This is a genomic window from Pseudomonas sp. FH4 (assembly GCF_000510915.2).
Classification (GTDB): domain Bacteria; phylum Pseudomonadota; class Gammaproteobacteria; order Pseudomonadales; family Pseudomonadaceae; genus Aquipseudomonas; species Aquipseudomonas brenneri.
Genome location: NZ_AOHN01000035.1, coordinates 1 through 57,671, shown reverse-complemented (window position 1 = coordinate 57,671; position 57,671 = coordinate 1). Strand labels below are relative to the sequence as shown.

Below are 57,671 nucleotides of genomic sequence, written 5' to 3'. Positions count from 1 at the left end.
CACGGGGGCAGTCCAGAATTGCTAGTGGCGCGTGCGCTGAACACTCTTGTAGTTCCAACCAATACCCCACCTGCCCTATAGGAACGAACATGTTCACGAAGTCCCCAAAGTGATCGCGATTATCCACCCCAAGACGCGTTATCGTTAACGCTCATCGCTGGCACGCCAGCGCCAGCGCCAGCGCCTCTTCGTCATTCATCAGGACCGTGCCATGCCGTTGAGCTTTCACAAAATGCACGCCAACGGCGATGACTTTGTCATTGTCGACGCACGTACCACCATCAACCCCATCACCAGTGCCCTGGCCAAGCGTATGGGCGATCGTCACCGTGGGATTGGTTTCAACCAACTGGCGGTGATGCTCGATTGCGAGGATGCGGCGGCGTGTGTGATGTTCTGGAATGCTGATGGTACTGCACTGGATGCGTGCGGCAGTGCCACGCGGGGGGTTGCCAGTCGTTTGATGAGCGAATTGAACAGCACGTCGGTGGTGCTGCGGACCCATCGCGGCTTGCTTACCTGTGAGCGCAGCGCAGCCAACACAATCACCGTGGGCATGGGTGAGCCGCTGTTCGATTGGCAGCAGATTCCTCTGGCCCGTGAGTTGGACACAGCGCATCTGCCGCTGGCCGGTGAGCCTGCCGCGTGCAGCATGGGCAATCCGCACTGCACTTTTTTTGTCGATGATCTGGGCACTCTTGATATCGCGGCAATCGGGCCGACGATTGAGACCAACCCATTGTTTCCCGAGAAGACGAATGTGCACTTCGTGCAGGTGGTCAATCGCCGGCATATTCGGCTGCGGATCTGGGAGCGCGGCGGCGGTGTTGCGCTGGGTTCGGGCACGTGTTCATGCGGTGCGGCCGTCAACGGTATGCGTCGTGGGTTGCTGGACGATTGCGTCGAGGTTGAATGCGACGGCGGGAGCGTCACGGTGCAATGGCGAGGCACCGGCCCGGTGTTGCTCACTGGGCCGGTTGAGGTGGTTTTTTCAGGAGCGTTTGCGCTCTAGAAATCCCAGCGTGTGGTGACCATCACGTTGCGTGGGTCACCGTATTACGCCTTGTCGAACATTTATCCGACCAAAAGGCATGGGCGATGATATGCCCCCCCTCATTGTTCATGCATGGAAGCCCATTGAATTGAAAAAACTTCACTGGGGGACGGCTTTTTGACCGGGAATTGGAGAGACGAATAAAGATCTGCCAAGCAGATACTCTGAGAGATGGCGGCAAAATACGCGTGGAAAAACTCAGCGGCCCTTTAGGTATGGTGGTGCAGCGAGTTCAATTGCTCTGACGACAGGCCCTCTGTAGGCGCGAGCTTGCTCACGAAGCACTTGGAAACGCCGCGTTTACCCAGCAAACACGCGTTATCGTTGACGCCCTTCGCGAGCAAGCTCGCTCCTACAGTGGGGCTAGGCCAGTGCCCTGCGTCCACCATGAATCACCCCATGCACCAGCAACCCCGCCACCAGCCCCCAGAACGCGCCGCCAATCCCCAGCAATGTGACATTGGCCGCCGTCGCCAAGAAGGTGATCAACGCCGTTTCCCGGGTACGTGTGTCGGCCATCGCATTGGCCAGGCTTGAACCGATGGCCCCAAGCAACGCCAGGCCCGCCAGGGTTGTGATAAACGCGCGCGGCAAGACCATGAACAAGGTCGCCAGCGTCACGCCAAACACCCCGACCAGGATATACAGCGCCCCGCACACCAACCCGGCGATGTAGCGTTTGGACGGATCCTGATGGGTGTCGTGCCCGGTGCAGATCGCGGCCGTGATCGCCGCGACATTGAACGTATGGGCACCAAACGGCGCCATCAACAGCGACCCCAGGCCCGTCACCGTGATAATCGGGTTGGCGCTGGTCTTGAACCCGTCATTGCGCAGTACCAGCATGCCGGGGATGTATTGCCCGGTCAGGGTGATCACGAACAGCGGCAATGCCACGCCAAAAAACGCCGAGATCGAAAAGTGCGGCATTTCAAACACCGGTGCCGCCAGTTGCAGTTCCAGGCTGTGCAGGTCGAGCCGTTGCTGGACAAGCAGCAACCCCAGGCCCACCAACAGAACCCCGACCATCGCATAACGCGAGGTGAAACGGCGCAGCACCGCGTAGGCCACCACCAGAACGATCACCAGCAGCGGATCCGCGCTGGCCCCACCAAACGCCACCACGCCAAATTGCAGGAGAATCCCCGCCAGCAAACCCGCCGCAATACCACCGGGGATCAGTCGCACCAGCCGCTCAAATGCACCGCTCAGGCCCAACACGATAAAACCGACAGCACACATCACATAGGCGCCGATCACCTCGGCATAGGGGGTAAACGCCATGACGGTCGCCAGGAAGGCTACCCCCGGCGTCGACCACGCCGTGATGATCGGCTCACGGTAGCGGTAACTCAACCACGCCCCTGTCACGCCCACGCCAATACTCACCGACCAGACCCAGGAAGCGGTTTGCGCCGCGCTCAGTTGGGCCAAGTGGGCGGCCTGGAACACCAGGACAAAGGTGCCGGCGTAATTGACGATGACGGAAATCAGCGCGCTGATACTGGGTGACAGGCAGTCGACGAGGCGCAGGCGTGGGGCGGGTCGGTTCATGGCGCATTCCTTTTGTTTAGGCCGCAAAGGCTAACAAGCGCCGGACCGCCCTTTCAGTCCACTTCCCTATCGTGCACCAGACCACTCTTGAGCACCTTGGCCAACTGCCGGCAGGCAGTGTCGATCTCACCGGGCGTCAGCGCCGAGAACCCCAGCAACCAGCCGCCCCGTGGTGGCGGCTGGGCATAGAGGCGAGTGAGGCCCGGCAACTGGATACCCACCCGCGCCGCCTGGCGAATGGTCGAAAGCTCCGACCACCCCTCATGCAGCACACAAGGTAACTGCAAGCCACCGGGCGGCAGGCTGGCAGTGACCACATGGCTCAAATGGCGCCCGAGCGCCTCGGCCATGGCGTCACGTCGCTCACCGTAGACTTTGCGCATCGCGCGTATATGGCTGCCGAAGTGCCCATCGCTCATAAACCGCGCCAGGGTCAGTTGGGCGATTTGCGGGGTGTGGCCGTCGAGAATGCTGCGGGCGTAGGTCATGGGTTTGACCAACTCCTGCGGCAGCACCATAAAGCCCATGCGCAAGCCGGGGTACAGGGATTTACTGAAGGTGCCGAGGTAGAGCGTGCGCTGGTAGTTGTCCAGGCCCTGCACACAGGCGGTCGGCAAACCTTCGTAGTGGAACTGGCTGTCGTAGTCGTCCTCGATGATCCAGCCTTGGCGCTGCTCGGCCCAGGCGATCAGGTCCAGGCGTCGTTCCAGCGCCAGGGTCGCACCGGTGGGGTATTGATGGGACGGCGTGACATAGACGGCGTTGGCGCCGCTGCGGTCGGCGCGCAATGCGTCGATACACAGGCCTTTGTCGTCCACCGCAACCGGCACCACCTGCAACTGGGCCATTTCAAACGCCTTGCAAGCGCCGAAGTAACCCGGGTCTTCCATCAGGATCGGCTGGCCGCCATCCACCAGCACCTGCGCGCACAAGTACAGGGCCTGGCGCGTACTCGACAACACCAGCACCTGATCCGGCGTGACCCGCGCACCGCGTTCCAGGTTCAGGTAATCCGCAATGGCCTGGCGCAGGGGCTCGGCGCCTTGCGGGTCGCCATGCAACAGCAGGTTCGGACGATAATCCTTCAACGCCTGGCGGTGCAGGCGCTCCCAGATACCGACTGGAAAGGTGCGCGTTTCCGGCAACCCCGTGGCAAACGCCTTGACCACCTGCTGGTCGGTAACCCCGCCGCCAGCGAGGATCTGTGCGCCCCTGGCACTCAGCGACGCGGCTTGCTTGGGCAGCATCGGCTTGCGCTTGCGCGCGCCCAGCAGGCTCGGCCCGATCTTTTCAGAGACGAAACTGCCCGAGCCTTCGCGCCGACACAGGTAACCGTCCAGTTGCAATTGGACGTAGGCCATTTCCACGGTATCCCGCGAGATACCCAGGGACTTGCACAGCGTACGGGTGGCGGGCAGGCGGCTGCCAGGTGCGAGGATGCCTTCCAGGATCAACTGGCGCAGCACGCGCTGCACCCGCACACGCAAATCCAGGGCGGCCAGCTTGGGGTCCGTCAGGCGGATCTTCAGCGTGTCCAGTTCAAGGTTGTGGGTCATCGACTTGGCCAAATGCGCGTAAGGCACGCATCTTTGTGCGCTGCCGCCGATATGTCCACGACCAATATCGGCGAGCGTCGCGGGCGGGCGTTACAGGGCCATCCGGTACTCGATGCAACCCGAGTCTTCGGCGATCCAGTTGTAGAGTTTTTGCGCGCGTTTATTGGTCTGCTGGGTATGCCAGTACAACCGTGCGCAGGCGTGGTATTGCGCATAACGCTGGACCCATTCGATCAGCAATTTGCCGGTGCCGCCGCCACGTACCGTGGGGGCCACGTACAAGTCTTCAAGGTAGCAAAAGTCAGCGACTGCCCAGGTCGAACGATGCAACACCGCATGCACCAACCCCACCAGCTCATCACCCTGGACTGCCACGGCGCAGGCCATGGCTTCATCGGCGTTGAGCAAGCGGCTGAAGGCGGTGCGGGTCGTCGTCTCATCCAGGGTGACTTGATAAAAGTCCTGATAGGCCAGCCACAGTTGCAGCCATTGCTCATAGTCATCGGGCTGCACGGCTCGTACCACGATTGCCTGTGGGTCGTTAGTCATTGCACTCTCCTGTAGGACCCCCCGCTCCGGTGTGGCTCGGGACCCGGCAATGGTAGGTTCCCAAGGTGGCGGCAAACCGACCACTTCCAGGCCACCTGGCAGGCCAATTCGCAACAAGCGCCCCATCGTTCGGACGTTCACAATTGGTTAAGGATTGCCTTCGTATACTCGAACGCTGTCCCCTTGCATCCGGTAACCCTCCCCATGACACGCCCTGCCCCGCTGCTGTTGCTGCTTGCCGGTCTGCTGTTCTTTGTTGCCCTGGGCAATCACGAGCTACAAGGTTCCACCGAAGCCCGGGTGGCCGGGATTGCCATGGCCATGCACCTGGATAACGACTGGGTGGTGCCGCGTCTGTTCGATGAGCCGTTCCTGGAAAAACCGCCCCTGAGCCTGTGGCTGGATGCCGGGGCGATTCGCCTGTTTGGCGCCAGCACTGGCGCGGTGCGGCTGGCCTCGGCGTTTGCCGGTTTGTTCAGTGTGATGCTGCTGTACGGCATGCTGCGCCGGTTCGGGCGGCCCAAGCCTCTGGCGTTTTGCGCCGCGCTGATACTGGCGACGATGGCCAGTTACTGGAGCAACGTGCGCGGCGTGGGTGAAGATGCGTTGCTCAGCCTCGGCGTAACCCTGGCGTTGCTGGCGTTCTACCAGGCTACGCGCCCTGAATCCCGAGACGCATCTAACGCGGGCAGTTGGCTGCTGTTTACCCTGGGGATGGTAATCGCCACCTTGAGCAAAGGCGTGCTGGGCCTGGCGATGCCGGGCATCGTGATATTCGCCTACCTGGCCTGCACCAGCCTGATGGACAAACGCTTGCAGCTCGGCCAATGGCTCAAACCGGGGGTGTTCACTTTGCTCGCGCTGGTGCCGCTGCTGATCTGGCTGGGATTGCTGTATCAACGCGGCGGGATGCAGGCAGTCGGCGAGGTGTTGTGGACCAACAGTGTCGGACGTTTCAGCGGCTCCTTCGTCGAAGCCGGGCATTACGAGCCGATCTACTATTACCTCGCCAAATTGCCCGAAGCTTTTTTGCCGTGGAACATCCTGGTGTACCTGGGCCTGTGGCACTTTCGCAAAAGCCTGGCGAGCAATCGTTACCTGCTGTTTTTCAGCCTGTGGCTGGTGGCGCAATTTACCCTGCTGACCTTCGCATCCAGCAAACGCGTTGTGTATCTGATGGCCCTGACCCCGGCGGCGGCCGTCCTCGCAGCCGAGTACGGTGCAGTCCTGCTCGACCGCCTGCCCGCTTATCGCCGTGGCGTGATCACCGGCGTGTTTGCCCTGGTGATCACCTGCTACCTGGGCGCCGCGATCTGGTATGCACCCAAGGCCGATCGACGCGAGTCCTTCGTGCCCCTGACCAGCCAAGTCCAGGTACTACAGAGCCAAGGCCGTCATGTGGTGCTCTATCAACCCAATGAGCGCGTGGCCGGCGCCACGGTGTTTTACACCATGAGCAACTTGCCGATCCTGCAGACACAAACACAACTGCGTGCCTATCTCGATGCCCAGCCGGGCAACGTGGCCTTGCTCGATCGCATCGAAGAACTGACGACCCCGGTCACCACGCTCAAGCAAATCACCGTGGGCAGCCGCCCCTACTACTTTGTCGAGCAGTAGGGCTTACCAGAGCGCCAGGTCGTACGTCAGGTAGACCCGGTAGTTATCGCGGTCACTGGCGTAGGTCGAACGGTAGGTCGCCTTGCGCAACTCCACGCCTAGGCCTTTGAGCGTGCTGTCCTGGATCACGTAGCGCAGGTTGGTGTCGGACTCCCACTCACGGGCTTCGCGGCCCTTGAAATCGCCGTTCTGCCCCTTGTAGTAACGGGTCATGAAACTCAGGCCCGGCAGCACGGCAGCGAAGTCGTAGTCATAGCGCAGCATCCAGGTTTGCTCGCCGGCCTGGATGAATTTGCCGACCCCTGCGTTACTGAAGGAGTACACCGTCGACACGCTGGCATAGGGCAGCGCGGTATCGCCGCTGACCTTCTGGTAGCCCACGCCCAACGCCTGCGGCCCCAACCGATAGGTGAACAGGCCGCTGAACATATCGCTATCAACCTTGCCATTACGCGCCTCGCCCGCTTCATTGCTGATGAAGTAGCGCAGATCACTGGTCAGGCTGCCCGGGCCCAACGGCTGCTTATGCACCAGACCGAGGAATTGTTGGCGATAGAACTCGCGCATTTCCCCGTAGTACCAGGTGCCACTGAGCGTAGGCGTGAAGGCATAGGTAGCGCCCGCGAAGTCGAAGTCGCTGCCCTTTTTGCCACCGTAGCCCTGTGGATAAATATCCACGCTGTCGGTGGAGTTGCGCTGCTTGAATTGATCCAGGTGCCCGCTGTGTAGGTACAGGTTGCGGATGCCCGTGTATTCGATCTGGGTGCCACGAAACGTCTGGGGCAGCAGGCGCCCATCGTTGTGTACCAGCACCGGAATCTTCGGCAACAAGGTGCCGGTTTTCACCACGGCGGCGCCGATGCGCATTTTTGCGGTCACGCCGAGGCTGGAAAACTCATTGGCGGCGCGTCCATCATCGTGGACCGGCAACAGGCCGGTGCCTGAGTGGGTGCGGCTGGAGTCGAGCTTGATCCCCGACAGCCCCAGGGCATCCAGGCCAAAACCTACGGTGCCTTCGGTGTAGCCCGATTGCAGGTTGAGCAAAAAGCCTTGCGCCCACTCCTTACGGTCCTCGCCACCGTCGCGATAACCGTCGTTGAAATAGTAATTGCGCAGGGTCAACTTGCCCTGGGAATCCTCCCAGAACCCCTGGGCCATCAACGACGGCGACAGACTCGCCAACACACTGGCAGTGACCACACCGCCCCTGGTGAAAAGTTCACGCATAACTGTTTCCTCAATGCCGTATTGTCGATTTTTATGGGCAGTTGCTCCGTGTACCAGGCTGGACGCCAGGTCACATTGGGGCGGACACTAACGGCTTGCCGAACGCCCCACAACGTTATGCGAGAAGCGCATGACGCTATGCGCAAAGCCGCCCTTCGACAGGAAATCCATGGTGAATTTCAAGCAACTCGAAGCCTTCAAGGCGATCATGTCCACCGGTTCGACCATCGGCGCAGCCACACGCATGGGCTTGTCGCAGTCTGCGGTCAGCCGCCTGTTGAGCCAGTTGGAGGACGCCCTGGGGTTTGCCCTGTTCCTGCGCAAAAAGGGCCGCTTGATGGCCACGCCAGAGGCCGAGGAACTGCTCACCGAAGTTGCAGGATTGGTGGACGGCATGCAGCGTATCCAGCGCCTGGCCGATGAAATGCGTGTGGGCCGTTCACGCAAAAGCCTGCTCAAGGTCGGCGTGCCTACCAGCATGACCCAGGAATTGTTGCCGCGTATTGTCGCGGACTTTCTCAAGGACCATGAAGACATCGTGGTCGAACTGCTGACCGGCTCCTACGACATGATCGAGCGCGCCGTACTGGACCGTTCCGCCGACCTGGGTTTTGTGCGCCTGCCCACCGAGATGCCCGACTTTGATATCGAACCGATGCTGCGCACTGAAGGCGTGTGTGTGATGCCGGCCGACCACCCGTTGAGCCGGCATGAATTTATCGAGGTACAGCATCTGCGCGATGTGCCGCTGGTGATGCTGGGCCGGCAACGGGCAGTGCGTACCGAGCTGAACCAGATGTTCCGCGCGGCCAACCTGACACCGCAAGTGCGGGTCGAAGTACATTCGGTGGGCGCTGCGTGCAGCTTTGTCGCCGAAGGGCTGGGGGTGTCGATCGTCAACGGTTTACTGGCCAGCCACTTCATGCATTTGCCGATTGTCAGCCGCCCGTTTCGCCCGGCGCTGCCCTATGAATTTGGCCTGGCATTCCGTGCTGATGAACCTCGCTCGCAGTTGGTAACGGCCTTTGCCGAGCACCTCAAGCAACGCCTGAGCACAATCCCGTGACCGCAACTGGCAGGAGCGGTTTTGTGTAAAACGCATACCCCAACCCGCCCCACGCATAACGTTGTGGCCGGCAAAACTTTGCCCTAGTGTCCGCCCAACCAAGCGTCACTACCCACAACAATAACAGCGCACGCACCCCGCTCAGACGGGGCCGCGCCGGGGCCGCCAGCATGACCGAACCGCAGATCCTCCGTACCCCGCCGCCCACCGAGGCGGCTGCAGACAAACCCGTGCAACGCAAGCAAATCAACCCGGCGATCATTCTGCTGAGCATCGTCCTGCTCGCCGTGGCGTTCACCTACGCGGTAAACGCCGGCAAGTTCCAGCGCCAGAATGGCCTGGTGGTACCAGGCTCCTACCAGGTGCTGGAAAAGCAGGACACCTTCAGCCAGTTGTTCTCCCTGGAACCGCGCAAGGCCGGCGACACCGTGGCCCGCCCGGTGTCGCTGGTGGAGGGTTTCATGGCCATTCCCCAAGGCATCGAGAAGCGTGCGGCGCTGATTTTCATGGTGCTGTTCATCGGCGGCATGTTCGGTGTGCTGAACAAGGCCGGGGTGATCGATGCCGGGCTGGAGCGCCTGCTGGGGCTGACCCGGGGCAATATCTATGTGCTGGTGCCAAGCCTGATGCTGGTGTTTTCTGCCGGCAGTACGTTTATGGGGCTGGCCAAGGAATTCATCCTGATCGTGCCGTTGATGGTGGCCATGGCCAATCGCCTGGGGCTGTCGAACCTGATTGGCCTGGCCATCGTCACCATCTCGGTGAAGATCGGCTACCTGGCGTCGATCTCCAACCCGGTGGCGTTGTCGGTAGCCCAGCCCATGGTCGGCCTGCCGATTTTCAGCGGCTTGAGCATGCGCGTCGCGGCTTATTGCACCTTCTTGCTGGTGGGCATCGCGTTCGTGCTGTGGAGCATTCGCAAGCACGGGTTTGATGCCAGCGCGCAGATCACCTTCGAAAGCAAACCCCTGCCCGTTCGCCACATGTTGAACCTGCTGGTGCTGGGTGGTGGCATTGGTTTCCTGGTCTATGCCTCTAACCGTTGGGGCTGGAAATACCATGAGCTGTCGGCGTTCTACCTGCTGCTGACCGTGGCTTTCGCGGTGATCGCCGGCCTGGCCGCCAGCACCGCCGCCAGCGCCTTTGTCGACGGCATGAAAAAAGTCCTGATCGCCGGCGTCCTGATCGGCCTGGCCACCGCCGTGGAAATCATCCTCAGCACCGGCCAGGTACTGGACACCATCGTCAACAGCCTGGCCAACCTGGTCGGCGACCACGGCCCGGTGGTCTCGGCCTACGGCATGTTCTTCGCGCAACTTGGACTGGACGTGCTGATCCCCTCCACCTCCGGCCAGGCCGCCGTGACCATGCCGATCTTCGGCCCGCTGGGCCAGTTGTCCGGGGTCAGCCCACAAACCACCGTGTTTGCCTTTTTGATGGGCAACGGCCTGACCAACATGATCACCCCGACCTCCAGCGGCCTGCTGGTACTGCTGGCCACTGCCAACGTCGGCTGGGGCCAATGGGCGCGCTATATCCTGCCGCTGTTCTTGATCTATGCGGTGCTGGCAATGGTGCTGCTGGCCATTGCCGTGCACACCGGATATTGAGTCGATGAGTGTTTTACCTATGCAAACCCTGCACAACCAGATGATCGCCATGCGCGACGGCATCCACCTGGCGACCGATATCTACCTGCCGGCGGGCGGCGAAGGACCGTTCCCGGTAGTGATCGAACGCACGCCCTATGACAAGAGCAAACCGTCGCGTTCGGAAAAACAGCTCGACGGCCAGCACATCTCCCGCGAGCAAATGGCCGCTCGGTTTACCGCCCGGGGCTTTGTTGCAATTTTCCAGGATTGTCGCGGACGCTATGCGTCAGAAGGCGTGTTTACCAAGTACACCGCCGAAGGCGAAGACGGGTTCGACACCCTGGCCTGGATCGTCCGCCAGCCATGGTGCAACGGCAAGATCGGCAGCATGGGCCTGTCCTATGCCGCCCACACCCAACTGGCGATGGCCTGCCTGCATCCGCCGGGCTTGAGCGCCATGGTGCTGGACAGCGGCGGCTTCGCCAACGCCTACCAATGCGGGATTCGCCAGGGCGGTGCGCTTGAACTCAAGCAGGCCACCTGGGCGTTTCGCCAGGCCAAGGAAAGCCCGGCCGCCCTGGCCGATCCGCAGGTGCGCCAGGCGCTGGAAGCCGAAGATATCCATGAGTGGTTCCGCCGCATGCCCTGGCAGGCGGGCCAATCACCGTTGCGCCATGTGCCCGAGTACGAGGCCTATCTGCTGGAACAGTGGGCCCAGGGCAGCTTTGGCCCTTATTGGCAGAAGCCGGGTATTTATGCCGAAGGCCATTACGCAGCGTTGCCGGATATTCCGGTGTTGTTCATGTCCAGTTGGTATGACGCCTATGTCAGCTCGACCCTGGCCAACTACACCGCCTTCAACCACGCCAGCAGCGCACCGCAACAGTTGATCATGGGGCCGTGGTTGCACGGTGACCGCAACATCAGCCACAGCGGTGATGTGGAATTCGGCCCCCAGGCCGCCTTTGACGGCCAGGTGGCCGAGGACTGGTTGAGCTGTCGCCTGCAATGGTTCGAACAGTCCCTCAAGCCCGAGACGCCACAACCGCCGGCCAGCGTGAAGGTGTTCTTGATGGGGGGCGGCAGCGGCACCCAGGATGAAAACGGACGCCTGCGCCATGGCGGCCGCTGGTTGCACGCACAGCAATGGCCACTGCCCGGCAGCCAATCGTTGACGCTGTACCTGGACGCACAACGCCAGTTGACGCAGCGCTTGCCCAGCGCAGACGAGGCCGCCTTGGGTTATTACGCCGACCCGGCCAACCCCGTGCCCACCGTGGGCGGAGCATTGACCTCCGGTGCACCGATCTTTGTCGGCGGTGCTTTCGATCAACGTGAGCGCGCAGACTTTTTTGGCAGCCGTGGTGACAATCGCCCCTTGTCCGAGCGCGACGATGTGCTGGTCTTCCAGACCGCGCCCCTGGCCGAAGACCTGATCGTCGCAGGCCCGGTACAGATCGAGTTGTGGATCGACAGCGACGCCCCGGACACGGACTTCACCGCCAAGCTGGTGGACGTCTACCCGCCAAGCGCCGATTACCCGGAGGGCTTTGCGATGAACATCACCGACGGCATCCGGCGCTGCCGTTATCGCGACTCTTGGGAGCAGCCCAAACCGCTGGCACCCGGTGAGCGGGTGAAGGTGACCATCGAGCCGTTCGCCACCTGCAACCTGTTCAAAAAAGGCCATCGCCTGCGCCTGGACATATCCAGCAGCAATTTCCCGCGCTTCGACGTCAACCCCAATAGCGGCGAGGCCGAGGGCCAAGCCCGGCAGCCGCGCATTGCTCACAATCGCCTGCACCTGAGCCGAGACGCTGCGTCATGCCTGGTCCTGAACATCCTCCCCAACGGGTGAAAGCCCCCCTGTAGGAGCCGGCTTGCCGGCGAAGAACCTGAGAGCAACGCGGGGCACCAGGCACCCCGCGTTATCGTTGACGGCTTTCGCCGGCAAGCCGGCTCCTACAGGGATATCGATGACCGCTCATCCGCGAATCCCACATTCATTAAAAAACCGTTTCAGCTCTCGCCCTGGCTGCCGATACGTCCTGACTATCCATCGGCTGGGCGACCTTCCAGCAACTGATGTACACGCAATCTGTTCCTGGAGGAACTCGATGAATACATGGTTTGGCAACATCAGCGTCAACTTGAAACTGGGCCTGGGCTTCGGCCTGGTGCTGGTGCTCACCTCGATCCTGGCCCTGACCGGCTGGACCAGCCTCAGTGGCCTGATCGACCGCAGCAACTGGATGAGCGACATCACCCAGCTCAACGCATCGCTGACCAAACTGCGTATCGTGCGCCTGCAATACATGCTCGCCAACGGTGACGAAGCCGTGGCGCAGAATGTCCAGACCACCCTCGACAGCTTTGCCGCACAACAGCAACAGCTGATCAACAGCTTCAAGAGCCCGGAAAACCTCAAGCTGCTGACCGAGCAGAAAGACATCATCACCGCCTACCGGCAGTCGCTGAACAAAATGCGCGAGGCCTACCGTAACGGCAATGCGGCACGCCAAACCATGGGCGAGCGCGCCGACGCCGCCGGCCTGGTGATTGCAGCCCTGGACCGCAGCGTGCGGCAGATGCCTGAGAGCAGTGAGCGCTTCGCCCAGTACGAAGCCGTCAACCACGCCAAGGAAGAGTTCCAGGTCGCCCGTTATGAAGTGCGCGGCTACACCGGCAACGTCAACCCGGATACCGAAGCCCGTGCAGTGGCGCAAATCGAATCGGCGATCAATGGCCTCAAAGGCTTGAAGAACGTGTTCGGTGAGTCCCAGCAAACCGAGCTGAACGCCCTGGAAAACGCCCTGGGCGCCTACCGCAATGCGCTACAAGTGTATAAAACCGCCAACGCCAATATCGTCCTCGCCCGCCAGGAAATGACCGTGCAGGGCGCCGATATCGTGTCGCGCAGCGAAGCGCTGTATGACATCCAACTGCAACGCCGCGACGCAGAAAGCGCCCGGGCCCGTAGCTTGCAATTGATCAGCACGTTGCTGGCATTGCTGGTGGGGATTATCGCCGCACTGGTCATCACCCGGCAGATCACCCGCCCATTGCGGGAAACCCTGGCCGTGGTCGAGCGCATCGCTTCCGGCGACCTGAGCCACAACATCCAGGTGACCCGCCGTGATGAACTGGGTGTGCTGCAACAAGGCATCCAGCGCATGGGCACGACCTTGCGCGAGCTGATTTCCGGGATCCGTGATGGCGTCACGCAGATCGCCAGTGCCGCCGAAGAACTGTCGGCCGTGACCGAGCAGACCAGCGCCGGGGTCAACAGCCAGAAGATCGAAACCGATCAGGTCGCCACCGCCATGCACGAGATGACTGCCACCGTGCAGGAAGTCGCGCGCAACGCCGAGCAAGCCTCCCAGGCCGCATCCGCCGCCGATGGCCAGGCCCGTGAAGGCGACAAGGTGGTGGCCGAAGCCATCGCCCAGATCGAACGCCTGGCCGACGAAGTGGCGCGCTCCACCGACGCCATGGCGCATCTGCAACAAGAGAGCAACAAGATCGGCAGCGTGATGGACGTGATCAAGGCCGTGGCCGAACAGACCAACCTGCTGGCGCTCAACGCCGCCATCGAAGCCGCCCGTGCCGGTGAAGCCGGGCGCGGGTTTGCCGTGGTCGCCGACGAAGTACGTGGCCTGGCCCAGCGCACGCAGAAATCCACCGAGGAAATCGAAGGCCTGGTCGCCGGCTTGCAGAACGGTACCCAGCAAGTGGCCAATGTGATGAACAACAGCCGCAGCCTGACCGACAGCAGCGTCGAGCTGACCCGCAAGGCCGGCGTCTCCCTGGAGAACATCACCCGCACGGTGTCGAACATCCAGTCGATGAACCAACAGATCGCCGCCGCTGCCGAACAGCAAAGCGCCGTGGCCGAAGAAATCAGCCGCAGCATCGTCAATGTGCGTGATGTGTCGGAACAGACCGCAACCGCCAGCGACGAGACCGCCAAATCCAGTGTCGAGCTGGCACGCCTGGGCAGCCAGTTGCAGCAGATGGTCAGCCACTTCCGGGTGTAAACAAAAAGCCGCCCCGGCCAAAACCGGGGCGGCTCCGCTTCTCAGGCCTTAACGGTCATCGAAGCTGTCTCGCAGGAATTTCCACACGTGATAGACACGCAGGCAATTCACTACGAGGTCCCACGTACGTCGTGCATACTCGGCCCTCCTTGAGTTGGGCCTTACCTCCAGCGCACTTACCGGAACACGTGAGCCTTTGGACGCTAGTCGATTGCGTCTTTTGAGGTGGCCGGGCTAATGGTCCTTCCGCATGAATCCGGCACGGATTACTAGCCCGTGGCGGCCGGTCCAGAATTCGCGTGCGTACCCGACGCCCCCAAAAGCGACAAACGCAGAACGGGGAAGATCCTAACCAACATTTCGGCCAAAAGTGTGACCAACAGTGGTCAAATATCCAGTATTGGACGGGATATTTATTGCAGCCTTTTGCAGCCAGAGTTGACGCGAGAAAAGCTCAAAAAACGATCAGCGCTCAATCTTGCAGGCCGATATGAACAGCGCTAATATTCCTGCGAGTCGATTGCGTCTTTTGAGAGAGCAACCCTAGCTGCTAACTGGGATTGCAATAAAAAACCGCCCTACTAAGGCGGTTTTTTATTGCCTGAAATTTGTCAATCAGCCCTCGCCTTCCTCGACAAACACCAGCCGATTGCCAAATGGATCCTTGATGCTCATCTCCCGTGTGCCCCAAGGGGTTTGCTCGATCCCAGGCTTGGCAAAGCGATAATCCTTGGCCTGCAATTGCCCAAGGTAAGCGTCCAGCCCCTCGGCCTGGATCCGCACCGCCGCGCCGGGTGACGCATCGCCATGATGCTCGGACAGATGCAGCACACAGTCCCCCCGCGACACTTGTAGGTACAACGGGAAGTTGTCCTCGAAGCGGTGCTGCCAATCGACCTTGAAGCCGAGAAAATCGACGTAGAACTCCCGGGCCTTGGCCTCATCGAACGTGCGCAGGATCGGGGTGACTTTTCCTAAGTGCATGGCGCTGGCTCCTTGTCTGAAACCCTCACTATAAAGGCCCGGCCAAGAGAAATGACAGAACCCTAGCGCAGCACATCAAACCCCCGGCGCAAATCCCCGGAGCGCGCCAGAAACTGCCCTGCCCGTTGCCCGTTCGCCTGCCCGTCCTGATAGCTCAACACACCATTGATCCAGACCCCGTCGATGCCTTCGGCAGCCCGTTGTGGGTCCTTGAAGTCGGCCACATCCCGCACCCGTACAGGGTCGAACAGCACCAGGTCGGCCCAGTGCCCCTCGCGGATTTCACCGCGCCCGGCCAGGCCAAATCGTGCGGCCGACAAGCCGGTCATTTTGTGTACCGCCGTGTGTAGCGGGAACAGTCCGAGGTCGCGGCTGAAATGTCCGAGTACCCGCGGGAATGCGCCCCACAAGCGCGGATGGGGGAATGGGTCTTCCGGCAGGCCATCAGAGCCAACCATCGACAGTGGATGGGCGAGGATACGCTGCACATCAGACTCATCCATTCCGTAATACACCGCCCCCGCCGGTTGCAGGCGGCGGGCAGCGTCCATCAGGGAAACGTCCCACTCGGCGGCGATGTCCTGCAAGTCTCGCCCGCCTACTTCCGGGTGCGGCGTCGACCAGGTGATGGTGATACGGAAGGCATCGGTGACTTGCTTGAGGTCCAGGGTCGAGGAACTGGCGGCATAGGGATAACAGTCGCAGCCCACCGGATGGGTCTTGGCTGCCTGTTCCAGGGACGCCAGCAACTGTGGACTGCGCCCCCAATTGCCCGCGCCGGCGCATTTGAGGTGGGAGATAATCACCGGCGCCTTGGCGTGGCGGCCGATCAGAAACGCCTCGTCCATGGCCTCCAGCACCGGTTCGAACTCACTGCGCAAATGGGTGGTGTACACCGCGCCAAACGCTGTCAGTTCTTCACTCAGTTGCAGCACTTCGTCGGTGTCGGCGTTGAACGCGCTGGCGTAGGCCAGGCCTGTGGATAAACCGAGGGCACCCGCTTCAAGGCTTTCCTGCAATTGCACACGTATCAACGCGATTTCAGTCGGCGTGGCGCTGCGCTGCAGGTCGTCCATATGGTTGCTGCGCAGCGCCGTATGGCCGATCAATGCCGCGACGTTGAGCGCCGGCTGGGCGTTTTCCACGGCGCTGCGGTAATCGATAAAACGCGGATAGACAAACGCCTCGGCCTTGCCCAGCAGGTTCATCGGGTCCGGCGGATCACCGCGCAGGCTGACCGGCGAGGCGCTGATGCCGCAGTTGCCGACAATCACCGTAGTCACGCCCTGGCTAAGCTTGGGCAGCATCTGCGGCTGACGGATCACCACGGTGTCATCGTGGGTGTGCACGTCAATAAACCCCGGCGCCAATACGCGGCCACTCGCCTCGATCTCATGCTCGCCACGGGCCGCCGACAAGTCGCCGACCTTCTCGATACGCCCATCACGCACACCCACGTCAGCGACATACCCCGGTGTGTTGCTGCCATCAATGATCAGCGCCTGGCGGATCAGCGTGTGGTACTTCATCTCAATCTCCAAGCGGCAGGCTGTCAGGGCCGCCGCGATAGTCGTCCAGGGCCAGCTTGATCCGGCGCAGGCGTTCCTGGTTGTCGTCCGGCAAGGCCAGAGCCAGTTCGGTAGCGAGTACATCAATGGCCAGCAGCATGCCGTAACGCGCCGCCGTGGGTTTGTAGATAAAACTGGTTTCGGCCGGTTGCAGTGGCAGCAGCACGTCGGCCAATTGCGCCAGCGGTGAATCGGCCAGGGTGATGGCGACAATCCGAGCACCGTAGTTGCGGGCCAGTTCCACCACGCCCAGCAACTCGGGCGTGCGGCCAGTCAGGGAGCAGACGATCAGCGCATGCTCCGGTCCCAATGTCGCGGCGGTGACGCGCATCATCACTGGGTCATGGCAGGCCGCAATCGGATAACCCAAACGCACCAGGCGCACCTGCAACTCGTCGCTGCACAGGCTCGACGGGCCGCCCATGCCGAACGCGTGGGTCATCCGCGCCTTGCCCAACAGGTTCACCGCATCGACAAAAGCGGCCTGGTTGAAGCCCGATAGGTGCTGGCGCAAGGTCGCTTCGATATCACCGAGGATCTGGCGATGAAACGCCGATTGTTCGGGCAACCCCGCCGGATCGAGAAAACGGCTGCCTACGCCGCTGGCCTGGGCCAGTTGCAGGCGCAGGTCACGCAAGTCACGGCAACCGACGCTGCGGGCAAAGCGCGACAAGGTGGCGGTGCTGACCTCGGCGCGCTGGGACAACTCTTCCAGGCTGGCGGATGCGGCGAAGCCCACATCGTCAAGCATCAGCCGGGCGATACGCCCTTCACCGGCGCTGAAGGAATCCTGGCGGGCGCGGATCTGGTAGAGGATGTCCATGGGGTCTCCAGGTTACAAAATGAGGCTCATAAAACAAGAGACAGGCCGTAGGTCAGACCGAAGGCGACCAGCGAAATCAAAGTCTCCAGCACGGTCCAGGTCTTGAAGGTCTGGATCACCGTCATATTGAAGTATTCCTTGATCAGCCAGAAGCCGCCGTCGTTGACGTGGGAAAAGATCACCGAGCCAGCACCGGTCGCCAGCACCAGCAATTCCGGGTGTGGATAACCCAGGCCCAGGGCCACGGGTGCGACAACGCCCGAAGCGGTGGTCATGGCCACAGTGGCCGAGCCGGTGGCAATGCGCATCAGCGCGGCGAACAACCAGCCCATCACCAGCGGCGACAGGTTGAAGGCATTGGCCATGCCGAGGATTTCGTGGGTCACGCCGGCGTCCACCAGGATCCGGTTCAAGCCACCGCCCGCGCCCACCAGCAAGGTGATGCTGGCGGTCGGTGCCAGGCATTCGTTGGTGAACTTGAGGATCGACTCGCGGTTAAAGCCCTGGGCCAGGCCCAGGGTCCAGAAGCTGAGCAGGGTCGCCACCAGCAAGGCGATCACCGAGTTGCCGATAAACAACAGGAACTGGTTGAAGCCAGTGCCCGGCGTGGAGATCAGGTTGGCCCAACCGCCGATCATCATCAGCACCACTGGCAACAGGATCGTGCCCATGGTCAGGCCAAAACTTGGCAGACGGGTGCGTGGTTCGCGCTCGATGAACTGGCGCTCCAGCGGGTTCTCGGCAGGCAAGTGAATGCGCGGCACGATGAACTTGGCGTACACCGGGCCGGCGATGATCGCGGTAGGGATGCCGATCAAAATCGCATACAGCACGGTCTGCCCGACGGAGGCGTTGTACGCCAGCACCGCCATCATCGCCGCCGGGTGTGGTGGTACCAGGGCATGTACCACTGACAGGCCGGCAACCATCGGCAGGCCGACCATCAGGATCGACACACCCACGCGCCGGGCCACGGTAAAGGCAATCGGCACCAGCAATACAAAACCGACCTCGAAAAACAACGGCAGCCCCACCAGGAAGGCAATGCACACCATGGCCCAATGGGCATTACGCTCGCCGAAGCGGTCGATCAGGGTACGTGCCACCTGCTCGGCACCACCGGACTCGGCCATCATCTTGCCGAGCATCGTGCCCAGGGCCACCACCAGCGCAATATGCCCCAGGGTCTTGCCGACACCCGCTTCATAGGAGCCCATGATCGTATCCGCCGGCATCCCGGCCAGCAGCGCCAGGCCAATGGACACCAAGGTGATAACGATAAACGGATTGAGCCGATAACGTGCAATCAGCACGATCAATGCAATGATGGCGATGGCAGCGTATGCCAACAGCCAGATGCCCGGTGATGCGGCCATGCGGTACTCCTCGGAAAGGGTCACGTCGAATTGGTTGTGAAACTCATAAATCATTACCGAGGAATATTTTCAAATTTTATGAAAGTAATTTTCGCGAACGGATAAGCGCTGTCGCTTTGGGACATGCCCGCAGAGCAAAGATGAAAATCGGGGGATAGTTCTTACATGCAGGCTGTAGTGGGTACGGGAAACTCGACTGCCGCTTTCCGGTCATAGATTGCGCATCGAATCCCCTCAGGAAATCCACCATGAACCGCACAACCCTCGCCGCCAGCGCGCTATTGCTGGCCTTGTCCGGCACCGCAGCGGCCAGCAGCCCGGCGCTGCAAAAGTGTCTGGACAACGCCAGCAACACCGGCGCGATAGTCGGCTGCAACGCCCAGGAAACCAAGATCCAGGACAAGCGCCTGAACAGCGCCTACAAGACCGCGCTGCAGGCCCAGCAAGGCCCGCGCAGGCAGCAATTGCAGGCTGTGCAGCGCCTGTGGATCAAATACCGCGATGCCAATTGCGCCTTCGCCGGCTCCGCGACCGGCGGTAGCATCGATCAGATCAACGGCTCCGGCTGTGTGCTGGACATGACCCAGACCCGCGCCGAAGAACTGGAAAATCTCGTCGGACCTTGATCCCTGTGGGAGCGGGCTTGCCCGCGAAAAACCTGAGATCGCCGCGTGTATCCAGAAAGCCCGCGTGATCGTTGACGCTTTTCGCGAGCAAGCTCGCTCCTACAGGGTGGGTGGATCAGTCGTGCTGCACCCGCGCGCGCTTGAGCAATTTCTTGCAGCGCTCGGACAAGTGCAGCACCCGCAGGTGCTTGCCAGCCTTGCTGTAGCGCTCGCGCAAGGTCATCAACGCCGCGATGGCGGAGTAGTCGACAAAGCTCAGGTGCCGGCAATCGAGTGTCACCTGCTGCGGGTCGTTGGCCGGGTCGAACTGGTTGAGGAACGGCGTGGTCGAGGCAAAGAACAAGGTGCCGTGCAAGCGGTAGAGCTTGCTGCCATCCGCCTCCAGATGTTCATCGGCATACAGCTCGCGGGCCTGTTGCCAGGCAAAATTGAGCGCGGCAATCACAATCCCGCACAGCACCGCGGTGGCCAGGTCGGTGAATACTGTAATCACCGTCACCGCAATGATCACCAGCACATCATTGAGCGGCACTTTGTTGATGACCCGCAGCGACGCCCAGGCAAAGGTCTGCTGGGACACCACGAACATCACCCCCACCAGCGCCGCCAGGGGAATGCGCTCGATCAGCGGCGACAGAAACAGGATAAACAGCAGGATCATCACCCCGGCAAACACCCCGGAAAAACGCCCGCGCCCGCCCGAGCTGAGGTTGATCACCGTCTGCCCGATCATCGCGCAGCCGCCCATGCCGCCAAACACCCCGCTGACCATATTCGCCGCGCCCAGGGCCACGCTTTCACGGTCGGGGTAGCCGCGGGTCTCGGTGATTTCATCGGTGAGGTTCAGGGTCAGCAGGGTTTCCAGCAACCCCACCATCGCCATCAAAAACGCGTAAGGCGCAATGATGCCGAGGGTTTCCAGGGTCCAGGGAATCTGCGGCAGCGCGAAGGTCGGCAGGCCACCGGCGATATGGGCCATGTCGCCCAGGGTGCGGGTGGGCAAGCCCAGCAGGTACACCGCAAGCCCCACGCCGAGAATCGCCACCAGCGCCGGCGGTACCGCGCGGGTCAGGCGCGGCAGCAGGTAGACGATGGCCATGGTGGCCGCCACCAGCCCCGTCATCACATACAGCGGCGTGCCGCTGAGCCAGGCCTCACCACTCTTGAAATGCTCCAGTTGCGCCAGGGCAATGATGATCGCCAGGCCGTTGACGAAACCGAGCATCACCGGGTGCGGCACCATGCGCACCAGTTTGCCCAGGCGCAGCAGGCCGAAGGCAATCATGATCAGGCCGCCCAGCAACACCGTCGCCAGCAAGTACTCCACCCCGTGTTGCACCACCAGCGCGACGATCACCACCGCCATCGACCCCGCCGCCCCCGAGACCATCCCCGGCCGACCGCCGAACAACGCGGTCAAGGTACAGATGATGAAGGCGCCGTAGAGCCCCATCAGCGGGTTGAGGTGGGCCACCAGAGCAAAGGCGATGCATTCGGGCAGCAAGGCAAAAGACGTGGTCAGTCCGGCCAGGGCGTCGGCGCGCAGACGAGAGAGCTTCATGGGTATACCGGGGAGTGGCGGGGAGTGAGGCCGGGAATGGTACGCAAATGCGCAAAGCGCAGCTAGTCGGCGTAGCGCGCCAACTTCTCCTGGATAAAGTCCAAGAAGCACTGGATACGCAGGGCCAGTTGCGAGTTGCGGTAGTACACCGCATTGATCGGCTGGCGATAACCGCTGTTGAACGGGGCGAGCACCGTCTGCAAGCGGCCGGCGTTGATGTCTTCGATGGTCATGAAATGCGACAGGCAGGCGATCCCCTGCCCTTCCAGCGCCAACTGGCGCAGGGTTTCACCGCTGGACGCGGCAATGCCCGGTTCGATCTGCCAGCGATCACCCTGCACATGGCGCAGCGGCCAGTGGTTGAGGGTTTCGGTCTGGGTGAAGCCCAGCAACGTGTGGTTCGCCAACTCGGCCACTGTGCTCGGCGTACCGTGTTGCGCAAGGTACGCGGGGCTGGCGAGGATATGCAGCGGGCTGCAGCCCAGGGAGCGGGCGTGCAGGGTCGAATCCGCCAGGGTGCCGATGCGGATCGCAATATCGGTGCTCTGCTCCAGCAGGTCGATGATCAGGTCGTTGCTGTTGAGCTCCAGCTGGATATCCGGGTACAGGCGGCGGAACTCAGCGACGTACGGCACGATGGCATGCAGCATGAACGGCGATGCGGCGTTGATCCGCAAGCGCCCGGAGGGGGTTTGGTGTCGCGATGACAGGCGCTCCTCCAACTCCTCCATCTGCGCCAGGATCAGCTTGGCCTGCTCGAAGAAGTACTTGCCCTCTTCGGTCAGGTCCATGCGCCGCGTAGTGCGGTTGATCAGGGTGGTGTCGAGCTTGGCTTCAAGCCGCGACAAGCTACGGCTGACCGCCGAAGGCGTCTGCCCGACCTGTTCGGCAGCGGCGGAAATCGACCCGCATTCAATCACGCAGACAAAGATCTGTAGCTCATCGGATCGGGCTTTCAACGTGAATCCTCGTGAATACGGCTGCGTGGATACTAGCCGTATTACAGCGCCAGGTTAAACACCTGGGCCAGATGCTGCTCGTAGCGCAGCACATCGGCTTCGATGGATGGGCGTTTCATCACGTCCACACAGAGGAACGTCGGCAGGCCACTCATGCCGAGAAACTGGTTGGCCTTGTGGAACGGGAAGTACACCGCATCCACACCCTTGGCTTCGAAGAAATCGCTCGGATCGTCGAAGGCCGCCTGCGGCGCGTTCCAGGTCAGCGACAACATGTATTGCTTGCCCTGGATCAGGCCGCCGCTGCCGTATTTCTGCGACGCATCGGAACGGGTGCGGCCATCGCTGGCGTACAGGCTGCCGTGGCCTTCGGTGAACACCTCGTCGATGTACTTCTTGACGATCCACGGTGCGCCCATCCACCAGCCGGGCATCTGGTAGATGATCACGTCGGCCCAGAGGAACTTGGCGACTTCTTCAGCGACGTCATAGACGGCGTCGATATGGGTGACTTTCACGTCGATACCACCACGGTCCAGCACGGCCAGGGCGGCGTCGTGCAGGGTGTTGTTGTAGCGACCGTCAGAGTGGGCGAATTTTTTACCACCGTTGAGCAACAGAACTTTTTTCATGGGGGGTTAACCTGAAGGCTGAAAATGTATGAGCGCAGGCTACCGGCAACCCCTCGGGTGAATAAGCCGTGGATCGGCAAAACGCTTTTGACTTAAACGCACGAATAGCTATTTGATTATTGCTTCAACCACGCATCAACAGATGCCCACCCAAGGCCGCCATGCCGATGAAGAACACGCGCTTGAACAGCACGGCACTGATGCGCTGGCGCAGCTTTTGCCCCAGCCACATGCCCAGCAGCGCCGGTACCAGCGCCAACAGCGAGGCATTGAGTTCGCCAGCACCGAGGTTACCGCGCCAGAGCAGCCCGGCCGCCAGGGCCAGGGTGGAGACGGTGAAGGACAGGCCCAGCGCCTGCACCAGTTGGTCACGGCTCAAGCCCAGTGCTTGCAGGTAGGGCACGGCCGGGATCACGAAGACGCCGGTGGCCGAGGTGATGATCCCTGTCAGCAGGCCACACACCGGGCCCAGCCAACGCTCGGCGGCCGCAGGCACGCTGAACGCCGGTAGAAACAAACCGCACAGGGCATACACCAGCAATGCCCCGCCCAATGCCCGCACCACCCATGCACCACCGTCCATGCCCAACCACAGCGAACCGAGCCCGGTGCCGAGGAAAATCAGCAGGAGCATGGGCCACAGGCGTTTGCTCAATGCGCCCAAGTGCCCACCGAAGGCCAGTTGCCAGAGATTGCTGATGGTCGAGGGAATGATCAGCAGGCCCGCAGCCTGCGCCGGCAACATAGCCAGACCGAGCAGGCCCATGGCGACGGTGGGCAGGCCCAGGCCGATCACACCCTTGACGATGCCGGCCAGCAGGAAGGTGCCGATCACCAGCAACGTCAAGGCTGGGCCGAGGTTTTGGTAGAACGCGAGGAAGGTCGTCATGGGGGGATTGTGCGGGGTTGGCGTGGGGTTGGAAATTCGCCATATACTGAGGCAGCCTCTTGTTTTGTGTGAGGCTGAGAACGCTATCGGAATTTCCAGCCATGCACTTTGACCTGATCGACCTGCGCCTCTACCTGCACATCCTCGACACCGGCAATATCACCGCCGGCGCCGCCCGCAGCCATTTGTCCCTGGCCGCCGCCAGTGCGCGCATCCGGGCGATGGAAGCCTCGGCAGGCGTCGCATTCCTGGAACGCGGCCGGCGCGGCGTGACCCCGACCGCCGCTGGCAACGCCCTGGCCCGTCATGCCCGGCTGTTGTTGCAACAGGCCGAGCGCCTGCAACAAGAGCTGGCCGAATACGCCAACGGCGTCAAAGGCCAGGTGCGCCTGCTGTGCAACACCACAGCCCTCAGTGAATACCTGCCGGAGTTGTTGGCGGATTTTCTCTGCACCCATCCCAACCTCGATATCGACCTGCAGGAACTGCCCAGCCTGCGCATCACCCACGCCTTGCGCCAGGGCGCGGCAGACCTGGGGATCATTTCCGATGCGGTGGACACCCACGGCTTGCAGACCCGGCCGTTTCGCGATGACCCGCTGGTGCTGATCATGCCCACAGGTCATCCGCTGGCGGCGGGCCCGGTGAGTTTTATCGACAGTTTGCTCCACGACTATGTGGGATTGGCCGCCAACAGCGCGTTGGCGGTGTACCTGGAAGAACAGGCGCTGCACTCAGGTTTTCGCTTGCAGACACGGGTGCGCGCCGACGGGTTTGATGGGGTGATGCGCATGGTCGCCCGTGGCGCAGGGCTGGGGATTGTGCCGCAGGCGGCGTTGCAGCGCTGGCCCCACGCCCAGCAATTGCAGGCCCAACCCCTGACGGAGGACTGGGCCTGTCGCAAACTGCTGTTGTGCGCACGGTCGTTCGAGCAGTTGCCGGGTTATGCCACTGCCCTGCTGAACGCACTCACGGTAGGAGCGGGCTTGCCCGCGAAGGTCGTCAACGATAACGCGGGCTTGCAGGTTTAACGTGGCGCGCTCGGGTTTTTCGCGAGCACGCTCGCGCCTACAGGAGTTGGGCGGCGCTTGCGAAAGAACACGTAATACACCGTCGACAGGATCAACAGGAACGGCACGCCGAACACCAGGGTCATCTTGAACGCCTCGGTGAAGAACGTGGTGATCATCACCGCGCCCATCAGCACCAGCCCCAACAGCGTGCTGTAGGGGAACAGCCGCAGTTGGAACGACAACTTCGGCCCGCCGTGACGTTTGCGGTAACGGCGGAAGAACAGGTGCGTGAGGAAGATCATGAACCAGGTGAAGATCGCGCCAAACATCGAGATGGCCATCATCAGGGTGAAGGAGCTTTCCGGGTACACCACATTGAGCAGGGTCGCCAGGGCGATGCCCGAGCTGGACAGCAGCAGGGCATTGAGCGGGATCCCGCTTTTGCTCAGGGCGCCCATGGATTTTGGTGCAAAACCGGCGCGGGACAGGCTGAACATCATGCGCGTGGTGATGTAGAGCTGACTGTTCATCGCCGACAACGCGGCAATCAGGATCACAAAGTTCATCACCCCGGTGGCGCCGGGAATGCCGATGGTCTGCATCACCGTGACAAACGGGCTCTGGCTCTGCCCGGCCTGGTTCCACGGCACGATGGCCAGCATCAGCGCCAGGGTCAGCAGGTAGAACACCACCAGCCGCACAATCGTGGCGCGGAAGGCTTTTTTCACCGCCTGTTCCGGGTCGGCGGCTTCACCCGCCGCCACCGCGATCATCTCCACGCTCAAGTAGCTGAAGATCGACACGATCACGGCAATCCACATACCGCTCAGGCCATTGGGGAAAAACCCGCCGTGGGCCGTGTAGTTCTGCACCCCGTAATCCGGGTTGCCGGAGCCGAACACCACATACACCGCGAGGATGATGAAGCCGACGATGGCGCTGATCTTGATCGTCGAGAACCAGTACTCGAAGTTACCGAACGTCTTCACGCTGATGGCGTTGAGCACGATCAGCACGCTGGAGAACGAGACGATCCACACCCATTCCGGCACGTTGGCGAACCAGTACTTCATGTACATCGCCACCGCCGTGACTTCGGCGCCCACCGCCAGCACAATCGCTGCCCAGTAGGCATAGCGCACCAGGAACCCGGCCAATGGGCTGACATAGAACTCGGCGTAGGCGCCAAAGGAGCCAGAGGTGGAATGAGCCACCGTCATCTCCGCCAGGCAGCCCATCAACAACAAGGTAATCAACGCGCCGATGGCGTAGCTGACCAGCACGCTGGGCCCGGCATAACCGATGGCGTAAGCGCTGCCCATGAACAACCCGGTGCCGATGGCGCCACCGATGGCGATCATGCTCATCTGCCCGGAAGTGAGCTGGCGCCGCAGGCCCAGTTCGCGATTGGTGATTGCTGCAAAGCCGTTGTCTGGCGTGGTCACGTGGCGTGCCCCTTTATTATTGTGATGGTTACTGCTGACCAAGCACCTGTGGGAGCTGGCTTGCCTGCGATGAAATCGCCTCGGTATCACTGACATACCGAGGTGCCTGCATCGCTGGCAAGCCAGCTCCTACATGGGTTTTGTGGTGTTCTTAGGTGACGCTGTGGCGCACTTTGAATTGCGGTTGGTCCCAGGTGTTGCCGTCGAGGATTTCGCCAAGGATTTGCACCGCATCCCACACCTCGGTGAAGCTGGTGTACAGCGGGGTAAAGCCAAAACGCATGATCTTCGGCTCGCGGTAATCACCAATCACGCCACGGGCAATCAGGGCCTGGACGATGGCGTAGCCTTGCGGGTGTTCAAAGCTGACATGACTGCCACGCTTGGCATGGTCGAGCGGGGTAATCAGGGTCAGGTCGTGGGCGGCGCAGCGGCTTTGCACCAGTTCGATAAACAGGTCGGTCAGCGCCAGGGATTTGCGGCGCAGGCTGGCCATGTCGGTCTGGGCGAAGATATCCAGGCCGCACTCGACCATCGCCAGCGAGGTGATTGGCTGGGTGCCGCACAGGTAGCGGGTGATGCCCTTGCCCGCCACGTAGTTGGACTCCATGGCGAACTGGCGGCTATGGCCGAACCAGCCCGACAGCGGCTGTGTCACCAACTCCACCAGCGCCGGGTTGACCCAGACAAACGCCTGGGAGCCCGGGCCGCCGTTGAGGTATTTATAGGTGCAGCCAATGGCGTAGTCGGCGCCGGCCTGGTGCAGGTCGATCGGCACTGCGCCCGCCGAATGCGCCAGGTCCCAGATTGCCAGCGCGCCGCATTCATGGCTCAGGGCGGTCAGCGCCTGCATGTCATGCATGTAGCCGGTCTTATAGTTGACGTGGGTGATCATCACCACCGCCGTGTCCTGGTCGATGGCTTGCGGCAGTTCCTCGGGGCTGTTCACCAGGCGCAGGGAGTAGCCCTGTTGCAGCAGCGCGGCCAAGCCTTCGGCGATGTATAGGTCAGTGGGGAAGTTGCTCGCCTCACTGACAATCACTTTGCGCTGCGGCTGGCGTTGACGCTGCACGGTCAAGGCGGCGCTGAGCACCTTGAACAGGTTGATCGAGGTGGTATCGGTAATCACCACTTCAGCCTCGCCCGCGCCAATCAGCGGCGCCAGGCGATTGCCCAGGCGCTGGGACAGGTCGGCCCAGCCGGCACTGTTCCAGCTGCGGATCAAACCATTGCCCCACTCCTCGGCGATCACCGCTTGCGCCCGCTCCAGCGCCGCCACCGGACGCGCCCCAAGGGAGTTGCCGTCAAGGTAGATCACGCCTTCCGGCAGGGCGAATTGATCGCGCAATGGCGCCAGCGGGTCCTGGGCGTCGAGGGTCTGGCAATGGTTTCGGCTGGTCATGGAAAGTCCTGTTTTTATAGGTGACGATGGACCAAATAATGAACGAAGATTTGCAGAATTTTCGTGCAAAGTGCGCTACAACTGGCTTAATAAGCTGTAGGAAATTCGAATTTAACCTCCAAATACGCGGATTAATTCTAAGCATGATTCTCGACGCCACCGACCTGCGCCTCCTGCATTTCCTGCAACAGGATGGCCGTATCAGCAACCAGGAACTGGCGGAGAAAGTCGCCCTGTCGCCATCCGCCTGCCTGCGCCGTTTGCGCCTGCTGGAGAGTGAGGGGGTGATCAGCGGTTATCGCGCGGTGCTCAATGCCGAGCAGTTGGGCATCGAGCTGGAGGCCATCGTCCACCTGTCGCTACGCCAGGATGTGGAGGATTGGCACGAGACGTTTATCAAGAAGGTCCAGGGCTGGCCGGAAGTGGCCAGCGCCTATGTGATCACCGGCGCCAGCAACTATGTGCTGCGGGTGCAGGCGCGCAACCTCAAGCACTTCTCCGACTTTATCGTGAACCACCTGAACCGCACGGCGGGGGTGATGGATATTCGGTCGGAGATCGTGCTGCAGAAGATCAAGGATCGGGATGAGGTGCTGGATCTGGTCGTACGCAAATAACCAGCTCCACCGCCGCTCCCACATTTTTTTACTGCATTCAGTCTTCGAGGGCGCGTACGCGTTGCATGCGTTTTTGCTCGACCGATGCCACCGCTGGCTGCAACTCGAAGTCAAAGTCGATCTGCGCAAACTTGCCTTCCACGCCAAATTCGCGCGCCAGCTGTTGATCCTCGCTGAAACGAATCTCGGCAATCAACTCATCCCGCGTGGCATAGGCAAAGTCATCATGCAGGTACGGATCATCCGACAGGTTGATCTGCGTGGTCAGGTGCCGATGCCCCGGTGCCGAGATGAAGAAGTGGATATGCGCCGGCCGCTGGCCGTGACGCCCCAGTTGATCGAGCAACTGCTGGGTCGGGCCGGTCGGTGGGCAGCCGTAGCCGGACGGGACGATGCTGCGAAAGCGGTAGTTGCCCTGGGCATCGGTCTCGATCCGACGACGCAGATTGAACTCCGATTGCGTCGGGTCGAACCAGGAGTAAGTGCCGCCGGTATTGGCCTGCCACACATCCACAATCGCCCCGGCCAATGGCTTGCCATCGACATCGCGCACCTGCCCGCGCATGAACAACGGCACGGCCGCATCCAGGCCATCGTCAAGTCGCGCCTCGTACTTGGACAGCGGCGCGCCGGCCACATACAACGGCCCTTCGATGGTGCGCGGGGTACCGCCGGACTTGCCGGCTTCCTCGTCGGCCGCGTCCATCAACATATCCAGGTAATGCTCCAGGCCCAGGCCTGCGGCCAGCAACCCGGCTTCCTGGTTCTTGCCCAGCTCGTTGAGGTAGTTGACCGCCTTCCAGAACTCTTCCGGGGTCACTTCCAAGTCTTCGATGATGTTCACCGTATCGCGCAGGATCCGGTAGATCAGCGCCTTGGCCCGTGGGTTGCCGGCGTCATTGAGGTTGCCGCTGGCTTCTTCGAGGAAGCGTTGGGCGTGGGCAGTCTGGGACAGTCGAATGGACATGGTGCAATCCTCATCTTGTAATTATTAGGTGGCTAGACAGGCTCAGCGATCATCCTCACGGATCGACGACGGATGCCGGCAAAGGGCATTCACTTCGATGGCCATGTAGGGATAGAGCGGCAGTTGCATCAGCAGGTCATGCAGTTCCTGCACGCTGTCGACATCGAACACGCTGTAGTTGGCGTACAGCCCGGCGATACGCCACAGGTGGCGCCATTTGCCCTGCGCTTGCAGACGTTGGGCCAGGGCCTTTTCGTCGGCCTTGAGGGCCGCCGCGCGCTCGGGGTTCATATCGACGGGCAGGTTGACGGTCATTTTTACGTGGAACAACATCGCAGGCGTCCTCTTAATGTTTGTCGCGACGGAAGAACGCCAGGCGCTCCTCATCAATGGCCAGGCCCAAACCCGGGGCGGTCGAGACATGCAGGTGGAAATCGCGATACAGCAGCGGCTCGGTGAGGATGTCCTCGGTGAGCAGCAGCGGCCCGAACAGCTCGGTGTCCCAGGCCAGTTTGTTCAAAGTGAGAAACGCATGGGCCGACGCCAGGGTGCCGACCCCGCCTTCGAGCATGGTGCCGCCATACAGGCCAATACCTGCCGCCTCGGCAATCGCCGCCGTGCGCAATACCGCGCGCGGGCCGCCGTTTTTCGCGATCTTCAGCGCGAACACCGAGGCCGCACCTTCGCGGGCCAGGTTGAAGGCATCTTCGACACACTCGATGGATTCGTCCGCCATGATCGGTGCCGGGCTCGACAGGTTGAGCCGGGCCATGCCGCCACGGTTATTGCGCGAGATCGGCTGCTCGATCAGATCGATACCGTTGTCGCCCAGCACCTTGCAGGCACGCAGGGCCACGGCTTCGTCCCAGGCCTGATTGACATCGACCCGCACGCTGGCGCGCTCGCCCAGGGCCTTTTTGATCGCGATCACGTGGGCCAGGTCCTGGCTGACTTCCCCGGCGCCGATCTTCAACTTGAAGATCCGGTGGCGGCGCAGGTCGAGCATCTTCTCGGCTTCTTCGATGTCTTTTGCGGTGTTGCCGCTGGCCAGGGTCCACGCCACCGGCAAGGCATCGCGCACGCGGCCGCCGAGCAGTTCGCTGACGGGCAGCCCCAGGCGCTTGCCGAGGGCATCGAGCAAGGCACTTTCGATACCGGACTTGGCAAAGGTGTTGCCACGGATGCTGCGCTCCAGGCGCAACATGGCCGCATTGATGTTGCTGGCGTCCTGGCCAATCAACAGCGGCGCAAAGTGTTGGTCGATATTGGTCTTGATGCTGTCGGGGCTTTCGTTGCCGTAGCTCAAGCCACCGATGGTGGTGGACTCGCCAATCCCTTCGATGCCGTCGGCGCAACGCACGCGAATGATCACTAGGGTCTGGTTCTGCATGGTGTGCATCGCCAGCTTGTGCGGGCGGATGGTGGGGAGATCGACGATGATGGTCTCGATCGACTCGATGGCACAAATCGGCATGGCAATACCCGTTGGGTTCTTTATAGGTCTAGCCTGATTCTGTCGCCCATTGTTGTTGGCTTCCAATATAGAATTGGTCTCGAACAATACCCTCAAGGTATGAGAGGAATCCGTATGGAACTGCGCCACCTGCGTTACTTCCAGGTGTTGGGGGAAACCCTGAACTTCACCCGTGCTGCCGAACGCCTGCACATTGCCCAGCCGCCGTTGAGCCGGCAGATCCAGCAATTGGAGGATGAATTGGGCGTGGTCCTGCTGGAGCGTGGCCGGCCACTGCGGCTGACCGAAGCCGGGCGGTACTTCTATGAACACGCCAATGTGCTGTTGGAGCAACTGGCCAAGACCTGCGATAACACGCGGCGCATTGGCCTGGGGCAGAAGACCTGGCTGGGCATCGGTTTTGCCCCCTCGACCCTGTATGGCGTACTGCCGGAGCTGATTCGCCGCCTGCGCAGCCATGACGCGCTGGAGCTGGAGCTGGGGCTGGCGGAGATGACCACCCTGCAACAGGTCGAAGCGCTCAAGGCCGGGCGTATCGATGTGGGTTTCGGGCGGATTCGCATTGATGACCCGGCCATCGTCCAGCGCGTGCTGGTAGAGGATCGGCTGGTCGCGGTGTTGCCCGCCGGGCACCCGCTGCTGGGCGCGCCGGTAACGCTCGCGCAACTGGCCGCCGAGCCACTGGTGCTCTACCCCGGCAACCCACGCCCCAGTTATGCCGACCATGTGATCGCACTGTTCGACACCCATGGCTTGGCGATCAAGGTGGCGCAATGGACCAATGAATTGCAGACCGCCATCGGCCTGGTCGGCGCGGGCATGGGCGTGACGCTGGTGCCGGCCTCGGTGCAGATGCTGCATCGGGCCGATATCGGCTATACGCCGATTGTCGAGGCCACGGCGACTTCGCCGATCATTCTCAGCCGGCGGATTAATGACCAGTCGCCGGGACTCAGCCATTGCCTGCAATTGGTTGAAGAGCTGATCTGAAATCTCCCAAACACCAGCTCCCACATTTTGATCTGCAGTGTGTTCAGGCACCGCGCATGCGTCGGGCATCGTTGCGCTGCAAGGTCTGGCTGGGGGACTCGTCGAACAGCTTGCGGTACTCGGCGGAAAACCTTCCCAGGTGGGTAAAGCCCCAGCCCAGGGCGATCTCGGAGATGGTGCGGGTGGCCCCGTGTTCAAGAATTTCCTGGCGCACTGCGCTCAGGCGGTACTTTTTCAAATACGCCATGGGCGACAGGGCGAAGTATTTGCGAAACGCATCGAACAACTTGAACCGTGATACGCCGGTGGCCGCCTCCAGGTCTTCCAGGTGCAGCGCTTCGCGGGCGTTGGCGTGGATGTACTGGCGGGCGCGGATCAGATAGTGGGGCAACTTGACCCCCAGCACGTCGCGCAATTCTTCGGAGTAGTTGTTCGGCTGGGCCAGGATCAGGCCCTTGATCAGCGAGCTTTCCAGGTCACGGGTGAAGGCGGCCTGGTCATACAGTTCGCTGCTGTGTTCCAGCTCCGCGATGAAGTGCCGCGCCATGCGCCACCACGCCGCCGGTGCGCCCTGCACCGCATCCATCACCGACTCAAAGCGCAGCGGCGCATCAATCGGGCGCTGCAGCAGACCCTCCAGGGTTTCGCTCATCGCCGCACGGGTAATCACCACTTGCAGCTTGCGGCAGTCCCCCGAAATCGCCAGCACCTGGTGTTCATTGGGCGAGATGATCACGCCCTGGTCGCGGTTGGAGCTCAGGCGCTGGCCACCCTTGCTCAACTCCTGCTCGCCCACCAGCGGCAGGCTCAGGCTGTAGCTGCTGAAGTGTTCGGCGTCTTCGATATCAATGGTCACGTCGGTGCCGTATTCGATCACCCCAAGCGTAGTGGCGCGGGACTTGAACACGTTGGCACTGTGGTGGAATCGCAGGCGTTCCGGGGTGGTGGTTTCCAGCCGATGGGGCCCGCAGATGCCGGACATCCAGCTGCGGGCGCCTTCAAGGTCGAAACGTTCAATACGGATATCGCGTGTATGGCTACTCATCAGGTTGCACTCACGGCGGTTGTGGCCAGCGCGCTCTGACGGCGCGTCCGGTGGATCAAGGCAAGTTCTGCGCCACGCCAGGCACTTGCCCACTGGGTGGATAGCAAGCGCCGACTATGTGGATAAGAAGCCGGCTTTTGCGACAAATGCCAGGCAAGACAGTAGCGCATTCCCCTGCGTCGTTGCACCCAAGTGGGTACTTGCTCCCCAACTATGCGGCCCATCTTCCCCGACTAAGCGGATAGCTGGCCGCCCTCCTGCCCGCCTCTAATGGACCACCGATTAGCCACCCAACAAAAAGGTGCCTCCCATGAGTGGTGCAAGAAGCGTCGAGCAGTGGAAAACCTTTATCGAAAGCTGCCTGGATTTTCGCCCGGCAGACGAAGTGTTCCGCATCGCCCGTGACATGTTCACCGAGCCCGAACTGTTCGACCTGGAGATGGAACTGATCTTCGAGAAAAACTGGATCTACGCCTGCCACGAAAGCGAACTGGCCAACAACCATGACTTCGTGACCCTGCGCGCCGGGCGCCAGCCGATGATCATCACCCGCGACGGTGAAGGCCAGCTCAATGCCCTGATCAACGCCTGCCAGCATCGCGGCACCACCTTGACCCGCGTCGGCAAGGGCAATCAGTCCACCTTCACCTGCCCGTTCCACGCCTGGTGCTACAAGAGCGATGGTCGCCTGGTGAAGGTCAAGGCGCCGGGGGAATACCCGGAAAGTTTCGACAAGGCCACCCGCGGCCTGAAGAAGGCGCGCATCGAGAGCTACAAGGGCTTTGTGTTTATCAGCCTCGACGTGCAGGGCACCGACAGCCTGCAAGACTTCCTCGGCGACGCCAAAGTGTTCTTCGACATGATGGTCGCGCAGTCGGCCACCGGTGAGCTGGAAGTGCTGCCCGGCAAGTCGGCCTACACCTACGACGGCAACTGGAAGCTGCAGAACGAAAACGGCCTGGACGGCTACCACGTCAGCACCGTGCACTATAACTACGTGGCCACCGTGCAACATCGCCAGCAGGTCAACACCGAAAACGGCAGCGCCTCCGGCAGCACCCTGGACTACAGCAAGCTCGGCGCCGGCGATGCCAATACCGATGACGGCTGGTTTGCCTTCAACAACGGCCACAGCGTGTTGTTCAGCGACATGCCCAACCCCAGCGTGCGCTCGGGCTACGCCACCATCATGCCGCGCCTGGTGCAAGAGCATGGCCAGGCCAAGGCCGAATGGATGATGCACCGCCTGCGCAACCTGAACGTCTACCCGAGCCTGTTCTTCCTCGACCAGATCAGCTCACAACTGCGCATTATCCGCCCGGTGGCGTGGAACAAGACCGAGATCATCAGCCAGTGCCTGGGGGTCAAGCACGAGTCTGACGCCGACCGCGAGAACCGGATCCGCCAGTTTGAAGACTTCTTCAACGTGTCCGGCATGGGCACCCCGGACGACCTGGTGGAGTTTCGCGAAGCCCAGCGCGGTTTCCAGGGCCGCCTGGAACGCTGGAGCGATATCTCCCGGGGCAGCCATCGCTGGGCAACCGGGCCGACGCCCAACAGCGAAGCCATTGGCATTACACCTGCGATGACCGGCACCGAATTCACCCACGAAGGGCTGTACGTCAACCAGCACCGCAACTGGCAGAAATTCCTGCTGGACGGTCTCGACACCCAAGCCCTGAAACTGCACGAGGTGAAATGATGAGCGCGCAATTGCAGTACCAGATCGAGCAGTTTTTCTACCGTAAATCCGAGCTGTGCGACGCCCAGGACTGGGATGCCTATGTGCAACTGTTCGACCCGCAGAGTGAGTTCCACCTGCCGCAATGGGATTCGGAACACGTCTACACCCGCGACCCCAAGCGCGAGATGTCGCTGATCTACTACGCCAACCGTTCGGGCCTGGAAGACCGGGTATTCCGCCTGCGCACCGGCAAGGCGGCTTCCGCAACGCCGATGCCGCGCACCTTGCACCTGATCAATAACGTGCGGGTTAGCGAGCTGGCAGACGGCTGCCTGGAGGTGCGGCTGAACTGGCACACGCTGTTTTATCGGTTGGCGATGTCGGAGCAGTTCTATGGCCACGCCACCTATAGCCTCAAGCCCCATGGCGACAGCTGGCTGATCACGCGCAAGCATGCGCTGCTGCTCAACGACACCATCAACTCGGTGCTGGATTTCTACCACCTCTAACAGTCCCCCCCAACTGTAGGAGCGAGCTTGCTCGCGAAAAACCCAAGGGCGCCGCGGGCATTCAGGATGCCCACGCCATCGTTAACGCTTTTCGCGAGCAAGCTCGCTCCTACAGGTATTACCCAATCCATGGAGAACGGTGGATGAATCACAAAGTGGCCTTCAGTTTTGCCGACGGCAAGACCTTGTTCTTCCCGGTGGGCGCCAACGAGATCCTGCTGGATGCGGCGCTGCGCAACGGGATCAAGATCCCCCTCGATTGCCGCGAAGGTGTCTGCGGCACCTGCCAGGGGCGCTGCGAGTCCGGCGACTACAGCCAGGACTATGTCGACGACGAGGCGCTTTCCAGCCACGACCTGCAACAACGCAAGATGCTCAGTTGCCAGACCCGGGTCCAATCCGACGCGGCGTTTTACTTCGATTTCGATTCAAGCCTGTGCAATGCGCCAGGGCCGGTGCAGCTCAGCGCCAAGGTGTGCGCGGTGCAACAGGTGTCGGCCAGCACCGCGATTTTGTCGCTGCAGCTTGAGCAGGGCCTGGATTTTCTACCAGGCCAGTACGCCCGGCTGTCGATTCCCGGCTCCGATAGTCAGCGCTCGTACTCCTTTGCCAACCGTCCGAGCAACCGTTTGCAGTTTCTGATCCGCCTGCTGCCGGACGGGGTGATGAGCAATTACATCCGCGAACGCTGCCAAGTCGGCGATGAACTGCGACTGGAGGCCCCCCTGGGCGCGTTTTATCTGCGCCACGTGACCCAGCCGCTGGTACTGGTGGCTGGCGGTACCGGGTTGTCGGCGCTGCTGGGGATGCTGGACGAATTGGCCGAGCGCGGCTGCGAGCAACCGGTGCATCTGTATTACGGCGTACGTAGCGCTGAAGATTTGTGCGCAGCGCAGCGCATCCAGGCCTATGCCGAATCAATCCCGGGATTTCGCTACACCGAAGTGCTCAGCGACCCATCGCCGCAGTGGACCGGCAAACGTGGCTATCTGACCGAGCATTTCGACATGGCCGAATTGCGGGACAGTTCGGCCGATATGTACGTATGCGGCCCCCCTCCAATGGTCGAATCCATCAAGAACTGGCTGCAAGATCAGGCACTTGATGGCGTTCAGCTGTATTACGAAAAGTTTACCGAGAGTAATATCTGACCCCTCAGCAGTGAGGGGCGGGTCTGGCGTGCAGGATCAACCCTGAAAAAAACAAGTAGAAGGGAATGTTAATGGCGGATGACATGGTTAACCCGGTGGGCCTCAAGCGTGGCCTGAAAAACCGGCATATTCAGCTGATTGCCCTGGGAGGGGCGATTGGTACGGGTTTGTTCCTCGGTTCGGCCGGGGTACTGAAGTCGGCGGGGCCGTCGATGATCCTGGGCTATGCGATAGCCGGGTTCATCGCGTTCCTGATCATGCGCCAGCTGGGCGAGATGATCGTCGAGGAACCGGTCGCCGGCTCCTTCAGCCACTTCGCCCACAAATACTGGGGCGGGTATGCCGGCTTCCTCGCCGGCTGGAACTACTGGGTGCTGTATGTACTGGTGGGCATGGCCGAACTGACAGCCGTGGGCAAGTACATCCAGTTCTGGTGGCCGGAAATACCGACCTGGGTCAGTGCCGTGGTGTTCTTCATTGCGGTGAACCTGATCAACACCCTGAACGTGAAGTTCTTCGGTGAGACCGAGTTCTGGTTCGCGATCATCAAGGTGGTGGCGATCATCGGCATGATCGTGCTCGGCTGCTACCTGCTGTTCAGCGGCACCGGCGGCCCGCAAGCGTCGATCAGCAACCTGTGGGACCACGGCGGCTTCTTCCCCAATGGCGGCATGGGCCTGCTGATGGCCATGGCCTTCATCATGTTCTCGTTCGGTGGCCTGGAGCTGGTGGGTATTACCGCAGCCGAAGCCAGCGAGCCGCGCAAAGTGATCCCCAAGGCGATCAACCAGGTGGTGTACCGGATCCTGATTTTCTACGTCGGCGCACTGACCGTGCTGCTGTCGCTGTACCCATGGGATCAACTGCTGCAAACCCTCGGCGCCTCGGGCGATGCCTACAGCGCCAGCCCGTTCGTGCAGATCTTCTCGCTGATCGGTAACGACACCGCTGCGCACATCCTCAACTTCGTGGTGCTGACCGCCGCGCTGTCGGTGTACAACAGCGGCGTGTATTGCAACAGCCGCATGCTGTTCGGCCTGGCCGAGCAAGGCGACGCGCCCAAGGCGCTGATGAAACTCAACAAGCAAGGCGTGCCACTGCGTGCCCTGGGCATTTCGGCCCTGGTGACGCTGCTGTGCGTGGTGATCAACTACGTGGCGCCCAAGGATGCCCTGGTGCTGTTGTTTGCGCTGGTGGTTGCCTCGCTGATGATCAACTGGGCGCTGATCAGCCTGACCCACATCAAGTTCCGCAAAGCCATGGGCGAACAAGGCGTGGTGCCGTCGTTCAAGACCTTCTGGTTCCCGTTCAGCAACTACCTGTGCCTGGCGTTCATGCTGGTGATCGTGGGCGTGATGCTGGCGATTCCGGACATGCGCCCGTCGGTGTATGCGATGCCGGTGTGGGTGGGGATTCTGTTTGCGGCGTATTGGTTGCGGTCGAGAAAGGCCAAGGCCTTGGCCGTCGCGCAATAACCTGGTAGGAGCTGGCTTGTGTGGGAGCTGGCTTGCCTGCGATGCAGGCGCCTCGGTCTAACTGAACGACCGAGCCGCCTGCATCGCGGGCAAGCCCGGCTCCCACATGAACAGGGCCACAACAGGAATACACTACCAACAAAAAGCCCCGGTACTCGATGAGTGCCGGGGCTTTTTGTTGGGTTTCAATCAGAGCGTTGAACGCACTCGCCACAGCTCGGGGAACAGCACGGTGTCGAGCATCTTGCGCAGGTAGCCCACGCCCTCGGTGCCGCCGGTACCCGGCTGGAAGCCGATGATCCGCTCCACCGTGGTCACATGGCGGAAGCGCCATTGGCGGAACGAGTCTTCCAGGTCGATAAACTTCTCGGCCAACTGGTACAGGTCCCAGTACCGGTTCGGATCGCGATACACCTCGCGCCACGCTGCTTCCACGGATTCGTCATGCACCGTAGGCGCCGTCGGATCGCGTTGCGCGCGTTGCGGGTCAATCGCCAGGCCCGCCTTGATCATCAGGTTGATCGCCTCGTCATACAGCGACGGCGTGGCAATCGCCACTTGCAGTTCCTTCAGCAGCTCTGGGCGATGCGCATGAGGCCGCAACAGTGCCGCGCTTTTATTGCCGAGGATGAACTCGATTTCCCGGTACTGGAACGACTGGAAGCCCGACGACTGCCCCAGGTACGGGCGGATCGCCTTGTACTCCGACGGCGTCATGGTCGCCAGCACCGCCCAGGCGTGTACCAGTTGGTCGAAGATCCGCGACACCCGCGCCAGCATCTTGAACGCCGGCGCCAACTCACCCAGGCGCACGTGTTCACGGGCAGCCTTGAGCTCGTGCAGCATCAGCTTCATCCACAGCTCGGAAGTCTGGTGCTGGATGATAAACAGCATTTCATTGTGGTCCGGCGACAGCGGGTGCTGGGCCGTGAGCACTTTGCCCAGGTCCAGGTAATCGCCGTAGCTCATCGACTCGGAAAAATTCAGCTCAGCGTTATGCCATTCTTCCGGCGGCTGGTAATCAGGGGAGAAAGGACACTGGCTCATCGCGTGGGCTCCTTGAGCGGGCGCAGGATTGCTCGTACCGGGCTGGCATCGAGGTTGGCAAAACGCAGCGGTAGGGCGATCAACTCGTAATCACCCTGCGGCACGTCGTCGAGGACGATGCCTTCGAGAATCGCCATGCCATGACGGGCGACGGCGTTGTGGGCGTCCATGGTCTTGGACTGTTGCGGGTCCAGGGACGGGGTGTCGATGCCGATCAGGCGCACGCCGAGGCTGGCCAGCAGCTCGACGGTTTCCTTGGCGACAGCGGTGAAGTTCGAATCCCAGCTCGTCAGCGGCGCCTGTTGATAAGTCCGCAGCAGAACCCGCTCCGGCAGGTTGTCCAGGCGGCCTTGCAACTGCTCCGGTTGCACCAGCGCGCCGCTGTCCAGGCAATACAGCACCCGACACGGGCCCATATACACGTCCAGCGACACTTCGCCGATAGGTGCGCCGTCGGCGCTGTAGTGCAGCGGCGCATCGACGTGGGCGCCGGTGTGGGGCGACAGGGTGATGCGCCCGACATTCACCGGGCATTCGGGGCCGAACTGCCAGACGCGCTCTTCCTGGAATGGCGTATCGCCCGGCCAGGTCGGGGTGGCGGTGCTCAAGGGCGGGCTGATGTCCCACCACGTTTTTATTGGATTCATACGAGGCTCTCGGTTGTTTCTAAAGTGAATGATACGAGGGCCAGCGGTAAATATTCTTGCGATTTCCAGCGCCCGGCAGGATTTCTTTCGCACTTACTGCGAAGAAACATCCGATTATTGAACGGATCCATCAGCCGCCGCAGATCAAATGTGGGAGCGGGCTTGCCCTAATGCCAGTCAGTTAAGCGGATTCTGATTTCTGTAGGAGCGAGGGGGACGCCTAGTTCTTGCTCGCGAAGGACGTCAACAATAACGCGTGTTTGCTAGGTAAACGCGGCGCTCTCAAGTTCTTCGCGAGCAAGCTCGCTCCTACAGGGGGGCTGTGCAGGTTTTAAGATCGTATTCCAATGCGCTTCTGGGCATCCCGATGTCGAGTTCAGACCACTGGCATTCGCCCCGGCGCTATAGGGTTCACCTTTCCCTTTCCTGCCTTGGAGCCATCATGTCCCAGCCAATCACCGTATTGCGCGATACCCACCCCCTGCCGGTACTGGACGCCTGTAAATGGGAAAAGCTCGAAGGTGACCCGCACACCGTCAACCTCAACGCCTACACCAGCGAAGACGGCAGCAAGATCATGGGCACCTGGATCTGCACCCCCGGCAAATGGCGGGTGGAATATGTGAAGTGGGAATACTGCCACTTTCAGGAAGGCTACTGCGTGATCACCCCGGACGGCCTGGCGCCGATCCATCTGCGGGCTGGGGATATCTTTGTGGTAGAGCCCGGCATGACGGGCACGTGGGAAGTGGTTGAGACGGTGCGTAAGTATTTCGTGTTTGCCTGACCACGAAAAAACCGGGAACCCGCCCGACGCGGGTTCCCGGAAAATCCCTTACTGGGGTTTGCGATAGCTGTTGATGATCGCCGAGAAGTCCTTGCCCCCGTCCCCGCGCTGGCTCATCGATTGATACAACTGCTGCGCCACCGCGCCCAGGATCACTGGCTGGTGCGCCTGGCGTGCGGCTTCAGTCGCCAGGCCCAAATCCTTGAGCATCAGGTCGGCACCAAACCCGCCGGTATAACCCCGGGAGGCCGGCGCGGTTTCGATCACCCCCGGCCATGGGTTGTAGGTGTCGGAACTCCAGCAGCGCCCGGTGGAGCTGTTGATGATGCCGGCCAGCACTTGCGTGTCGATACCCAGGGCATCGCCCAGGGCCATGGCCTCGCTGACGCCAACCATGCTGATCCCCAACAGCAGGTTGTTGCAGATCTTGGCGATCTGCCCGGTGCCCACATCACCGCAATGCACGATGTTGCGACCCATCTGCGCCAGCACCGGCTGCAGGGTGGCGAACAGTTCCGGGTTGGCGCCGACCATAAAGGTCAACGTCCCGGCCTGGGCGCCACCGGTGCCGCCGGAGACCGGTGCATCAGCCATCGCCACGCCGTGTTTGGCTGCCGCAGCCGCTACGTCACGCGCGGTTTGCGGGTCGATGGTGCTGCAATCCACCGCAGGCACGCCTTTGCCGATGCCGGCAAGCACGCCGTCTTCATTCAGCCAGACGCTGCGCACATGGGCCGCGGCCGGCAGCATGGTCAACACCAGCTCGGCGCCCTGCGCTGCATCCCGCGGCGACGCGCTGATAGTGCCGCCCAGCGCGGCCAGTTCGTTGAGCACCGTCTGGTTCAGGTCGAACAGGTTCAGCGCGTGGCCGGCCTTGATCAGGTTGCGGGCCATGGGCGCGCCCATGTTGCCCAGGCCGATAAATGCAATCTTCATGGTCGTCTCCTTGATCAACGCAGGTTGATGGTGGTGTTGACGCCATCATTGACACTGCTGTCGTCGAACCAGCGGCTGGTGACGGTTTTGGTCTGGGTGTAGAACTGCACCACTTGCTTGCCGTACGGGCCCAGGTCGCCGAGTTTCGAACCACGGGAACCGGTGAAGCTGAAGATCGGGACCGGCACCGGGATCGGGATGTTAATGCCCACCTGGCCGACGTCGATTTCGCTCTGGAATTTGCGCGCCGCCGCACCGCTCTGGGTGAACAGGCCAGTGCCGTTGCCGAACGGGTTGGCGTTGACCAGGGCGATAGCTTCGTCGAGGGTGTCGACTTCCAAAACCACCAGCACCGGGCCGAAGATTTCCTGGGTGTAGATCTGCATGTCGGTAGTCACGCCCGAGAACAGGGTCGGGCCGACGAAGTTACCTTGCTCGAAGCCCGGCACCTGGATGCCGCGCCCGTCCAGCTCCAGCTTGGCGCCTTCTTTCACGCCGCTTTCGATCAGGTCGAGGATACGTGCCTTGGCGCGTTTGGAAATCACTGGGCCAACGTCCGTTCCGGCTTCGCTGCCGGCGTTCACTTTGAGTTTCTGCGCCAGGGCCTTGAGGTCCGGCAGCCATTGCTTGGCGGCGCCCACCAGCACCACCACCGAAGTGGCCATGCAGCGTTGACCGGCAGCACCGAAACCGGCGCCGACCAGGGCATTGAGGGTTTGTTCGCGGTTGGCGTCCGGCAGGACCACGGCGTGGTTCTTCGCGCCCATCATCGACTGCACGCGCTTGCCGTGTTTGCCCGCCAGGTCGTAGACGTGGGTGCCGACGGCGGTCGAGCCAACGAAGGACACGGCCTTGATATCTTTGTGGGTGCAGAGTGCGTCCACCACATCCTTGCCACCGTGAACCACGTTCAGCACGCCCGCTGGCACGCCAGCCTCCAGCGCCAGCTCCACCAGCATCAGGGTCGACAGTGGATCCTGCTCCGAAGGCTTGAGCACGAAGGTGTTACCGCAGGCGATGGCCATCGGGAACATCCACAACGGGATCATTGCCGGGAAGTTGAACGGGGTGATGCCAGCACACACGCCGATCGGTTGACGCAGGGTGTAGGTGTCGACACCACCGGCCACGTTCTCGGCAAATTCGCCCATTTGCAGGGTGCCGATGGAACAGGCGTGCTCGACCACTTCCAGGCCACGGAAAATATCGCCTTCAGCGTCGGCAATGGTCTTGCCCTGCTCGGCGCTGAGCACTGCGGCAATGCGCTTGGAGTGCTCGCGGATCAGGGCCTGTAGCTTGAGCATGATGCGCATGCGCGCGCCGATTGGCGTCAGCTTCCAGGTCTGGAAGGCGCGCTGGGCGGCGTCGATGGCAGCGTTGACTTCATCGGCCGTGGCAAAGGGCACACGGGCCAGGACTTGCTGGGTCGCCGGGTTGACGATGTCTTGCCACTCGGTGGTCTTGGACTCGACCCATTCACCGTTGATCAACAGTTTGGCCTGTTTCACGGTGGTGTCGGCAGACGTAAGCGATGCGTTCATTGTGGTCTCCAGATCTTGTAGTTATGCAGAGAGCCAAGGCGTGAAGCGCCTTGAGGATGAGGCGTTCGGACGATTTTTGGAGTATAGATGTGCAAACATCCAATAAGAACCCACATAAAAGCCGGTCCAACATGCAAAAAAACATCACATCCTTGGGGTCGCTGAACTGGGATGACCTGAAGTTTTTCCTCGAAGTAGCGCGCACCCGCAAGGCCAGCGTCGCCGCCAAGCGCCTGGCAGTGGACTACACCACCGTGTCGCGGCGCATCAGTTCCTTGGAAGGATCCCTGGGCACCCTGTTGTTCGAAAAATCCCGCACCAGCGGCTTTGTCCTGACCAACGAAGGCCAGCGTTTGCTGGGTTACGCCGAGTCCATCGAAAGCACCCTGCACATGGCCTGCGAACAAGTGTCCGGCTCTGGTGTGGCGTTGTCCGGGCATGTGCGCATGGGCTGCACCGAGGGCTTCGGCAGTTTCTTCGTCACCCCGCAACTGAGCCACTTCGTCGACACCTACCCGGCGATCTCGGTGGATATCCTGCCCCTGCCCCACTTCATCAGCCTGTCCAAGCGCGAAGCCGACATCGTCATCGCCCTGGAACGCCCGGAACACGGCCCCTACGTGTGCTGCAAACTGTGCGACTACAAACTGCAGCTGTACGCGACCCAGGACTACCTCGACCAACACCCCCCCATCCGCCGCCCCGCCGACCTGACCGAGCATCCGTTTATCAGCTATGTGGATGACCTGGCGTTCAGCTCGGAGCTGCTGTACCTGGCCAATGTGATCCCGGGCGCCAGCGCCAGCCTGCGCAGCACCAGCGTGATCGCGCAGTACGTGGCCGCGCAGCAGGGGCGTTCACTGGCGATATTGCCGTGCTTCTTGGCCGCGCAGGATCCGCGGTTGCTGCCGGTGTTGGGGGAGGAGATCACTATTACGCGGCAGTTCTGGATGTATTGCCGGGAGGATTTGAGGAAGTTGAAGCGGATTACGCTGTTGTGGGATTACATCCGCGAGGTGACGGAACAGAACCAGGGGTTGTTGATGGGGGAAACCCACAACATGCAGTTCGTCGATTAATCGGGCCGGCAAGGAATCAGGTGGCCGCACCGTAGAGAGGTCGACAGGCCTTTTTCAAGGTTTTGTGTCAGGTGTTGATACCAGATTTATTTAACCTGAGAGCGCTTCGAAGATACGTTTGACACATATAGGCACAGGTGTAAGGTTTCTGCCACTAACCGTTCACAAGTCGAAAGGAGAACTACATGGAATGGCCAATGGTGCTGCGTGAGCTTCACTTACATGGAGGTGGCCGGATTCTCAGTGGTGGTGACCCCAAAACCACTTGCCGCCCTAACACGGTTAGCAACCGAAGCCTTGTAATTACATTAAAAAGCTTTGGCAGCCTATACTCTGAGGTTAAGAGCTTAGGTCTTAATATAATTGGCTGCGACTTCTACACTACCGATGACGAGGTCAATGGATTCAACCCACCACAATGGCGATCGAAAAACCTCGCTTCACATCCGCTATGGTTATGTAATGAACAATGCAACGAATGGTCATTCATTGCCAACTCAGCCTTTAAGCAGAGCAAGGGGCTTATTTACGATATATCCTCTCGAATTGCACACCAACTTCGAGCCTGTGAATGGAGACTTCGACAGCTCTCGGAGGTTTACCAGCAGCAACTAAACAGCCGTCTGCGGGAGACGCCATTTTTAGCCAACAAACAGTTCCTCGATGGGTACACGTCCCTATGCTACTTAGCACTACAGTCTTTCCTCGTTGACGCCTGCGTACTTAGAGATTACTTATCTGAATTCTATTACGAAATAATAATAAAACCCATGGATTCTGACGCTAATAAAATAACCACTCTGAACGGCCTTTTGAAAAGGTGGAAACAATACCCTCCCACCGATCCGGCAGGTAAAGAACTCCGAGCCTCTGCTCAGCCAGGACAATGGCTTTTTGAACTTGGAGCATATAGAGATCTAGTAGTACATGTAGCCCCCTTAGCAAATGCAGGCAGAACTCTATTTGCCGTCACACGCACCATTGAGATGCCACATGGAGAATTACTACCAGCCATCAAATTACCGCTGCCGGGTAACCCTGCCAGTTTAACAAAGGAACGCGTTACTGGTCGATACTTTCAAGACCCAGACCTGGACTTTGCACGCTTAAAAAACATTATAGAGAACACACCAGACTCTCGTGACTCTTTAGAATATGCGCACCTTTGCACGCAGCAACTCGGGGCAATTGCAAACTCCATATCAAAAATTTCTCCAATTCGCCCAGAAATGCCTTTAATCACGCAAAATGACATTATCGGCGACATAAAATTTAGCTGGAAATAAACCGACTCTATTTCATTACCCTTCACACATCACACCTAAAACTCAAACGACACGCAGTTAATGTAGAGAAAACTAACCAATGGTAAGTTGACACAGACCTAAATTGTTAGGTTCGCGGATACCCTCAATAATTACCGCTCAGTCGCCTACATGTTTTACCCGCAAAACTACGCCCAAATAAGCGCGTTCCAGATCTAATGGAGAACTGAAAAGGTTGTTTGTGAAACTCAAAGGGCCATCAACGAAAATCCCCTTTAAATCGCAGGATGATTCCTAGAGAATATCCGCCCTATTGCGCCGTACCATTTGGATCACTAGCCTCCCCGGGTCGCTGCACATCAGCGATCAGGTTTAGCGACCTGTAGATTCGGCGCAACAGCGCTTCAAAAGTATAGATAGAGCCTTCAGTACCTAGGTCTATTCTGCTATGGCGGCTGTGCGTGGGAGACCTTCGGGTCTGCCGGTTCCGTATCCCGGTTCGCTAACCTGCGTACAGCTGCCACCCTTTTGTGTTTAGCGACATAGATGGGCGGTCCACACCGATGCGGAGTTAGATCATGAAAAAAATCACCCCCGACCCACCGTTTTTCTCTGTCACGACTATCGGCGCAGTCTCATTTGGCGACTACAGCGAGAGCAATCACCCCTTGTTTCGTGTCAATGCCGGCATGCCTTTACCCGAGGCGCTAGAGCATGCATCCACCTTGCTCTATTACGCAAAAACACTCTCGATGGAAGCTGCCATGGATACAAAAAGCGAGCAGTACGCTTGGGCTGCGCACTTTCTGTGCGAGATGGGAAAGGCAGTGGTAGATGACTTGACTCAGGCAATGACACCGAGCAGTTAAGCGGATCTTATTTCCTGTACTCCGCAATTCAAATGCGGGAGCGGGCTCGCTCGCGATAGCGGCGGGTCAGTAGACACGTCCTTGGCTGGACTACCGCTATCGCGGGCAAGCCCAGCTCCCACAGTTGAGCAGCGGCGGGTGCAGAATTTTGGGTCAGCACAAATAAGTGTGGGAGCTGGCTTGCCTGCGATAGCGGCGTGTCAGGCGATGCTTCCCTAGCAGGACTACCGCTATCGCGAGCAAGCCCGCTCCCACAGTTGAACGTATTTCAAATTTAGACCGAGCTGTTGGCTCAGTCGGCGATCACCACAATCGATACCCGGCGGTTTTCGGTACGCCCCGCCACTGTGGTGTTGGGCGCTACCGGCTCGCTGCTGCCCAGGCCGCGCAGTTGCACATTTTCTTCCTTCATACCCACGGCGACCAAGACCTTGCCAACGCTTTTCGCCCGGCGCAGGGACAGTTGCTGGTTGTAGGACTCCTTGCCCGAGGCATCAGTGTGGCCGTCTACGCGCACGCGTTCGATGCCTACGCCAGAGAGGGCCTTGCCGATGCGTTCGACGATTTCAGTGCTGGGCTTGTTGAGTTTTTCGACGTCGCTGCCAAACAGCACTTTACCCGACAGGCCAAATGCCCAGCCTTCGTCAGTCAGTTCGAAGCCTTGTTGCTTGAGCACCGCCACTTGTGCGGGTGTCAGGCCTTTGGGCGGGGCGGTCTGGCAGCCGCTCAGCGCCAGCAGGGCGATAAACAAGGTGATAAAGAGAACGCGTGTGTTAGCAAACAAGGGATCAACTCCTGTGTTGAACATTGGCGACAGAGTGCTCCGACTCCGCCGTGTGCTGGCCACCCTGGGAAAGGCGTTTGGCCTGGTACATTGCCGCATCTGCGGCATTGAGCAGGGCGCCGGGAGTGGCGCCATGATCGGGATAAACGGCGATGCCGATACTGAGTGAGGTCAACACTTGGGTGTTGCCCGGCAGCGGAATGGGTTGGTCCATGCTGGCGATGATTTTGTCGGCGATGCGCTGGGCATCTTCGAGCTTGTGCAGGGGTGAGAGCAGGATGGCGAATTCGTCACCGCCCAGGCGTGCCACCAGGTCACTTTCGCGCAGTTGCGCACGCACCCGCGCGGCCACCGCCACCAGCACCACGTCGCCAGCGGCGTGGCCAAAGCTGTCATTGATGTCTTTGAAACGGTCGCTGTCGAGAAACAGCACCGCCACCCGCTCGTTGAGTTTGGCCGCACTGCGCAACGCGCGAATCAGCCTGCCCTCGAAGAACGCGCGGTTGGGCAGTCCGGTCAGGCTGTCATGGCTGGCCTGGTGAGCGAGGGTTTCGTTCTCGCTTTGCAGGTGGGTTTGCCAGGCTTCCAGTTCGTCGAGCAGGGCATTGAAGTCATTACCCAGGCTGTCGAGTTCGGCAATCTGCGCCGGCGGCACACGCCGGTCGAAAGCCCGTTCGCTGCGCGCGGCGTGGGCCACATCGGCCAGGCGGTGCAGTGGGCCGGTGATGCCGCGCAACATGCGTCGCGCCAGGTAGATCGCCACCCAGCCGCTGAGGGCCGTGCAGACGATGATCCCGGCCAGGCCACTGAGCAAAAAGCGCAACAGACTACCGCCGTGGCCACTCAACTCGACGGTGCCGATTTTTTTGCCATCGCGCAGGATCGGTTGGCTGATGGGCTCTTCAAGCAGCGAATGGGCCAGCTCCAGCTCCACCTTGGACAGCACCCCTGTTTCCGGGCGCACCCAGTGCGCCAGCGTGACGCCGTTCACATCCAACACCCGGGCTTCGGCCACTTCTTCGGTGGAGGCGATCATCGCCAGGGCCTCGGTGGCCACTACGCGGTCGTTGAACACCACTGCCGCTTCCACGGTGTAGTTGATGGAGCGCGCGATCAGGTGCAGGTTGTGATCGGCGTAGACCCGCAGGGCCAGCACACCGAGCAGGGTCAGGGACACACTGGCCATGCCCACTGCCAGCAACGCCACACTCAGGTGCCCGCGACCAAGGACCGAGCGTAATGTGGGGCGGGTTGTGGCGGTGCGCAGCCTCATGGCTCCGGCGCTCGGCGACGGGACAATTGCAGGACGCTGGGATGAATGCGCACACCGCTGCGGGCCACGGAGTCGAGGTTGACCTCGAACGATACCTGCTCATCGCTCACCCGCAGGCAGAACAGGCTGCCTACGGTGCATTGGTCGCCGCCTTCGCTGATGCTCAGCACCGGATGACCGATCAGCGCGGAGAACAGGCGGCTGCGCTCCTCAGGGGTGAGCTTGCCGATATACAGCGCGTCGCAGGCGTTGACGATGGCAGGGTTATCCGCCAGCAGACGCTGGACCACCACCGGCCGGCCGGTGGCCTGGGTGGTGCCCTTGACCAGGTCATCGGTGTATTGGGTCGGGCCAACGATGCACAAGCGCAGTTGGGCGGGCTCTACCGGCCAACGGGCGTAGCTGAGAATCCCCAGTACCACTTGGGTCACTGCCTGGGCTCGCTGGTCGGCTGCACTGGCAGTGGACACCTGGGCAAAAGCCAAAGGCGTGACAAAGCACAGAACGGCCAACAGCAGCATTCGTCTCCAGCTCCAACTACGCTCTGCGGGCGAGACAGCCACGTTCATGCAGCGATTCTCTTTGATCTTCTCGGGATGATGCCGCAACGATAGCATATTGGCGGAAACCCCAGCGAGGCGGGGCCTAGGTAGATTCCGCCATTTATTAAGAAAAAACCTACACAGCGGTCAGGTTTTTCCCACCCCATTACGCACCCAACTCCAACATCAGCCCACTCAAACGTTTCACCTTGCGCCGTACTGCTTCCTCGAAAACCCCGCCACGGGTTTCGATCAAACTGAAGCGATCCTTGGCCCGGGTGATGCCGGTATAGATCAACTCCTTGGTCAACACCGGATTCAACGCATCCGGCAGGATCAGGGCCGTGTGGGCGAACTCCGAGCCCTGGGACTTGTGCACGGTCATGGCGTAGACGGTTTCCACGTCATTGAGCCGGCTCGGCAGGACAAAACGCACCCCGCCCTGGCCATCGTTGCGCGGGAAAGCCACACGCAGCACCTGCGGACCGCCGTCGCTTTCGGGCAATTTCAAGGCGATACCAATGTCGCCGTTCATCAAGCCCAGGCCGTAGTCGTTGCGGGTCATCAGCACCGGACGGCCTTCGTACCATTGCTGGTCGCTGTCGATCAGCCGGGCCTTGAGCAACGCGGCGGTGATGCGCTGGTTGAGGCCTTCCACACCCCAGGGCCCCTTACGCACCGCGCACAGCAGTTGGAAGGCATCGAAGGCTTGTAACAACTGGCGCGCCCAGTCGGTCCAGCGCGGGTCGTCGCGGGGTGTCTCGGCCGCTGGGCGCGAGGTGCGCAACAGGTTCAGGTAATAACGATAGCCGTGGGCATCGGCGCCCTGCCCGTCCAGCACCAGGCGCTCCAGGGCACGGTCATGCTCGCCCTTGAGACTCAGGCGAAACAGGTCATGGCTGCCGGCGTCCAGCAGTTGGCGGGCCTGTTCGGGATTCTGCTGGTTGACCCAGCGTGCCAACTGACCGATGCCACTGCCTTCGCCGAAACGTCGGGAGTAGCGCAGCATGACCACTTGTTGTGCCAGGGGATGACTGGCGTCGAGGTCTTCCTGCAGGCCGCTGCCCGCCAAGCTTTCACCGCTGACGTGTTCCAGCCATTGCCGGGTGTGGGGGCTGTACCAGCCAGCCTCGGCATCCCGGCACAAGTCGCCGAGCACCGCGCCGGCTTCCACCGAGGCCAATTGGTCCTTGTCCCCCAGCAGCACCAGCCGCGCATGGGGTGGCAAGGCGTCCAGCAGGTTGGCCATCATTTCCAGGTCGATCATCGAGGCTTCATCGACCACCAGCACATCCAGCGGCAACAAGTTGCCCGCGTGATGGCGAAAATGCCGGGTGCCGGGACGGCTGCCCAGCAGGCGATGCACGGTGGTGACCTCGGTGGGGATTTTTTCGCGCACCGCGTCAGACACTTGCAGCGAACGCACTTGCTGGCTGATGGATTCGGTCAGGCGTGCCGCCGCCTTGCCGGTAGGCGCCGCGAGACGAATGCGCAGCGCCGTGCCCTGCTCCACTGCCGGCGCTTGCAACAATGCCAGCAGGCGCACCACGGTGGTGGTCTTGCCGGTGCCGGGACCGCCGGTGACGATGCTGAACGCGCCGCGCGTGGCGAGGGCACAGGCGAGTTTCTGCCAATCGACCACACCCTCCGGCGGCGCCTGGTCGAACAGGCCATTCAAGCGTTGAGGCAAGTCGGCCAAAATGGCTTCCTGGGTAGCCAGGCGCTGGCGCAGTGCGCTGTCGATGCGCCGCTCATAGGTCCAGTAGCGTCGCAGATACAGGCGCTTGCCCGACAACACCAGCGGCCGGCTTTGCGCTGCCGCGCTGCCATCGACGGCCAGCGCCACCAGCGGGCTCGCCGCCAGGGCGTGGCACCAATGGGCGCCTTCCTGGCCATCAAGCAGTTGCGAGGGCAGCAGCATCACGCCGCTCTGCACGTCACCTTCCGGCGGCAGCGACAGGGCGAAATCCGGGGCACTCAAGGTTTCGAACAAGTCCAGGCACACGTGACCGTGGCCCAGTTGGTGACTGGTCAGGGCCGCAGCCAGCAGCACCAGGGGATCGGCCTGTGGGTCGAGTTCGTGGAGAAAGCCCACGAACGCCTTGTCCAGCGCCCGCAACCAGCCACGCTCGACCCAGCGCGCAAGCAGGTGCATCAGGTCGTCAGCGCGGTCCAGCGGTGCCAGTGCCTCCAACGGCATAGTCGAGAGGCTCATAGCAGGACTCCTTGTTCCCAAGCCGGTTCGACCTTGGGTGGTGGCGGTTTGCCCTGGAACAGCAGGTCCAGGCGCTCGATCAGTTCCCGTGGTGGCCGGGTGAAATACGCGCCCTGGCTCACCGCCTGGGTGCCGCGCAGGAACAGGTAGAGCGCGCCGCCCACATGCCGCTCGTAGTCGTAATCGGGCAGGCGTGCCTTGAGCTGGCGATGCAGGGCCAGCAAGTAGAGGACGTATTGCAGATCATAACGATGGTCAAGAATCGACTGTTCCATGGCCTCGCGGGTGTAGGCCGCATCGTCGGCGCCGAGCCAGTTGGATTTGTAGTCGGCCACGTAATAGCGGCCGTCGTGTTCGAAGGTCAGATCGATAAACCCCTTGAACATGCCATTGAGCAACACCGGTTCGGCGGCCACCCGCGACACGCCGTCGTGGGTGTATTGGCAGACCAGTAGGTCGAGGGCGAGCACGTCGACTTTGTGGCTGGCGAACCAGAACTCCATTTCGATCTGATAGTGCTGCAAGTCACCCAGGGTCACCGATGCCTGCCCATGACCCAGGCCCAGCGGCGCTTGCAGCAGGTGCCCGAGCCAGCCACTGAGGGTGCCGATCCAGCCTTCCCAACCGCGTCGGTTGCAGCGCCGGGCGACCGCATCTTCGATGGCTTCGGGCGTGACGTTGAAGCCCTCGTTACCGGCCCATTCCAGCAGCCCATGGAGAAAGGTCCCGGGGTTGGGACCGCGCGGGAAACGGTGGATGTCACCGCCAGACGCGGCGACTTCCCGTGGTGCATCCGGGTCCAGGCGTTCGTCGTCGAACAGCTTTTGCGCTTGTGGGCTTTCCGGGGCCTCCAGGCTGGCGGCGCTCATGCTTTCGCCAATGCGCAGGGCGCTGTAGGAGGCAATCCACCAGTTTTCCGCCGCCTTGCGCTTGGGTAGCAGCGGCGCAAGCAAGGTCGCTTCATTGCGCGGTGGCTGGTAGGTGCTGGTGTCGGCGTCTGGCATTTGCCCATAGGCAATCGCCGCGAAGCCGTCCTGCAAGTCCATCAGCCAGCGGGCCAGGGCTGCGGACTCACCCAGGGGCGCGCCGCCACCCAACAGATAGCCCAGGGCCGAGAGGTGCAAGACTGAACTGTTATTATTGCCACGCTTGAGGTCAGCCACGCCGAGCCAACAGGCATGTTTGGCCCGGGTCAGGGCCACGTAGAACAAGCGCAGGTCTTCGGCCAGGCGCTCGTCATCGGCCTGGGCGATCAGTTCGGCGGTGGGTTTGAGGCTGACCTGGGACTTGCCGTGGGCATCGTGGTAGTGCAGCGGCAAGCGGCTGCCGTCGACGGGCTTGGCCGAGCAGATAAACGGCAGGAACACCAGGTCGTATTCCAGGCCCTTGGATTTGTGGATGGTCACCACCTTGACCAGTTGCTCATCACTTTCCAGGCGCAGGATCTGCTCTTCACCGGCCTGGCCCGAGAGTGCCAGGTGTTCGGCCAGATGACGAATCAGTGCTTGTTCACCGTCCAGTTCAGCAGCCGCTTGTTGCAGTAATTCGCACAGGTGCAACAGGTTGGTCAGCACGCGCTCGCCATCGCTGCGGGCGATCAGGGTTTGCGGCAATTTGAAGTCATGCAGCAGGCGCCGCAGCATTGGCAGCACGCCTTGGGTCCGCCAGACCACGCGGTAGTCGCGAAACTGCATGACCCGCTGTTCCCAGGCCAATTCGTCCTGGTTCAGTTGCTCCAGTTCCGCCAGCGACAGGTTGAGGGTGACGCAGGCCAGCGCGGCACGCAGCGGGCGCTCGACATCGGGTTCGGCACAGGCCTTGAGCCAGGCGAGCAGGTCGTGGGCTTCCTGGGAGGCGAATACCGAATCCTTGTCCGACAGATACACACTGCGCACGCCACGCGCGGCCAGTTCACCGCGCACGGCCTGGGCTTCCTTGCCGTCACGCACAAGGATGGCGATGTTCGACGGCTGCACCGGGGTGAAGTCCGCATCCTTGATAAACCCTGCACTGCCCTGCTGGCCGCCATTGAGCAACGCGACGATCTGGCTGGCACACGCGCCGGCCAGTTGTTGGCGATAGAGCACATTGGAGATCGGCTGGTCGGTGGGCAGGTGCCAGATATTCAGGGCGGGCAGTGTGTGGCCATCAACCTGCAATTGTTCCTTGCGGCCTTGGGACGATACCGGCTGGAACGGCACCGGGTTCTCGCCGTCTGGCTCGCGGAACAGAAACGCCCCACGTCCGGTTTCCGCACGCTCGAACACATGGTTGACCGCCTCGACCATGGCATGGCTGGAACGAAAGTTGGTGCCCAGGGTGTGCAGGCGCCCGGTCGTGGCCTGGCGCGCGCGCAGGTAGGTGTAGATATCAGCGCCGCGAAAGGCGTAGATCGCCTGCTTGGGGTCGCCGATCAGGAACAGCCCGCTGTGTGGGTTGTTGTCTTCGATGCGGTAGATGCTTTCGAAAATCCGGTACTGCACTGGGTCGGTGTCCTGGAATTCATCGATCAGGGCCACCGGGAATTGCTCGCGGATCACGCTGGCCAAGCGCTCGCCGCCCTCGGTTTGCAGCGCGGCGTCCAGACGAATGAGCATGTCGTCGAAGCCCATCTCGGCCCGCCGGCGCTTCTCATCCTCAAAACGTTTACCCACCCACGCGGCCGCGTGTTGCAACACGGCGGCGTCGGGTGTTGGCAGGGCGTCGAGGCTGGCTTTGAGCCCCGCCATGGCCTCGATACCGGGATGATGGGGCGCGTCGCCCTTCCAGGCTTCGGCCATGCCGTCGGGCGTCAGGCGGGTGAAGCCGGTGCCGATATCCAGTTGCTCCAGGGTTTCGTCGGCGGCCCAGGCGCTGATTTTCTCGAACCAGGGTTCAAAATAACGGGCCTGCATTTTACGGCCATCGACAGCCTTGGCGGCGACGGCTTGCAAACAGATCTCGCGCAGCTCGGCGGCCCATTGTTGCCAAGGGGCCTTGATCGCCACCAGGGCCTCACGGCGTTCGTGCAGGCAGGCCTCGATCAGTTCGGCCGGCTCGCGCGGGTCGTCACTGGGGCGCTCACTGCCAAACAGCGCACGCACCCGGGGCATCAGCGCCGCCGGGCCGCCCCAGTTGTTGCGAACCCAGTTCAGGGCATCGCCGTGCATCGGGTAGCAGAACAGGCGCCAATAATCGCGCAGCACTTCGCCGAGCAGGTCACTGTGGTCGGTTTCCAGGGTCTGGGTAAACAGGCTACCACTGTCGAAGGCGTGCTCGCGCAGCATGCGCTGGCACCAACTGTGGATGGTCGAGACGGCGGCTTCGTCCATCCATTGCGCGGCGATGTCGAGTCGGTTGGCGCAGGCGGGCCATTGGTCGGTGCTGTACTGATCGCGCAGTTCGGCGATCAGCGCATCGGGCTGCTGGATTTCATCCCGAAAGTACCGTGCGGCCTCCGCAAGACGGGTGCGGATGCGTTCGCGCAGTTCTTTGGTCGCGGCATCGGTGAACGTTACGACGAGAATTTGCGGCGGCAGTAATTCGCGGCCAAAACCGGCTTCGTCGCCACCATGACCCAGGACCAGGCGCAGGTACAACGCCGAGATGGTGAAGGTCTTGCCTGTGCCGGCGCTGGCTTCAATCAGTTGGCTGCCGTGCAGCGGAAAGGCCAGGGCCAGGGGTTTGGTGGCGCTCATCAGTGAGCCTCCTGGCTGGTCAGTGATCGCCAGGGAGCGGTGATCAGTGGACGGTACAAGGTTTCACACCAGCCTTCGAAATCCTCGCTGGCAATCAGGGCCGCATAATCGGGAAATTGCCGGGTGAGTGCAGGGCTTTCGCGGCGCTCGCCATCGTGGGTGATGCCATCGCCTTCGTAGGTTTTAAGGGCGGCAGCCTGGGCTTTGTCCGGGTCAGTTTGGCCGAGCCAGGCAAACGCGGTTTTGACTGCCACCGGTAGTGGCTCGCTCATGCCAGCCTGCCAGGCCAGGAGCAGGTTACCGAGGATGTCCTGGGCCGTATTTTGCTGCAGAGGGGCCAGCAAGAGGGTGTCATCACTGGCCACCAGGCCGGTGCTCAAGGGCAAGCCACACGCACAGGCCACCAGGTGATTGACCCATGGGCGGATCAGGCGATGCCATTTGCGGGTCTTGATCGAGCCGATGCTGTTGGGGATGGTGGTCACGCTGAGCAAACCGCCATCACTGCGGCCGTGCAAGCCGCTGATCCAGCCATCGAGTTCAATACCCTGGTGCGTGAAGCTGACAGGTTCTGCCGTGTTGTGGGGCACAGGCCAAAGCGCCAGGAGTTGCTGGTAGCGCTGCAGCAAGTCAGGCAAGGGCTCGATCAGTTCATTACGCAGGCATTCGCCGAAACCCACCATGGGCAACAGGCCACTGCCTTGAAGACGTTGCGCCTGGGCCTCCAGGGCTTGCTCCAGATGGTCCGGGTCGGTCAACGCGGCAGCGAGCAGGCTGTCGCTCAAGGTGTAGCGCTGCAAGGCATCGAGGACAAAAGGCTCTTCATCGGCCAGGGGTACTTCGGCCGCTTCGAAAAACACCTTGAGGCGCTGGCTGAAGAAATGCCTGACGGGGTTGCGCAGGAAGTCTTGCAACTGTCCCAGGCTCAAAGGGTCTTCCTGGAGGTAGGGTGCCAGGCGGGTTACTTCGCCGGGCTCGCCTTGGGCTTCATGTAACAGCTGCCATTCGCGGGCGTAGCTGAACAGTGGATCACCCTCGTGGAAATAGCGCGCACTGAAGGGTTGCAGCGGATGTTCCTGGGTCATTGCCTCCAGCAGCGGCGGCTCCTGGGCATGTTGCCAGCCGCTGGCCAGGTGGTCGCGCAACTGGCCGATCAGCACAGAGGCTGGGCGCTCGCTGTTGTCGCGGATACTGCGCCCCACCCAGCTGATGTAGAGCTGGTCGCGCGCCGAGAGCAGGGCTTCAAGCAATAGATAACGGTCATCTTCGCGGCGAGAACGGTCGCCGGGCCGGTAGTCGCTGCCCATCAGGTCGAAATCCAGCGGCGGCTGGGCGCGAGGATAGTCGCCATCATTCATGCCTAGCAGGCACACCAGCTTGAACGGAATCGCACGCATCGGCATCAGGGTGCAGAAGTTCACGGCACCCGCGAGGAAGCGCTGGGACAGGCGGCCCTGGTCGAGGCCGGCAAGCCAGGCCTCACGAACGACGGTCAATGGTAATTCGTCATACAGGCCGACGGACTCGCAGGTTTCCAGCCAGTCTTCGCGCAGTTGCTCCAACTGGCCCAGCAGATAGTCATCGTGTTCATTGCTGGGCAGGAAGAAGCGCTGCATCAGGTCTTGCAGGCGTACGCCCCAGGCTTGCGGTGTCGCCGGTTGTGACAGGGCTTGGTGGGCATCGTGCAGTGCGTCAAGCAAGGCGACCAGTGGGCCGATCAGCGCGGCGTCGAGGCCGCCGATTTCGTCATAGGGCTCAATGCCAGCGCAGGCTGCGCCGCTGCCGACGGCGTAGCCCAGCAGCATGCGGCGCAGGCCGAAACGCCAGCTGTTCTGCTCCAGTTCAGTGGGCAGGCCAAGGTCTGCGCGTTGTTCGGCATTAAGGCCCCAGCGGATGCCGGCGCCTTCTATCCAACGGTGCAGGGTGGGCAGGTCGCGCTCCTGGATGGCGAAACGTTCGCGCAGGGCGGGAACGTCCAGCAAGTCGAGGATTTCGCTGACTGGGAAGCGGCTGTCCGGGAGTTTGAGCAGATGTTCGACCGCGATCAACAGTGGATCTCGACCACGCTGGCCCTGGTCAGTCAGGGTGAAGGGGATGAAGCGTGGATCTTTTTTATCCAGTTGGCCGAATACCGCGCGGATATGCGGTGCATAGCTGTCGACGTCCGGGACCATGACGATAACGTCTCGGGGGCGCAGCGAGGGGTTGTCGCTAAAGCGCTGCAGCAGTTGGTCGTGGAGGATTTCCACTTCGCGCTGGGCGCTGTGGGCGATATGGAAACGGATCGAGCTGTCGTGCAGAAGATCAACAGCGGGCCAGCGTTCGCGGGTTTCGTTGAGCGGGCGCAGCTCGAGGATATCGTCCTGCAACTGGTTGAGGATTGTGGTCGGCTCGCTGTCGCTGAACAGGTCGATACGACCGTCGCGGAACGCTGAGCGGTAGCTGTTGGGATCGTCGTAGCTGTCCAGCAGGTTGATGTAGTCGCGACCTTGCTTGCCCCAGGCGGCCAACAGTGGGTGGGCGTGCTGGTGCAAGGTTTGCGGGTCGATGGTGACGGGCATCCCGGTCTTGCGCGCCTGGCGTTTGTATTCGTTTCTCAGCAGGTCTTTATCGGCAACGATGTCGGACCAGTGGTGACGGCAAGGGTTGTGTACGCAGAGCAATACCTGGCTGAAACGGGCCAGGCCGGCCAGAGCCTCAAGGGCCTGGGCCGGCAAGGAAGAAATGCCAAACACAATGACTCGGGACGGCAGGCCTTGCGGGGCGGTCGCCAGGTGATTGATACGTTCGATAAAACGCTGATGGACACCGGCCCGGCTCTGCGCCATACCTTCCTCCCCGACATCCAGCAGCAACGCCCGCCATAGCTCGGCCTGCCAGCAGTTCGCGGGGCTCAGAGCCTTGGCCTCGCCTCGGACATTGCGCAGTTGGTGACGGCCAGCCGCCCAGTCCTCCAGCCAGTCTGCGCGGTAAACCTGATATTGGTCGAACAGGTCGGCCAGGCGCTCTGCCAGTTGGTAGCGTTTGCGCAGGTCGGTGTCATGGGTGAGGAAGCGTTGCAGGGGCTCGAAGTGCGGTTGGTCGATCAGCTCGGGCAATAGGCGCATAAGACGCCAGGTCAGCGGGGCTTTATCCAACAGGGATTTGACCGGGATTTCGTCACGGCCCAGCACCATGCGATAGAGCTGCCACATGAAACTGCCGGGCAGTTGCACGTCGATCGCAGCGGCGATGCCGCAGCCACCCATATCGTCATCTTCCGGATCTTCAGCAAGCGCCAATTTGAGCCATTGCGCGATACCGTTGCTTTGCACCAGGGCGATTTCGTTTTCCAGGGGAGCCAGTGGGTAACGGCGCATCCAACTGACAACCAGGCTGCGCAGTTCATCCAGGCGATTGCCGTGGACGACCATGAATCCAGCGCTGAGGGACGTTGCATCCGGCATAACGGCTTCCTTGGGAAAAGCAAAATCGAGGGAGGGACTTTAGCATTGAAGGCGGGTGCAAGCTGCAAGCAGCCCCTTTCCGAGCGCCCAAAACAAAACCCCAACTGCTTTCGCAATT

At 61.3% G+C, this 57,671-nt stretch carries 46 protein-coding genes and 1 pseudogene; 18 read left to right on the top strand and 29 right to left on the bottom strand.

The annotated features are described in order from the left end of the window. The first annotated feature begins 211 nt into the window (after positions 1–211). Positions 212–1,012, top strand: a complete 801-nt coding sequence (gene dapF / locus H097_RS23715; RefSeq protein ID WP_032862851.1) for a diaminopimelate epimerase — start codon at positions 212–214, stop codon at positions 1,010–1,012. A gap of 405 nt (positions 1,013–1,417) precedes the next feature. Here dapF and H097_RS23710 read toward each other — a convergent pair whose 3' ends face one another. The 3 genes from H097_RS23710 to H097_RS23700 form a co-directional block, all read right to left on the bottom strand. Further along, positions 1,418–2,608, bottom strand: a complete 1,191-nt coding sequence (locus H097_RS23710) for a benzoate/H(+) symporter BenE family transporter (RefSeq protein ID WP_032862850.1) — start codon at positions 2,606–2,608, stop codon at positions 1,418–1,420. Positions 2,609–2,661: 53 nt separating this feature from the next. After that, the gene (locus H097_RS23705; protein ID WP_032862849.1) at positions 2,662–4,164 is read right to left on the bottom strand and encodes a PLP-dependent aminotransferase family protein; all 1,503 of its coding nucleotides are present in this window, start codon (positions 4,162–4,164) and stop codon (positions 2,662–2,664) included. A gap of 90 nt (positions 4,165–4,254) precedes the next feature. Beyond that, the gene (locus H097_RS23700) at positions 4,255–4,713 is read right to left on the bottom strand and encodes a GNAT family N-acetyltransferase (RefSeq protein ID WP_032862847.1); all 459 of its coding nucleotides are present in this window, start codon (positions 4,711–4,713) and stop codon (positions 4,255–4,257) included. A 204-nt stretch (positions 4,714–4,917) separates the two neighbouring features. Here H097_RS23700 and H097_RS23695 point away from each other — a divergent pair, with 204 nt between their 5' ends. Further along, positions 4,918–6,333, top strand: coding sequence for a glycosyltransferase family 39 protein (locus H097_RS23695; protein ID WP_032862846.1), 1,416 nt, complete (start codon positions 4,918–4,920; stop codon positions 6,331–6,333). A gap of 3 nt (positions 6,334–6,336) precedes the next feature. On the opposite strand, the gene H097_RS23690 is transcribed toward H097_RS23695, so the two are convergent. Further along, positions 6,337–7,560 (bottom strand): OprD family porin, encoded by a 1,224-nt coding sequence (locus tag H097_RS23690; protein WP_032862844.1) that lies wholly within the window; start codon positions 7,558–7,560, stop codon positions 6,337–6,339. A 172-nt stretch (positions 7,561–7,732) separates the two neighbouring features. Here H097_RS23690 and H097_RS23685 point away from each other — a divergent pair, with 172 nt between their 5' ends. From H097_RS23685 to H097_RS23670, 4 genes are all read left to right on the top strand, one after another. Next, on the top strand, positions 7,733–8,626 hold the full coding sequence (locus tag H097_RS23685; RefSeq protein WP_032862955.1) for a LysR family transcriptional regulator: 894 nt from the start codon (positions 7,733–7,735) through the stop codon (positions 8,624–8,626). A 170-nt stretch (positions 8,627–8,796) separates the two neighbouring features. Then, a complete protein-coding gene (locus tag H097_RS23680) occupies positions 8,797–10,236 on the top strand; it encodes an AbgT family transporter (RefSeq protein ID WP_050593436.1) in 1,440 nt (479 codons plus the stop codon). Positions 10,237–10,255: 19 nt separating this feature from the next. Further along, positions 10,256–12,076, top strand: a complete 1,821-nt coding sequence (locus H097_RS23675; protein ID WP_032862842.1) for a CocE/NonD family hydrolase — start codon at positions 10,256–10,258, stop codon at positions 12,074–12,076. A 259-nt stretch (positions 12,077–12,335) separates the two neighbouring features. After that, positions 12,336–14,255 (top strand): methyl-accepting chemotaxis protein, encoded by a 1,920-nt coding sequence (locus tag H097_RS23670; RefSeq protein ID WP_032862841.1) that lies wholly within the window; start codon positions 12,336–12,338, stop codon positions 14,253–14,255. Positions 14,256–14,870: 615 nt separating this feature from the next. Here the strand turns inward: H097_RS23670 and H097_RS23665 are convergent. The 4 genes from H097_RS23665 to H097_RS23650 form a co-directional block, all read right to left on the bottom strand. Continuing rightward, positions 14,871–15,239 carry a glyoxalase superfamily protein gene (locus H097_RS23665; protein WP_032862839.1) on the bottom strand — a complete coding sequence of 123 codons (369 nt, stop codon included), beginning with the start codon at positions 15,237–15,239 and terminating at the stop codon, positions 14,871–14,873. 62 nt (positions 15,240–15,301) lie between these two features. Continuing rightward, the gene (locus H097_RS23660; protein WP_032862837.1) at positions 15,302–16,768 is read right to left on the bottom strand and encodes a D-aminoacylase; all 1,467 of its coding nucleotides are present in this window, start codon (positions 16,766–16,768) and stop codon (positions 15,302–15,304) included. Between the two features lies 1 nt (position 16,769). Beyond that, on the bottom strand, positions 16,770–17,630 hold the full coding sequence (locus tag H097_RS23655) for a MurR/RpiR family transcriptional regulator (protein WP_032862836.1): 861 nt from the start codon (positions 17,628–17,630) through the stop codon (positions 16,770–16,772). A 26-nt stretch (positions 17,631–17,656) separates the two neighbouring features. Further along, positions 17,657–19,060: a gluconate:H+ symporter gene (locus H097_RS23650; RefSeq protein ID WP_032862834.1), complete on the bottom strand. Its 1,404-nt coding sequence runs from the start codon at positions 19,058–19,060 to the stop codon at positions 17,657–17,659. Positions 19,061–19,254: 194 nt separating this feature from the next. On the opposite strand from H097_RS23650, the gene H097_RS23645 reads away from it, so the two are divergent. After that, on the top strand, positions 19,255–19,632 hold the full coding sequence (locus tag H097_RS23645; protein WP_032862833.1) for a lysozyme inhibitor LprI family protein: 378 nt from the start codon (positions 19,255–19,257) through the stop codon (positions 19,630–19,632). A 115-nt stretch (positions 19,633–19,747) separates the two neighbouring features. Here the strand turns inward: H097_RS23645 and H097_RS23640 are convergent, their stop codons facing one another. The 4 genes from H097_RS23640 to H097_RS23625 all read right to left on the bottom strand — a co-directional run bounded on the left by H097_RS23640 (position 19,748) and on the right by H097_RS23625 (position 23,673). Beyond that, the gene (locus H097_RS23640; RefSeq protein ID WP_032862831.1) at positions 19,748–21,193 is read right to left on the bottom strand and encodes a SulP family inorganic anion transporter; all 1,446 of its coding nucleotides are present in this window, start codon (positions 21,191–21,193) and stop codon (positions 19,748–19,750) included. Between the two features lie 62 nt (positions 21,194–21,255). Then, complete coding sequence (locus H097_RS23635; protein WP_032862830.1) at positions 21,256–22,152, bottom strand: LysR family transcriptional regulator; 897 nt, start codon at positions 22,150–22,152, stop codon at positions 21,256–21,258. Between the two features lie 41 nt (positions 22,153–22,193). Continuing rightward, complete coding sequence (locus tag H097_RS23630) at positions 22,194–22,784, bottom strand: NAD(P)H-dependent oxidoreductase (RefSeq protein ID WP_032862828.1); 591 nt, start codon at positions 22,782–22,784, stop codon at positions 22,194–22,196. Between the two features lie 124 nt (positions 22,785–22,908). Then, positions 22,909–23,673 carry a sulfite exporter TauE/SafE family protein gene (locus H097_RS23625; RefSeq protein WP_032862827.1) on the bottom strand — a complete coding sequence of 255 codons (765 nt, stop codon included), beginning with the start codon at positions 23,671–23,673 and terminating at the stop codon, positions 22,909–22,911. Between the two features lie 101 nt (positions 23,674–23,774). On the opposite strand from H097_RS23625, the gene H097_RS23620 reads away from it, so the two are divergent. Then, positions 23,775–24,704: a LysR substrate-binding domain-containing protein gene (locus H097_RS23620; RefSeq protein ID WP_050593435.1), complete on the top strand. Its 930-nt coding sequence runs from the start codon at positions 23,775–23,777 to the stop codon at positions 24,702–24,704. On the opposite strand, the gene H097_RS23615 is transcribed toward H097_RS23620, so the two are convergent. Together H097_RS23615 and kynU are read right to left on the bottom strand one after the other, a co-directional pair. Continuing rightward, complete coding sequence (locus H097_RS23615; RefSeq protein WP_032862826.1) at positions 24,701–26,131, bottom strand: amino acid permease; 1,431 nt, start codon at positions 26,129–26,131, stop codon at positions 24,701–24,703. The two genes, H097_RS23620 and H097_RS23615, sit on opposite strands and share 4 nt — an antisense overlap. A 151-nt stretch (positions 26,132–26,282) precedes the next feature. After that, the gene (gene kynU / locus H097_RS23610) at positions 26,283–27,533 is read right to left on the bottom strand and encodes a kynureninase (protein WP_032862825.1); all 1,251 of its coding nucleotides are present in this window, start codon (positions 27,531–27,533) and stop codon (positions 26,283–26,285) included. A gap of 143 nt (positions 27,534–27,676) precedes the next feature. On the opposite strand from kynU, the gene H097_RS23605 reads away from it, so the two are divergent. Next, positions 27,677–28,150 (top strand): Lrp/AsnC family transcriptional regulator, encoded by a 474-nt coding sequence (locus tag H097_RS23605; protein ID WP_017531067.1) that lies wholly within the window; start codon positions 27,677–27,679, stop codon positions 28,148–28,150. A 37-nt stretch (positions 28,151–28,187) separates the two neighbouring features. Here H097_RS23605 and catA read toward each other — a convergent pair whose 3' ends face one another. Genes catA through H097_RS23590 form a run of 3 tightly spaced genes read right to left on the bottom strand, consistent with a single transcriptional unit; the run spans position 28,188 to position 30,591 of the window. After that, positions 28,188–29,117: a catechol 1,2-dioxygenase gene (gene catA, locus H097_RS23600; RefSeq protein ID WP_032862822.1), complete on the bottom strand. Its 930-nt coding sequence runs from the start codon at positions 29,115–29,117 to the stop codon at positions 28,188–28,190. A 42-nt stretch (positions 29,118–29,159) separates the two neighbouring features. After that, on the bottom strand, positions 29,160–29,450 hold the full coding sequence (gene catC / locus H097_RS23595; protein WP_032862821.1) for a muconolactone Delta-isomerase: 291 nt from the start codon (positions 29,448–29,450) through the stop codon (positions 29,160–29,162). A gap of 13 nt (positions 29,451–29,463) precedes the next feature. Further along, on the bottom strand, positions 29,464–30,591 hold the full coding sequence (locus H097_RS23590) for a muconate cycloisomerase family protein (protein WP_032862820.1): 1,128 nt from the start codon (positions 30,589–30,591) through the stop codon (positions 29,464–29,466). Between the two features lie 114 nt (positions 30,592–30,705). On the opposite strand from H097_RS23590, the gene H097_RS23585 reads away from it, so the two are divergent. Beyond that, positions 30,706–31,581, top strand: a complete 876-nt coding sequence (locus H097_RS23585; RefSeq protein WP_032862819.1) for a LysR family transcriptional regulator — start codon at positions 30,706–30,708, stop codon at positions 31,579–31,581. Positions 31,582–31,624: 43 nt separating this feature from the next. On the opposite strand, the gene H097_RS23580 is transcribed toward H097_RS23585, so the two are convergent. Beyond that, positions 31,625–32,626 carry a helix-turn-helix domain-containing protein gene (locus tag H097_RS23580; RefSeq protein ID WP_032862817.1) on the bottom strand — a complete coding sequence of 334 codons (1,002 nt, stop codon included), beginning with the start codon at positions 32,624–32,626 and terminating at the stop codon, positions 31,625–31,627. A 310-nt stretch (positions 32,627–32,936) separates the two neighbouring features. Here H097_RS23580 and antA point away from each other — a divergent pair, with 310 nt between their 5' ends. Then, the gene (antA, locus tag H097_RS23575; RefSeq protein WP_032862816.1) at positions 32,937–34,328 is read left to right on the top strand and encodes an anthranilate 1,2-dioxygenase large subunit; all 1,392 of its coding nucleotides are present in this window, start codon (positions 32,937–32,939) and stop codon (positions 34,326–34,328) included. Next, positions 34,328–34,819 carry an anthranilate 1,2-dioxygenase small subunit gene (gene antB, locus H097_RS23570; RefSeq protein WP_032862815.1) on the top strand — a complete coding sequence of 164 codons (492 nt, stop codon included), beginning with the start codon at positions 34,328–34,330 and terminating at the stop codon, positions 34,817–34,819. The genes antA and antB overlap by 1 nt, the downstream gene beginning before the upstream one ends. 11 nt (positions 34,820–34,830) lie before the next feature. Here the strand turns inward: antB and H097_RS29130 are convergent. Then, a pseudogene (locus H097_RS29130) lies at positions 34,831–34,950 on the bottom strand (outer membrane lipoprotein carrier protein LolA); the annotation flags it as partial. Positions 34,951–34,962: 12 nt separating this feature from the next. Here H097_RS29130 and antC point away from each other — a divergent pair. Further along, positions 34,963–35,970, top strand: coding sequence for an anthranilate 1,2-dioxygenase electron transfer component AntC (gene antC / locus H097_RS23565; RefSeq protein ID WP_032862814.1), 1,008 nt, complete (start codon positions 34,963–34,965; stop codon positions 35,968–35,970). Positions 35,971–36,041: 71 nt separating this feature from the next. Further along, positions 36,042–37,445 (top strand): amino acid permease, encoded by a 1,404-nt coding sequence (locus H097_RS23560; protein WP_032862813.1) that lies wholly within the window; start codon positions 36,042–36,044, stop codon positions 37,443–37,445. Positions 37,446–37,634: 189 nt separating this feature from the next. Here H097_RS23560 and kynA read toward each other — a convergent pair whose 3' ends face one another. Both kynA and kynB read right to left on the bottom strand, forming a co-directional pair. Continuing rightward, complete coding sequence (gene kynA, locus H097_RS23555; RefSeq protein WP_032862811.1) at positions 37,635–38,492, bottom strand: tryptophan 2,3-dioxygenase; 858 nt, start codon at positions 38,490–38,492, stop codon at positions 37,635–37,637. Then, positions 38,489–39,139 carry an arylformamidase gene (gene kynB, locus H097_RS23550; protein WP_032862810.1) on the bottom strand — a complete coding sequence of 217 codons (651 nt, stop codon included), beginning with the start codon at positions 39,137–39,139 and terminating at the stop codon, positions 38,489–38,491. The genes kynA and kynB overlap by 4 nt, the downstream gene beginning before the upstream one ends. 442 nt (positions 39,140–39,581) lie before the next feature. Here kynB and H097_RS23545 point away from each other — a divergent pair, with 442 nt between their 5' ends. Then, positions 39,582–39,926 (top strand): cupin domain-containing protein, encoded by a 345-nt coding sequence (locus tag H097_RS23545; protein WP_032862809.1) that lies wholly within the window; start codon positions 39,582–39,584, stop codon positions 39,924–39,926. Positions 39,927–39,974: 48 nt separating this feature from the next. Here the strand turns inward: H097_RS23545 and mmsB are convergent, their stop codons facing one another. Beyond that, the gene (gene mmsB / locus H097_RS23540; RefSeq protein WP_032862808.1) at positions 39,975–40,862 is read right to left on the bottom strand and encodes a 3-hydroxyisobutyrate dehydrogenase; all 888 of its coding nucleotides are present in this window, start codon (positions 40,860–40,862) and stop codon (positions 39,975–39,977) included. A 14-nt stretch (positions 40,863–40,876) separates the two neighbouring features. Continuing rightward, positions 40,877–42,403 carry a CoA-acylating methylmalonate-semialdehyde dehydrogenase gene (locus H097_RS23535; protein WP_032862806.1) on the bottom strand — a complete coding sequence of 509 codons (1,527 nt, stop codon included), beginning with the start codon at positions 42,401–42,403 and terminating at the stop codon, positions 40,877–40,879. Between the two features lie 131 nt (positions 42,404–42,534). Between H097_RS23535 and H097_RS23530 the strand changes: the two genes are divergently transcribed. The 3 genes from H097_RS23530 to H097_RS23525 all read left to right on the top strand — a co-directional run bounded on the left by H097_RS23530 (position 42,535) and on the right by H097_RS23525 (position 45,616). Continuing rightward, positions 42,535–43,482, top strand: coding sequence for a LysR family transcriptional regulator (locus H097_RS23530; protein WP_032862805.1), 948 nt, complete (start codon positions 42,535–42,537; stop codon positions 43,480–43,482). 185 nt (positions 43,483–43,667) lie between these two features. After that, positions 43,668–44,768, top strand: coding sequence for a hypothetical protein (locus tag H097_RS28260; RefSeq protein WP_156356826.1), 1,101 nt, complete (start codon positions 43,668–43,670; stop codon positions 44,766–44,768). Between the two features lie 557 nt (positions 44,769–45,325). Then, positions 45,326–45,616 (top strand): DUF3077 domain-containing protein, encoded by a 291-nt coding sequence (locus tag H097_RS23525; RefSeq protein WP_032862804.1) that lies wholly within the window; start codon positions 45,326–45,328, stop codon positions 45,614–45,616. A gap of 292 nt (positions 45,617–45,908) precedes the next feature. On the opposite strand, the gene H097_RS23520 is transcribed toward H097_RS23525, so the two are convergent. The 6 genes from H097_RS23520 to recC all read right to left on the bottom strand — a co-directional run bounded on the left by H097_RS23520 (position 45,909) and on the right by recC (position 57,553). Beyond that, complete coding sequence (locus tag H097_RS23520) at positions 45,909–46,400, bottom strand: OmpA family protein (RefSeq protein ID WP_032862802.1); 492 nt, start codon at positions 46,398–46,400, stop codon at positions 45,909–45,911. Positions 46,401–46,404: 4 nt separating this feature from the next. Next, a complete protein-coding gene (locus tag H097_RS23515) occupies positions 46,405–47,673 on the bottom strand; it encodes a diguanylate cyclase (RefSeq protein WP_032862801.1) in 1,269 nt (422 codons plus the stop codon). After that, positions 47,670–48,242: a YfiR family protein gene (locus H097_RS23510; RefSeq protein WP_032862800.1), complete on the bottom strand. Its 573-nt coding sequence runs from the start codon at positions 48,240–48,242 to the stop codon at positions 47,670–47,672. The genes H097_RS23515 and H097_RS23510 overlap by 4 nt, the downstream gene beginning before the upstream one ends. Before the next feature lie 139 nt (positions 48,243–48,381). Continuing rightward, positions 48,382–50,430 carry an exodeoxyribonuclease V subunit alpha gene (gene recD, locus H097_RS23505; RefSeq protein WP_032862798.1) on the bottom strand — a complete coding sequence of 683 codons (2,049 nt, stop codon included), beginning with the start codon at positions 50,428–50,430 and terminating at the stop codon, positions 48,382–48,384. Beyond that, positions 50,427–54,107 carry an exodeoxyribonuclease V subunit beta gene (gene recB, locus H097_RS23500; RefSeq protein ID WP_032862797.1) on the bottom strand — a complete coding sequence of 1,227 codons (3,681 nt, stop codon included), beginning with the start codon at positions 54,105–54,107 and terminating at the stop codon, positions 50,427–50,429. The genes recD and recB overlap by 4 nt, the downstream gene beginning before the upstream one ends. Further along, complete coding sequence (gene recC, locus H097_RS23495) at positions 54,107–57,553, bottom strand: exodeoxyribonuclease V subunit gamma (RefSeq protein WP_032862796.1); 3,447 nt, start codon at positions 57,551–57,553, stop codon at positions 54,107–54,109. Before recC ends, recB begins: the two co-directional genes overlap by 1 nt. Positions 57,554–57,671 lie beyond the last annotated feature (118 nt).

What these genes read in the sequence shown, in the direction of transcription:
- H097_RS23515 (WP_032862801.1), bottom strand. Translation starts at nt 47,673, where the DNA reads ATGAGGCTGCGCACCGCCACAACCCGCCCCACATTACGCTCGGTCCTT.
- kynB (WP_032862810.1), bottom strand. Translation starts at nt 39,139, where the DNA reads ATGAATCCAATAAAAACGTGGTGGGACATCAGCCCGCCCTTGAGCACC.
- H097_RS23680 (WP_050593436.1), top strand. Translation starts at nt 8,797, where the DNA reads ATGACCGAACCGCAGATCCTCCGTACCCCGCCGCCCACCGAGGCGGCT.
- H097_RS23625 (WP_032862827.1), bottom strand. Translation starts at nt 23,673, where the DNA reads ATGACGACCTTCCTCGCGTTCTACCAAAACCTCGGCCCAGCCTTGACG.
- H097_RS23670 (WP_032862841.1), top strand. Translation starts at nt 12,336, where the DNA reads ATGAATACATGGTTTGGCAACATCAGCGTCAACTTGAAACTGGGCCTG.
- antC (WP_032862814.1), top strand. Translation starts at nt 34,963, where the DNA reads ATGAATCACAAAGTGGCCTTCAGTTTTGCCGACGGCAAGACCTTGTTC.
- H097_RS23620 (WP_050593435.1), top strand. Translation starts at nt 23,775, where the DNA reads ATGCACTTTGACCTGATCGACCTGCGCCTCTACCTGCACATCCTCGAC.
- H097_RS23690 (WP_032862844.1), bottom strand. Translation starts at nt 7,560, where the DNA reads ATGCGTGAACTTTTCACCAGGGGCGGTGTGGTCACTGCCAGTGTGTTG.
- H097_RS23605 (WP_017531067.1), top strand. Translation starts at nt 27,677, where the DNA reads ATGATTCTCGACGCCACCGACCTGCGCCTCCTGCATTTCCTGCAACAG.
- catC (WP_032862821.1), bottom strand. Translation starts at nt 29,450, where the DNA reads ATGTTGTTCCACGTAAAAATGACCGTCAACCTGCCCGTCGATATGAAC.
- kynA (WP_032862811.1), bottom strand. Translation starts at nt 38,492, where the DNA reads ATGAGCCAGTGTCCTTTCTCCCCTGATTACCAGCCGCCGGAAGAATGG.
- H097_RS23530 (WP_032862805.1), top strand. Translation starts at nt 42,535, where the DNA reads ATGCAAAAAAACATCACATCCTTGGGGTCGCTGAACTGGGATGACCTG.
- antA (WP_032862816.1), top strand. Translation starts at nt 32,937, where the DNA reads ATGAGTGGTGCAAGAAGCGTCGAGCAGTGGAAAACCTTTATCGAAAGC.
- mmsB (WP_032862808.1), bottom strand. Translation starts at nt 40,862, where the DNA reads ATGAAGATTGCATTTATCGGCCTGGGCAACATGGGCGCGCCCATGGCC.
- dapF (WP_032862851.1), top strand. Translation starts at nt 212, where the DNA reads ATGCCGTTGAGCTTTCACAAAATGCACGCCAACGGCGATGACTTTGTC.
- antB (WP_032862815.1), top strand. Translation starts at nt 34,328, where the DNA reads ATGAGCGCGCAATTGCAGTACCAGATCGAGCAGTTTTTCTACCGTAAA.
- H097_RS28260 (WP_156356826.1), top strand. Translation starts at nt 43,668, where the DNA reads ATGGAATGGCCAATGGTGCTGCGTGAGCTTCACTTACATGGAGGTGGC.
- H097_RS23645 (WP_032862833.1), top strand. Translation starts at nt 19,255, where the DNA reads ATGAACCGCACAACCCTCGCCGCCAGCGCGCTATTGCTGGCCTTGTCC.
- H097_RS23545 (WP_032862809.1), top strand. Translation starts at nt 39,582, where the DNA reads ATGTCCCAGCCAATCACCGTATTGCGCGATACCCACCCCCTGCCGGTA.
- H097_RS23650 (WP_032862834.1), bottom strand. Translation starts at nt 19,060, where the DNA reads ATGATTTATGAGTTTCACAACCAATTCGACGTGACCCTTTCCGAGGAG.
- H097_RS23630 (WP_032862828.1), bottom strand. Translation starts at nt 22,784, where the DNA reads ATGAAAAAAGTTCTGTTGCTCAACGGTGGTAAAAAATTCGCCCACTCT.
- H097_RS23560 (WP_032862813.1), top strand. Translation starts at nt 36,042, where the DNA reads ATGGCGGATGACATGGTTAACCCGGTGGGCCTCAAGCGTGGCCTGAAA.
- recB (WP_032862797.1), bottom strand. Translation starts at nt 54,107, where the DNA reads ATGAGCGCCACCAAACCCCTGGCCCTGGCCTTTCCGCTGCACGGCAGC.
- H097_RS23640 (WP_032862831.1), bottom strand. Translation starts at nt 21,193, where the DNA reads ATGAAGCTCTCTCGTCTGCGCGCCGACGCCCTGGCCGGACTGACCACG.
- H097_RS23675 (WP_032862842.1), top strand. Translation starts at nt 10,256, where the DNA reads ATGCAAACCCTGCACAACCAGATGATCGCCATGCGCGACGGCATCCAC.
- recC (WP_032862796.1), bottom strand. Translation starts at nt 57,553, where the DNA reads ATGCCGGATGCAACGTCCCTCAGCGCTGGATTCATGGTCGTCCACGGC.
- H097_RS23705 (WP_032862849.1), bottom strand. Translation starts at nt 4,164, where the DNA reads ATGACCCACAACCTTGAACTGGACACGCTGAAGATCCGCCTGACGGAC.
- H097_RS23660 (WP_032862837.1), bottom strand. Translation starts at nt 16,768, where the DNA reads ATGAAGTACCACACGCTGATCCGCCAGGCGCTGATCATTGATGGCAGC.
- H097_RS23580 (WP_032862817.1), bottom strand. Translation starts at nt 32,626, where the DNA reads ATGAGTAGCCATACACGCGATATCCGTATTGAACGTTTCGACCTTGAA.
- H097_RS23655 (WP_032862836.1), bottom strand. Translation starts at nt 17,630, where the DNA reads ATGGACATCCTCTACCAGATCCGCGCCCGCCAGGATTCCTTCAGCGCC.
- H097_RS23510 (WP_032862800.1), bottom strand. Translation starts at nt 48,242, where the DNA reads ATGAACGTGGCTGTCTCGCCCGCAGAGCGTAGTTGGAGCTGGAGACGA.
- H097_RS23585 (WP_032862819.1), top strand. Translation starts at nt 30,706, where the DNA reads ATGGAACTGCGCCACCTGCGTTACTTCCAGGTGTTGGGGGAAACCCTG.
- H097_RS23525 (WP_032862804.1), top strand. Translation starts at nt 45,326, where the DNA reads ATGAAAAAAATCACCCCCGACCCACCGTTTTTCTCTGTCACGACTATC.
- catA (WP_032862822.1), bottom strand. Translation starts at nt 29,117, where the DNA reads ATGTCCATTCGACTGTCCCAGACTGCCCACGCCCAACGCTTCCTCGAA.
- H097_RS23700 (WP_032862847.1), bottom strand. Translation starts at nt 4,713, where the DNA reads ATGACTAACGACCCACAGGCAATCGTGGTACGAGCCGTGCAGCCCGAT.
- recD (WP_032862798.1), bottom strand. Translation starts at nt 50,430, where the DNA reads ATGAGCCTCTCGACTATGCCGTTGGAGGCACTGGCACCGCTGGACCGC.
- H097_RS23590 (WP_032862820.1), bottom strand. Translation starts at nt 30,591, where the DNA reads ATGCCGATTTGTGCCATCGAGTCGATCGAGACCATCATCGTCGATCTC.
- H097_RS23710 (WP_032862850.1), bottom strand. Translation starts at nt 2,608, where the DNA reads ATGAACCGACCCGCCCCACGCCTGCGCCTCGTCGACTGCCTGTCACCC.
- H097_RS23695 (WP_032862846.1), top strand. Translation starts at nt 4,918, where the DNA reads ATGACACGCCCTGCCCCGCTGCTGTTGCTGCTTGCCGGTCTGCTGTTC.
- kynU (WP_032862825.1), bottom strand. Translation starts at nt 27,533, where the DNA reads ATGACCAGCCGAAACCATTGCCAGACCCTCGACGCCCAGGACCCGCTG.
- H097_RS23665 (WP_032862839.1), bottom strand. Translation starts at nt 15,239, where the DNA reads ATGCACTTAGGAAAAGTCACCCCGATCCTGCGCACGTTCGATGAGGCC.
- H097_RS23535 (WP_032862806.1), bottom strand. Translation starts at nt 42,403, where the DNA reads ATGAACGCATCGCTTACGTCTGCCGACACCACCGTGAAACAGGCCAAA.